We start from the raw sequence: 56,458 nt of genomic DNA on the forward strand, positions 1-56,458 counted from the left end.
GGGTGCCGGAGGCGAGGCGCGCGCGGATCACGTCGACGAACGAGCGGGGCAGGACAGCGTCGAGGCGGCGGCCGCTCAGGGTGCGGCCGTCGTCGGGCAGCGTCTCGTGCACGTTCACGCTGTGCGCGAGGATCACCAGATCCGCGGCATCGGCGGCGATCATCACGGCGTTCGGCTGGATCGAACCCGGGATGTGGATCGGCTCGCGCTCGCACAGGCTCGGGTCGACCGGCTCGGCGCGGGCCCGATTGCCCAGGGCGGCGATCACCGCCTCGCGCCGCTCGCCCGCGCCGACCGCCTGCAGCGGCGTCAGCGTCATCCAGTAATGGTCGCGTCCCTGGCGCATCTCGACGCGGACACGCAAGGGTTGCGGCACGCGGCCGAACACGAACTCGAAGCTCTCGTCGAGCCGCCCGCGGCGGATGCCCGACAGGAAGCGCCCGTGAAAGCTCGGAAGGTTGGTAGCCGGCGCCACCTCGCGGAAATAGTGATGGCCGATCACCGCCGAGGCCGACAGGCCGCTGAACGCGCTCGCCGCATCGTTGTAGGCGACGATCACGCCCGAGCGGTCGAGCCCGATCACCCCGATATCGAGGTCATCGAGCCCGTCGGGCCCGAGCGAATCGAGATCGATGGGGCCGCCGGCAGGATCGTTCAGCGGCATCGGTGACGGGCAATCCTCATGTGCCCAACGGTATGAACGGGCGTTCCGCCGAGTGCAATCCTCGGGGGCGCGATCTCCGGATTGGATGGATGTTGATGCACGTTAACGTTGCCGCAGCTTCCGCTCAGCGAGCGACTGCCCGCGCGATCTCGGCCAGAGCCGTCTCCAGACCCTCCTCCAGGGTCGGGTGGTAGAAGGGGCGGTCGCGCAGTTCGGCGGCGCTCAGGCCCTGCTGGACGGCGAGGGCGAGGTATTGGGACAGGTGCTCGACGCCCGGCCCCAGCATCTCGCCGCCGAGCAGCCGGCCGCCCCGGTCGGCCCAGATCCGCAGGCCGCCCGAGTTCTTTCCCTCGATGCGAGCCCGGCCCTGATCGCAGAAGCTCATGGCGCCGGTGATGCGCGCGCCCGCCGCGTCGGCCTCATAGGGCGCGCCGACCAGGGCGGCCTGCGGGTGCGTGAAGACCATGGCGAGGTTCACCCAGGGCTCCGGCGCGGCGAGCGGCCGGCCGGCCGCGAGGGCGGCGGCATTCTCGCCCGCGATGCGGCCCTGGCGCGCCGCCTCGTGCAGGATCGGACGGATGCCGTTCGCGTCGCCGGCGATGAGGACCGGGGCGCCCTCGCACAGGAGGGTGCGCGGATCGAAGCGCGGCATGCCCTTCTCGCCGAGGGAGAGGCCCGCGGCGTCGAGACCGAGACCCGACAGGTTCGAGGGGCGCCCGGCGGCGGCCAGGATCCGATCGAAGCGGCCTTCGTGGCGCTCGCCGTCCTTCGCCTTCCAGGCGACCCGCACGCCCTCGCCCTCGCGGGCGGCCTCCACGATCTCCGTGCCGAGATGAAGGCTCATGCCGGCGCCGAAGACGGCGTTGGCCGCCTCGACGAGATCGGGGTGGGACAGGCCGGCGAGTGCGGTCCCGGCATCGAACACGTCAATCTCGACGCCGAGGCGCGCCATCGCCTGGGCGATCTCGATCCCGACGGGGCCGCCGCCGAGGACGGCGAGCGAGCGCGGCAGATCCTCGATCTCGAAGAGGGTGTCGGTGGTGAGCACGCGGTCGCCGAGGTCCCGGAGCGGCTCGGGGATCGCGGGGCTCGACCCCGTGGCGACGATGGCGGCGCGGAAGCCGAGGCGGGTGTCCTCGTTGACACGAAGCGTGCCCGCATCCTCGAACCGGGCGCGGCCGGACAGGCGCGCGTCCTCGGGCAGATCGTCGAGCCCGTCGCGGACCAGGGCGACGAAGCGGTCGCGCTCGGACCGGAGGCGGTGCAGCACCGCCCGTCCGTCGACCCGGATCTCGGGCACGTCGAGGCCGAACAGCCCGGCCTCGCGGGCGCCCTGCGCCGCCGCGCCCGCAGCGATGAGGAGCTTCGAGGGCATGCAGCCGACGCGCGCACAGGTGGTGCCGCCGGGCCCGGCCTCGACCAGGACGGCGCGGGCACCGGCCCTGCGCGCCGCCGCGTGGGCGGCGATGCCCGCCGTCCCGGCCCCGATCACCGCCACGTCGCACGCGATCTCACGCATCGAACCGACTTCCCTTCCGCGCCACGCCGCGCCCGGTGCTCAGCTGCCCATCGTCAGGACGGCACCGCCGTCGATGCGCAGGTTCTCGCCGGTGATGAAGCTCGCCTGTTCCGAGCACAGGAAGGCGACCGCCGCGGCGACCTCCTCGGCGCGGCCGCGCCGCTTCGCGACGATGCCGGGGCGCTTCTCGCCGAGGAAGGACTCGATCGCCTCGTCGAAGGAGACGCCGAGTTCCTTCGCGCGCTTCTCCATCATCGCATCGGTCATCGGCGTGGCGACAAAGGCGGGCGCCACCGAGTTCACGAGCACGCCGTCCGGCCCGTAGGCCTTGGAGAGGCCTTTGGTGAGGTTCATCAGGCCGGCCTTGGCCGCGCAATAGGGCAGTTCCTCGACGTAGGGCTGCACGGCATCCTCGGAGGTGAACAGGACGACGCGGCCCCAGCCGGCCTCGCGCATGCCGGGAATGAAGGCGCGGGCGACGCGCACGGCCACCATCAGGTCGGCCTGGATCGTCTCCAGCCAATCCTCGTCGCTGAGTTCGAGGAAGTCGCCCGTGGCGCCGGTGATGCCGGCCGCATTCACGAGGATCGTGGGCTTGCGCCCGAAGGCGGTGTCGGCGAAGGCCTTCAGGGTCTCGACGCCCGCCATGCCGCTGAGATCGGCCGCGACCGCGCGCACCTCGCCGAGGCTCGCGAGTTCCTGGGCCGCCGCCTGCACCTTGTCCTCGTCGACGTCGGTGAGGACGATCTTCACGCCCTCGCGGAGGAGGTACTCCGCGCTCTTCCTGCCCATGCCCGAATCGCCGCCGGTGACGACGGCGACGCGTCCGCTGATCCCGAGATCCATCGCGATGCTCCTGCTGCCCGGAAATGGCCGTCGGCTCCACTCCGGTGGGACATCGCGGCGCCGCTCAAGGCGGCCCAGACCCCTTCCCGAAAGTCCCCCGATCGGACGATCGCCGGCCAACACCGGCGCGCCGGTATCGTTCCGCCGCCGCGCGCCTCTGCGGCAACGTGGCGGGGGGACGTCCCCGGCCGCCGCGCATCAGTTTCGACTCGGGGTCGGGCCCGCCGGGACCTGCGTGCTCGCCTGCTTCTCCGGGTTGCGGACCTGACTGTAGGCCACGTTGCCGAAGCTGCCGATCACCGCGTGCCAGGGGGCGTCGGCGTAGAAATTCGTGTCCTTGGCGACCTTGCAGAAGGTGGCGGTGAGGCCGTTCACGATCTCGTCGTCGCTCGCCCCCGCGGCCTCCGCCTTCAGCTTCGGTACGAGGGTGGAGAGACGCGGCACGAACTCGTCCTGCTTCAGGTTTCGCAGGGCGTCCGCCACGCCGTTCGCCGCGATGACCTTGGCGAGCGCCTCGTTGCCGACCTCCGAACAGGGGGCGTTGCCGGCCAGCATCGTCTGGATCCTGCCGCGCGCCTGCGAGACGATGCCCCGGTCTTCGATGACGGGGGCGGCATTGCCCCAGGAATTGCGGACGTAGTCGGTCACGTCGGCGATCTGCTGGTCGGTCATGCCCTGGCCGACGGCCGGCATCGAGGCGTAGCCGCTCTGGGCCGCGAGGCCCCCCAGCACGACGTTGATCACGGTCTGCGGGCCGGCGGACTGGACCGAGGTGTTGCCGGCCAGCGCCGGAATCGCGCCCTCGACGCCCTTGCCGTCCGGCTTGTGGCAGGAGGAGCAGTAGCTGAGATAGACCGAAGCGCCCGGCGCGTTCGGCTGGTTGAAGGCCTGCAGATCCTTGACCTTGTAGGTCTCCTTCGCCTGCTGCGTCCGCAGGTAGGCGACCATCGCCTTGAGGTCGGCATCCGTCAGCTTGCTCAGCGATTCCTCGATCGTCTGGCGCATGGGGCCGGCCGCCACGCCCGGCTTGTTGCCGGGCGCGGCCCCGGTCTTGAGGTAGGTCACCACCTGCTCGTCGCTCCACGAGCCGATGCCCTGGTGGTCGTCGGGGGTGATGTTGGGCGCGTACCAGCCGTCGATGACGCCGCCGCCGAGCTTGCCGGCGAGCCCGCTGTTGCCGACGATCTTATTCTCGTTGTGGCACATGCCGCAGTGCCCGAGCCCCTCCACGAGGTAGCCGCCGCGGTTCACCTCGGCGCTGGCGTTCGGGTCCGGCTTGAACTCGCCCGCCGTGAAGAAGGCCGTGCGCCACGTGATGAGCGCCGTGCGGACGTTGAAGGGGAAGGGAATCTCGCTCGCCTTGCGCGGGTTGCTCACCGGCTCCAGCGATTGCAGGTAGGCGTAGATCGCCTTCACGTCGTCGCGCGTCACCTTCGTGTACCAGGCGAAGGGGAAGGCGGGGTAGAGATAGGACCCGTCCTTGCCGATGCCGTCGTGGAAGGCGCGGTAGAACTCCTCCTCCGTCCAGTTGCCGAGGCCCGTCTCCTTGTCGGGCGTCAGGTTGGGGGTCATGATCTTCCCGATCGGCGTGTTCAGCGCGTAATTGCCCGCGAACTTCTTGCCGTCCGGCCCGGTGTGGCAGGCCACGCAATCGCCGGCCGTGACCAAGTACTCGCCCCGCTTCACGAGATCGGCATCCGCCGCCTGCGCCAGGGATGGGGACGGTGAGATCACCGCGCCCGCTATAAATCCGGAAGTTGCAGCAAGTGCGAGAATGCTACGCATAATGCTTGACCTCCGGCGGCTGAGGCGGGATCTAGACTTGATCAGGGCGGATTTCCGCGTTGAACGCGGCCTGATCGGCGCAAGTTCCTGGCTCACGAAATCGTGCCGTGCGACCAAAAGGACGCCGCTCGCGAAGCCGAAGGGCGAGATCGCCGAGATGGGCGACGAGGGCGAGGGCGAGGCAGGCGGCGATCTGCCACCATGCTGCCCCGGTCAGGCCCGCGCGCAGGGCGAGCATCAGGGCGGCGCCCGAGCCGAGATTGCACAGGATGGCGGGGGGCGCCGGGCCGCGGCCGGTGCGAGCCCGGTAGGCGAGGAGCGCCAGGGCCTCCAGAGCCACCAGGGCGAGGATGAGATCGACGATGCGCCCGCTCGTCACCCACTCCGCCATCTCATGCCCTCCCGAACGGGCCGTTCAGGCGCACGATCGCGAGGTTGAGGCAGGCGGCGATGCCGACCCAGCCGAGATAGGGCAGGAGCAGGAGTGCCGCCTTGAGGGAGAGCGGCAGCGAGACGAGGATGAGCGTGAGGATCGACAGCCAGAGGAGGGCGATGTCGAGGAGCGCCCAATCCGGCCGCTCGGCCCGGAAGAACAGCCCGCTCCAGGCGATGTTGAGGACGGCGTTCACGGCGTAGGCGGCGAGCAGGATTGCGCGGGTCGAGACGTCGGCGGCGGCGCTCCACGCGAGGGCGGCGGAGACCGTGATCATCGCGAAGATCACGGCCCAGACCGGGCCGAAGGCCCAGTCCGGCGGTCTCCAGGCCGGGCGTCGCAGGGCGCGGCTGCGCGGCCCCACGGCGGTCAGGAGGCCGCCGGCCAGGGCGACGGCGAGGGCCGCAGCGCCCGCGACGAGGTAGGTCGCCCCATCCGGCCCCGCCCGCGTCACGGCGAGACCCAGCGGAACAGATGCGCGAGGTCCTTGAAGAAGATGCGCGCGTGGGCGGCGGGCTTGGCGCGGACCAGCTCCTTGTTCATGTAGGAATCCCAGGTCAGCTGCTGCACGTCCTTGTCGCGGCAGATCGAGACGAAGCGCTCGCGCAGACCGTCGTTCCGGTACCAGACCCACTGCATGATCCGCAGGATCAGGAAGACGCGCCCGTGCAGCTTCATGAAGCGGCGGCGCGCCGAGGCGAGGTCCCGGGCCTCGCCGGTTCGCAGGAACGAATCCGCCGCCTCCGCCGCTAGGCGCCCGCCGAGCATCGCGTAGTAGATGCCCTCGCCCGAGGCCGGGGCGACGATGCCGGCGGCGTCCCCGGTGAGCAGCACGTCCCGGCCGTTGTCCCAGCGCTTCAGGGGCTTCAGGGGGATCGGCGCGCCCTCCCGGCGCAGGGTCACGCCCGAATCGAGCCCGGTCGCGGCGCGCAGGGAGCGGATGGCGCCGCGCAGCGAGAAGCCCTTGTGCGCCGAGCCCGTGCCGATGCTGATCGTGTCGCCGTGCGGGAAGATCCAGGCGTAGAAATCCGGCGAGAGCTTGCCCTGGTAGAACACGTCGCAGCGGCTGCCCTCGTAATCGCCGCCGCTCTCCGGGGGCCGGACGATCTCGTGATAGGCGAAGACCTGCCGCATCCCGGCATGTCCCGGGATCTCGGCGCGGCCGACCGGCGAGGTCGCACCGTCGGCCCCGATGACGAGGCGGGCGCGCACGCGGGCCTCGACGCCGGCCGCGCGGTAATGCACGGTCGCCTGCCCGTCCTCACGCGTGATGCGCTCGAAGGTGCCGGTGCGGTGCTCGGCGCCCGCGAGGCTCGCGCGCCGCCGCAGCCAGGGGTCGAAATGCTCCCGGTCGACCATGCCGACGAAGCCGTCGCCCACCGGCATGTCCACCCGCTTCTCGGCCGGCGAGATCATCCGCGCGGAGCGGATGCGGGCGACGATGAGATCGTCGGGAATCGCGAAGTCGCGGATCAGCCGCGGCGGGATGGCGCCGCCGCAGGGCTTGATGCGCCCGCCCCGGTCGAGGAGCAGGACGCGCCGGCCCGCCCGCGCGAGGTCGGTCGCCGCCGTCGCCCCCGCCGGCCCGCCGCCGACCACCACCACGTCGCAGGTCTCTGGCTCGGCCGGCTCGGTCATGGCGGGACTCCTCTAGAAGCGGGGCTCGAAGCGCAGGATCGTGGCGCGGCGGGCGCGGGGCACCCGGGTCTCGGCGGCGTGCTCGACGCGGAGCGCGATCACGGTCGCAGCGACGAAGAGGAGGGCCTCGCCGGTGAAGACGGCCGCGTAGGCGTGGACGGGCTCCCGCATGGCGAGGCGGGTCAGATCGACCGCCACGGTGCCGAGGAAGCCGCCCGTTCCGAAGGCGACGCCCTGGGCGGCCCCCCAGACGCCCATGCGCGTGCCGCGCTCGGCCTCGCCGCCGGCGCCGGCCAGCGCCATCATCGAGCCAATGGCCGCGACCGCGAAGATGCCGTTGAACAGCCCGAGGGCGAAGACGAGGGCTCGCAGGGGAAAGTCCGGCCCGACGAGGCCGCCTCCGGCGATGCCGACGAGCGCGGCGCCCGATCCGGCGCAGCCGATCGCGGTCCAGAGCTTCAGCGAGCCGAGCACGGGGCCGCCGATGCCCATCGTCACGCCGGCCACGAACAGCATGCCAGCGAGCACGCCCCCGTGCTGCAGACCGGCGAGTTTCGTGGTGACGCCGGGGCTCATGGCGAAGACGAGCCCGGCGAAGGGCTCGAGGATCAGCTCCTGCGCGCTGTAGGCGAGCATGGCCACGAAGATGAACACGGTGAAGCGCCGCGATTGCGGCTCGGCCCAGACCCGCGCCAGGACCTGCAGGAAGGGCGGCTTGCGCTCCGGCGCCGGCGCCTCGGAGGGGCGGTGGGGCTCGACGCCGATGACGGCGAGGCAGGCCACCGCGAAGGCGATGGCCGAGACCGCGCCCGAGACCGCGACGAGGCGGGCGCCCGAGAACGGATCGAGGAAATGGCCGGCGAGCGGCGCCGTCACCGCGAACCCCGCGATCATCATCACCCAGACGATGGTGGCCGCCGCCCCCCGGCGGCGCGCCTCGACGCCGGTGGCGAGCAGCACGAGGAGCGAGGTGCCGGCCGCCCCGGCGCCCATGCCGACGGTGAGGAAGGAGAGCACGGCGAGCGCGAGGCCTGCAGTGCGATCCACCTCGCAGAGGGCGGTGGCACAGGCCGCGCCGAATCCGCCGAGGGCGAGGGCGGCCATGCCGCCGACGATCCAGGGCGTGCGCCGCCCGCCGACATCCGAGCCGTAGCCCCAGCGCGGGCGCAGCACCTGGACCGCGTAGTGGAGGGCGACGAGAGCGCCCGGGACGATGGCCGGGAGTGCGAGCTCGACGACCATCACGCGGTTGATGGTCGAGGTCATCAGCACCACGACCGCGCCGAGGGCGGTCTGCACGAGGCCGAGTCGCGCGATCTGCGCCCAGGAGAAGCCGGCCGCTTGCATCAGGCGCCCCCCTGGAGGAGCGGCCGCAGGGCGAAGGCGGCGACCAGCATGCCGATCACATAGAGCGTGGTTCCGGTGCCGTTGTACCAAGCGGCCTTCGCCCGAGGCGCGGCGAGGAGGGCGCGCATCAGGACGAGCTGGCCGAGAAGCAGCAGGGCGACCGTCCCCGCATGCCAGGGCCGCTGCCACGCGAGCAGGCAGAGGACGACCGCTACCTGTGGCAGCGCCATCACCCAGCAGGCGAACAGCGCGGCCCGGTCGGTGCCGAGCTGGACGGGCAGGGAGCGGATGCCGGTGCGGGTATCGCCCTCGACGGACTTGAAGTCGTTCAGCGTCATGATGCCGTGGGCGCCGATGGAGTAGAGGGCGGCGAGGACGAGGATGCGCCGGTCGGGCATGGAGGCGGCCATCACGGCCGCTCCCGTGAACCAGGGCAGCCCCTCGTAGCAGATCGCGACCGCCGTATTGCCCCACCAGCCGTTCTGCTTCAGCCGCAGGGGCGGGGCGCTGTAGAGCCACGCGAGGACGAGGCCGAACAGGGCGGCACCGAGGATCCAGGGCCCGAGGGCCGCCGCGACCGCGAGCGAAAGGAGCGTCCAGGCGGCGGCGACGTAGAAGCCCCAGCGTCCGGGCATGCGCCCGGAGGGAATCGGTCGGTCCGGCTCGTTGATGGCGTCGACGTGGCGGTCGTACCAGTCGTTGACGGCCTGGCTCGTGGCGCAGACGAGCGGGCCGGCGAGCACGATTCCGGCGGCGATCACCGGCCATTGACCCTGCGGGGATTGGCCTGAGGAAACGACCCCGCAAGCGAAGGCCCACATCGGCGCGAACCACGTGATCGGCTTCAGAAGCTCGATGAGTGCGCTAGGGGCCGGCGTTGCCATGGGGCGACGCTATTTTCCGCCCGCCGCCCTGTCAATATCAATAGACAGATTTCGGTGTCATCTCGCATTGACAGACAGTCTCTTTGGAGACCCTCGGTGTCATGTCTCGGCATCGGCTCCATCGAGAGTGTCAAGATCGCCGATGCCGTAGCGGCGCAACTTAGCGTAGAGGCCCTGGCGGCTCAGACCGAGCATCTCCGCCGCGGAGGCCCGGTTGTCGCGCGTGATGCGCAGGGCCGCCTCGATGCAGAGGCGCTCGATCATGTCGGTCGTCTCGCGCACGAGATTCTTCATCGAGATCCGCCCAACGAGCTCGGTCATCTGCTCGACCGAGCGCGGCAGCTCGTGCCCGCCCACGATCGTGGAGAGGGCGCGGCGCGGCACGCCGCGGATGCTGAAGCCGTAGCAGGGGTGATCGCCGCCAGGGACGGCGACGGCGGCAACCTCAACGTCCTCCACCGAGCCGAGCTGCCCGCGCAGGCTCGTGCCGAAATGGCGGACCGAACCGTGCTCGGCCAGCGTCGCGAAGAGCGCGGAGGCTTCCGTCTCCTCGCGCCCGAGCCAGCGCTCGAGCGGCTCGCCCCGCACCTGCTCCTCGGTGGCGAGCTGCGCGAGGTCGAGGAAGGCGTTGTTCGCGGTCAGGATACGCCGCGACAGGTCGGTGACCACGAACGCTTCGGGTAGCCCTGCGATCACCTCGAGCACCGAGCCGCCTGCGCGGTGGGAGCTCCGCACGGACTCGTTCGGGATGCTGAGCCGAAGGAGCGCGCTCGCCGCATTCTCCTGGCGGAAGAGCGAGGCGGCGACCCGGGTCGAGCCGCGGCCGTTGGCGAGGCGCACCACGATCTCGTCGGCCTGGCCCGTGATCCGCAGCCCGGCAAAGAGCGCTTCGAGGCTGCGCGTCGCGCTGGCGTCGAACAGATCGACCACGTCCTGGCCGAGGATGCGCTTCTCGGGGCGCCCGATCAGATTCCCGGCGGCCGGGTTCGCCTCGCTGACGCGGCGGGTGCTGGCGTCGACCACGAGGACGGGCTCGCTCGCAAGCTGGAACAGCATGCGATAGCGGGTCTCGGCCCCACGCAGGCGCAGGTAGTCGCGCTCCAGCGCCTGCTGCGTCTCCGCGAGCCGCCGCTGCAGGGCAGCCGTGGCCTGCAGGTTCCGCCCGATCGCGATGATCGGCCCATCCGGCGCGAGGCGCATCGAGGCGTAGCGCACGGGTAGGTCGATGCCGCGGCTCGACGGATGGTTCACCTGCCGCCAGCGCGTCACCGTGTTCGGCGCCGCATCCTGCAGGAGCGCGCTGATCTTGGGGCGGCTCTCCACGGTCACCGTGTCGATCCAGCGACGGCCGACCCAGGCCTCGCAGCCCTCCGCGACGAGATCGGCCTCGCCGAAGGCGGCCTCGCGGATGATGCCCTGCGCGTCGATGACGAGCGACAGGTCCATCGCGGCCGCAACGAGGAGCCCCGCAGCGCCTCCGCCGAGGGCGCCGAGAGTTTCGGGTAGGGCCGCGGCGGTTGCATGCGCGGCAGTGCTCGCCAGACTGGTCAATGATCACCAGGTTGTGATGTCGGTGAGCGGGTCTTTCAGCAGGCTCTGGCTTGCAGATCAAGCAAGCTTTCGGCAATGGCCACCGCGGAACGCGCATCCGCCGCTGTCGCGTCGGCACCGACGAGTTTCGCCAAGCCAGGGTTGTCCACGAAAATCGCCCCGCCCACGAGGACGCGCACGCCGGGATTGTGTGATCGCCGGCGAATGTTGTGCACGGCTTCCGTCAACTTGGGCAGGTGAACCTCGCAGTGCAGGGAGAAGCCGACGACGTCGAACCACTCGTCTGCGGCGCGACCCAGCGGATCGGCCGTCGCGTCGAGGGCGGTTCCGACCACATCCCAACCGGCATCGCGGAAGAACCGTTCCAGAATCGAGAGCCCGAAGATGTGGGTCTCGCCCGGGCAGGGGCACAGCAGGATGTTACGGCCGCGCAAAGGGTCGAAGGTCTCGGCCGCGTAGCGCAGGGACAGGTCGTGCATGATCCGCTGCAGCCGACCCATCGCCACCGTGAGATCCGCGAAATCGCAGATATCCTCCTCCCAGAGGTATCCGAGATGGCGCGCCGTCGGGGCGAGGAGGTCGAGCAGGAGGCTCTCGAGGCTCAAGCCGTCGGCGATCAGCGCCTCGATGCGGTCCTCGACCTCCTCGCCCGGAGGCGCGAGGACGAGATCGGAGAAGGTGGCGATCTCGGCCGGCGTCGGCTTTCGGCCCCCCCTCGGGAATGGGCGGGGGGACGAAGCGGACGGCGCGTGCGCGAGCATGAGCCGGGGGATGATCTCGGCCTCGACCACGCGGGCGAGATGGCCGTTCGCACGGATCACGGGCTCCTCGGATTCGGCCTGATCCTCAGCCTCGCGCTCGCAGGCCCGCGCCATCTCCTGCGCGAGATGCCCCTTGGCGATTCGGCCGCCGAAACGCCTGACGTCGTCCATTGGTCCCTCCCAATGTCGCAGACGGCTTCTTGCTGTGTTTCGACGTGCAGCGCCGAGACGGGGTTTCCGGATTGATCACGCCCTCTTCGCGGGGCGACTTCAGGTATCACGATACGCCGATTGGCGGCTTTGGCAATGCTCGGCCGTTTCCGTCCCGCGAACATTGTCATCCTCTCTTGACGTAAAGCGTGGTTGACACTCGTCGGGCCAATTCCTAGGCTCCTTTCGAGCCGGCCCATCGAGAGGCCGGCCCTGGGCAGGAATGGGGCGTTAGCATGGGTCCGCTGGGCCAGCCGAAACGACCGCCGCTCTACACGCCGGCAGAGCGGGCTCGCCGCGACGCCAGTCCCTGGACGCTGGTTCAGGGCATCCTCGCGCCGCTCCAGTTCCTCGTCTTCCTCGTGAGTCTCGCGCTGGTGCTGCGCACCTTGTCGACGGGGGAGGGCGAAGCCGCCGCCAACCTCTCGGTCGTGGCCAAGACCCTCGTGCTCTACGCGATCATGGTCACCGGCTCGATCTGGGAGAAGGCGGTGTTCGGCCGCTACCTGTTCGCGCCGGCCTTCTTCTGGGAGGACGTGGTCAGCATGCTGGTGCTGGCCCTGCACACCGCCTACCTCGCGGCGCTCGGGCTCGGCCTCCTCCCGCTTCAGGGGCTGATGTGGCTCGCGCTCGCGGCCTACGCCGCCTACGCGGTCAACGCGGCCCAGTTCGTCCTGAAGCTCCGGGCCGCGCGCCTGCAATCGGCGCCGCGACTCAGGCTCGCGACGGGGGCGGCCCGATGAACGCGCACGCCCCGCTCCCCCACGCGCCCTCCGAGGGCTGCGGCGTCTCCCTCCGGCAGGAGCGCGGCCAGCGCGCCGTGTTCTGCGGGCTGACCGGCATCGTCTGGCTGCACCGCAAGATCCAGGACGCGTTCTTCCTCGTCGTCGGCTCGCGCACCTGCGCGCACCTGATCCAGTCGGCGGCCGGCGTGATGATCTTCGCCGAGCCGCGCTTCGCCACCGCGATCATCGACGAGCGCGACCTCGCGGGCCTCGCCGACATGAACGAGGAACTCGACCGGGTCGTCTCGCGCCTGATCGAGCGGCGGCCGGACATCCGCCTCCTGTTCCTCGTGGGCTCCTGCCCCTCGGAGGTGATCAAGCTCGATCTGAGCCGCGCGGCCCTGCGGCTGTCGCAGCGCCTCGCGCCCGCCGTGCGGGTCCTGAACTACTCGGGCAGCGGCATCGAGACGACCTTCACGCAGGGCGAGGATGCCTGCCTCGCCGCGCTCGTGCCCGAGATGCCGCGCGAGGCGCCGAACGCGGCGCCCTCCCTCCTCGTCGTGGGCGCGCTCGCCGACGTGGTCGAGGACCAGTTCCTGCGCCTCTTCTCGGAGCTCGGCATCGGCCCCGTCCACGTCCTGCCCGCGCGGCGCGCCGGCGCGCTGCCGCCGGTCGGGCCGAACACGTCCTACCTCCTCGCGCAGCCCTTCCTGGCGGATACCGCGCGGGCGCTCGAGGCCCGCGGCGCGACCCGAATCGCCGCCCCGTTCCCCCTCGGTTCGGAGGGCACGACGGGCTGGCTGAGGGCGGCGGCGGACGCCTTCCTCGTGCCGGAGGCGCGCTTTGCCGCGGCGACCGCGCCGGGCATCGCCCGCGCCGAGCGGGCGCTCGCGCCGCACCGGGAGCGGCTTTCCGGCAAGCGGGCCTTCTTCTTCCCCGATTCGCAGCTCGAAGTGCCGCTCGCCCGCTTCCTCGCCCGCGAGATGGGGATGGAGCTCGCCGAGGTCGGCACGCCCTACCTGCACCGGGCGCATCTCGCCGAGGAGCTGGCGCTGCTGCCGCCGGGCACCCGGGTCGTCGAGGGCCAGAGCCTCGACGCGCAGATGGACCGGGCGCGCGCGGCGCGGCCCGACCTCACGGTCTGCGGCCTCGGGCTCGCCAACCCCTTCGAGGCGGAGGGGCTCGCGACGAAATGGTCGATCGAGCTGCTGTTCACCCCGATCCAAGGCTACGAGCAGGCCGGCGACCTCGCCGAATTGTTCGCCCGGCCCCTCCTGCGCCGCGCGCGGCTGGAGGTCTGACGATGCAGCTCACCGTCTGGACCTACGAGGGACCGCCCCATATCGGCGCCATGCGGGTCGCCACCGCGATGCGCGGCCTGCACTACGTGCTGCACGCGCCGCAGGGCGACACCTACGCCGACCTGCTCTTCACGATGATCGAGCGGCGCGACGCGCGGCCCCCGGTCACCTACACGACCTTCCAGGCCCGCGACCTCGGCGCCGACACGGCCGAGATCTTCAAGAGCGCCTGCGCCGAGGCCTACGAGCGCTTCCGGCCCGAGGCGATGATCGTCGGCGCCTCCTGCACGGCGGAACTGATCCAGGACGATCCGGGCGGCCTCGCGAAGGCCTTGAACCTGCCGATCCCCGTCATCCCGCTGGAATTGCCGGCCTACCAGAAGAAGGAGAACTGGGGCGCCTCGGAGACCTTCTACCGACTGGTGCGCGCGCTGTCTGGACCAGCGCCGGCACCAGGAGCCCCGCGCCTGGGCGCCGAGGGCCGGCGCCCCCTTTGTAACATCCTGGGGCCGACCGCCCTCGGCTTCCGCCACCGGGACGACGTCGCCGAGATCCGCGGACTCCTGAACCGCCTGGGCATCGACGTGAACGTGACGGCGCCGATGGGCGCCTCGCCCACCGATCTTGCCCGCCTCGGCGCGGCCGACTTCAACGTCGTGCTCTATCCGGAGATCGCCCGCGCGGCCGCGCAATACCTGCAGAAGGCGTTCGGCCAGCCGATGGTCGAGACGGTGCCGATCGGCTTCGGCGCCACGACCCGCTTCGTCGAGGAGGTGGCCGCGCTGGCCGGCCTCGACCCCGCGCCGATCCTCGCCGAGCACGGCTCGCGGGCGCCCTGGTACGCGCGCTCCGTCGATTCGACCTACCTCACGGGCAAGCGCGCCTTCATCTTCGGCGACGCGACGCACGCGCTCGCCGCCGCCCGGGTCGCGCGCTCCGAACTCGGCTTCGCGGTGGTCGGCCTCGGCACCTACGGGCGGGAATTTGCCCGCGAGGTGCGGGCGGAGGCGGCCGAGCACGGCATCGAGGCTCTGATCACCGACGATTATCTCGACGTCGAGGCGGCGATCCAGGCGGCCGCGCCCGAGATCGTCCTCGGCACGCAGATGGAACGCCACGTCGCCAAGCGCCTCGGCCTGCCCTGCGCCGTCATCTCGGCGCCCGTCCACGTGCAGGACTTCCCGGCCCGCACCTCCCCGCAGATGGGCTTCGAGGGGGCGAACGTCCTGTTCGACACCCTCGTCCACCCCCTGATGATGGGCCTGGAGGAGCACCTCCTCGGCATGTTCCGCGAGGACCGGGAGTTCCACGACGGCGCCGCGCCCTCGCATCTCGGCGGCAAGGCCCGCACGGTGCCGCCCGAGCCCGTCACCACCGTCACCGTCGCCGCGCCCGCCTCGATCGCCTGGGCGGCCGAGGCCGAGAAGGAACTGAGGAAGATTCCGTTCTTCGTGCGCGGGAAAGCCCGTGCCAACACCGAGCGCTTCGCCCGCGAGCGCGCCCTCGCGCTCATCACCATTGAGACACTGTACGATGCCAAAGCGCATTTCGGCCGCTGAGCGGCCCGACATCCGCGTCGTCATCGTGACGCTCGACAACCACTTGGCGAGCGCCGTCGAGCGCGCGCGCCAGACGCTGGCCTGCGAGATGCCCGGCCTCGTCCTCGGCTTCCACGCCGCCGCGGACTGGGAGGCCGATCCCGCCGCCGTCGAAGCCTGCCGCCGCGACATCGCGCGGGCCGACATCGTGCTGAGCGCCATGCTGTTCATGGACGAGCACGTGCGCGCCATCCTGCCGGCGCTCCTCGCGCGCCGACCCGATTGCGACGCGATGATCGGCTGCCTCTCGGCCGCCGAGATCGTGCGCACGACGCGGCTCAACCGATTCAACATGGACGGGTCGCAGCGCAGCGCCCTCGATTTCCTGAAGCGCCTGCGGGGCAAGGGCCCGGCCCAGGGCAATGCGGGCCGGCAGATGGCGCTGATCCGCAACCTGCCGAAGATTCTCCGCTTCATCCCCGGCTCGGCGCAGGACGTGCGGGCCTATTTCCTGACGCTGCAATACTGGCTCTCCGGCTCGGACGAGAACGTGTCGAGCCTCGTCCGCTTCCTCGTCGGCCGCTACGCCTCGGGCGAGCGTTCGGCCTGGCGCGAGATCGCGGCGGCGCCCGCGCCCCTGAGCTATCCGGAGACCGGCCTCTACCATCCGCGCCTGCCGGGCCGGGTCGGCGACGATCCCGCGGCCCTTCCGCGTCCGTCCGGGCCGGCGAAGGGTCGCGTCGGCCTCCTGCTGATGCGCTCCTACGTGCTCGCCGGGAACACGGCCCATTACGACGCCGTGATCGCCGGCCTCGAAGCACGGGGGCTCAGCGTGGTGCCCGCCTTCGCGAGCGGCCTCGACAACCGGCCCGCGGTCGAGGCCTATTTCCGGCGCAACGGGCGCTCGACCATCGACGCCCTCGTCTCGCTCACCGGCTTCTCCCTCGTCGGCGGCCCCGCCTACAACGACGCGGCCGCTGCGGAAGCGATGCTGCGTAGCCTCGACGTGCCCTACCTCGCGGCCCACGCGCTCGAATTCCAGACGGTCGAGCAATGGGCGGAATCGGACCGCGGTCTCTCGCCGGTCGAGGCAACGATGATGGTCGCGATTCCCGAACTCGACGGGGCGACCGCGCCGACCGTCTTCGGCGGGCGCTCCCTACGCTCGGGCAATCGCAACAGCCGGGACATGAGCGCGGATCCGGAGCGGGTCGAGCGCCTCGCGGAGCGCGTGGCGCGCCTCGTGAGCCTGCGCAAGCGGCCGGCCCCCGAGCGTCGCGTCGCGATCGTGCTGTTCAACTTCCCGCCGAATGCCGGGGCGACCGGCACCGCCGCCTTCCTCTCCGTCTACGCCTCGCTCCACAACGTCCTGAAGGGCATGGCGGCGGACGGATATGCCGTCGAGGTGCCGGAGACGGTCGAGGATCTGCGCGAGCGCATCCTCGGGGGCAATGCGGGCCGGTTCGGGACCGCCGCCAACGTCCACACGCGGATCGCCGTGGACGACCATGTCCGGCGCGAGCCCCATCTCGACGAGATCGAGGCGCAATGGGGTCCGGCACCCGGGCGCCAGAACAGCGACGGGGCGAGCCTCCTCGTTCTCGGCGCGCAGTTCGGCAACGTGTTCGTCGGGGTGCAGCCGGCCTTCGGCTACGAGGGGGATCCGATGCGGCTCCTGTTCGAGAAGGGGTTCGCGCCGACGCACGCCTTCTCGGCCTTCTACCGCTACCTGCGGGACGATTTCTCCGCCGACGCCGTGCTGCATTTCGGCACGCACGGGGCACTCGAATTCATGCCCGGCAAGCAGACGGGGCTCTCGGCCGCCTGCTGGCCCGAGCGGCTGATCGGCGCCCTCCCGAACGTCTATCTCTACGCCGCCAACAACCCGTCCGAGGGGACACTCGCCAAGCGCCGCTCGGCCGCGACCCTCGTCAGCTACCTGACCCCGAGCCTCGCCCAAGCCGGGCTCTACCGCGGGCTGATTGACTTGAAGGGCTCAATCGAGCGCTGGCGGGGCCTGGAGCCCGAGGCGGAGGCCGAGCGGCGCGACCTCGCCTCCCTCATCCGCAGCCAGGCCGCCGCCCTCGATCTCCTCGGCGACGATCCGGCCTGGGATGTCGATGCCGCCGAGCAGGTCGCCGCGCTCGGGCGCGCGGTGAGCGAACTCGAGCACACGCTGATCCCGCACGGGCTCCACGTCGTCGGCGCGGGCACGCCCCCGGAAGAGAGGGTCGATCTCCTCAACGCCCTGGCGGAAGCCTCCCACGGGATCGCGCCCTCGCGCGCCGGCATCGAGGCGCTGGTCGCCGGCGCCGGGATCGACGCCGCCCTCGCACTCGCGGGCCTGCCCCTCGACGAGACGCAGAGGACGGCCTTCGCGGCGCTGGCGGACGCCGACCGACTCCTGGCGCAGGACCACGAGGTGCCGGCCCTGCTGCGCGCCCTCGACGGCCGCTTCATCCCGCCGGTCCCGGGCGGCGACCTCCTGCGCAACCCTGCCATCCTGCCGACCGGCCGCAATATCCACGGCTTCGATCCCTACCGCCTGCCCTCCGCCTTCGCGGTGGCGGACGGGGCGCGGCAAGTGGGACGCATCCTCGCCCGCTACGCCGAGGAAGGGCGGCCCCTTCCCGAGAGCGTCGCCCTCGTCCTGTGGGGCACCGACAACCTGAAGAGCGAGGGCGGCCCGATCGCCCAGGCTCTGGCGCTGATGGGCGCCGAGCCGCGCTTCGACGGCTACGGCCGGCTCTGCGGCGCCAGCCTGATTCCCCTCGACCGGCTCGGGCGGCCGCGCATCGACGTCGTCGCGACTCTGTCGGGCATCTTCCGGGATCTGCTGCCGCTGCAGACGAAGCTCCTCGCGGAGGCCGCCTACCTCGCGGCGACCGCCGACGAGCCGGCGGAACGGAACTTCGTGCGCAAGCACGCCCTCGCCATCCAGGCCGAACAGGGCATCGACCTCGAGACGGCCGCACTCCGCGTCTTCTCGAACGCGGAAGGGGCCTACGGCGCCAACGTCAACCACCTCGTCGAGACCGGCCGCTGGGACGACGAGGCCGAGCTGTGCGAGACCTTCTCGCGCCGCAAATCCTTCGCCTACGGGCGCACGGGCAAGCCGGCCCCGCAGCGCGCGCTGATGCAGAGCGTGCTGGCCTCCGTCGATCTCGCCTACCAGAACCTCGACTCGGTCGAGGTCGGCGTCACCTCCGTCGACCATTATTTCGACGGGCTCGGCGGCATGGGTCGGGCGGTGGCCCGCGCCAAGGGCGCCAGCGTGCCGATCTACATCAGCGACCAGACCCGCGGGGAGGGGCGCGTACGCACCCTCTCCGAGCAGGTGGCGCTGGAGACCCGCACCCGCATGCTGAACCCGAAATGGGTCGAGGGCATGCTCGGCCACGGCTACGAGGGCGTCCGCCAGATCGAGGCCCACCTCACCAACACGGTCGGCTGGTCGGCGACGACCAACGAGGTCGCCCCCTGGATCTACGAGCGCATCACCGAGACCTACGTGCTCGACCCCGCCATGCGGGAGCGCATGGCGGCCCTCAACCCCACCGCCTCCGCCAAGGTCGCCCACCGCCTCATCGAGGCGCACGAGCGCGGCTTCTGGTCTCCCGACGCGGCGACGCGCGAAGCGCTCGACCGGGCCGAGGAGGAGCTTGAGGATCGCCTCGAAGGCATCACCGCGGGAGTCGCCGCATGAACATCGCCATCCGAAACCCCGTCGCAGCGCGAAAGCAGCCGGAAGGCAGCGTCCAGGTCGAGCTCGACCCGAACGTCAAGATCGGCACCGCCAAGGTCTTCGCGATCTACGGCAAGGGCGGCATCGGAAAGTCCACGACCTCGTCGAACCTCTCGGTCGCCTTCTCGAAGCTCGGCAAGCGCGTCCTGCAGATCGGCTGCGACCCCAAGCACGATTCGACCTTCACGCTGACGAAGCGCCTCGCCCCGACCGTGATCGATGCGCTCGAGGCGGTGCAGTTCCACTCGGAGGAACTGCGGATCGAGGATTTCGTGGCCGAGGGCTACAACGGCGTGATGTGCGTGGAGGCGGGGGGACCGCCGGCGGGCACCGGCTGCGGCGGCTACGTGGTCGGGCAGACGGTGAAGCTGCTCAAGGAGCATCATCTCCTCGAGGACACCGACGTCGTCATCTTCGACGTGCTCGGCGACGTGGTCTGCGGCGGCTTCGCCTCGCCGCTCCAGCACGCCGAGCAGGCCCTGATCGTCACCGCGAACGACTTCGACTCGATCTTCGCGATGAACCGGATCGTGGCCGCGATCCACGCCAAGGCGAAGAACTACAACGTCCGCCTCGGCGGGGTGATCGCCAACCGCTCGGCCAAGACCGACGAGATCGACCGCTTCAACGCGGCGGTCGGCCTGGAACGGGTCGCCCACTTCCCGGACCTCGACGTGGTGCGGCGCTCGCGCCTCAAGAAGTCCACCCTCTTCGAGATGGAGCCGACGCCGGAGCTGGAGGCCGTCCAGGCCGAGTATCTGCGGCTCGCGGCCTACCTCTGGGCGGGCGGCAAGCCGCTCGACGCGATCCCGATGAAGGACCGCGACCTGTTCGAATTCCTCGGGTTCGACTGAGGAGCGCCGGCCGATGACGAGCCCCACCTACGCCGCCCGCCGCGGCCAGCTCGAGACCTACTTCGACCGCACCGCCGTCGAGGCCTGGGCGCGGCTGACCTCGGACGCGCCGGTGAGCCGCATCCGCGCGACGGTGCGGGCCGGGCGCGACGCGATGCGCGGGACGCTGCTCTCGTGGCTGCCGGAGGATCTGACCGGGCTGCGCATCCTAGACGCCGGCTGCGGCACCGGCGCGCTCAGCCTGGAGGCGGCCCGCCGCGGGGCGGACGTCGTCGCCATCGACGTCTCGCCGACGCTGATCGGGCTCGCCCGGGAGCGGACCGAGCCGGTCGCCGGCGCGGGCGCGATCGAGTTCCGCGTCGGCGACATGCTCGATCCCGGCCTCGGCCGCTTCGACCACGTCGTCGCGATGGATTCGCTGATCCACTATGCGGGCCGCGACATCGCCCGGGCGCTCGCCGAGCTCGGCAGCCGGACAAACGGCTCGATCGTCTTCACGGTGGCGCCGCGCACCGCCCTGCTGACGCTGATGCACGCGGCCGGCAAGCTCTTCCCGAAATCCGACCGGGCACCGGCGATCGTGCCGATCACCACGCGGGGCCTCTCCAAGCGAATCGACCGCGAGCCGAACCTCGCGGGCTTCGCGCTTGCCCGGACGCACCGGATCAACAGCGGCTTCTACCTGTCGAACGCTCTCGAACTGACGCGGGGGCGGGCATGACGGCCTCCCGCCGTATCACGCAGGCGCTGATGCGCCTCACGCCCGCGATCCTGCCCTTCGCGGACGCGGCCACCGCCGAGCTGCCCCTCGGCCGGCTGATGCGGCTCGCCCTGTTCCAGGTCACGGTCGGCATGGCCGCCGTGCTCCTGATCGGCACGCTGAACCGGGTGATGATCGTCGAGCTCGCTGTGCCCGCCTGGATCGTGGCCCTGATGCTCTCGCTGCCGCTGATCTTCGCCCCGCTCCGGGCCCTGGTCGGCTTTCGCTCGGACACGCACCGCTCGGTGCTGGGCTGGCGGCGCGTCCCCTACATCTGGTTCGGAACGCTGCTGCAGTTCGGCGGGCTGGCCATCATGCCCTTCGCGCTGCTGCTCCTGTCGGGCGACACGACGGGGCCGCTCTGGGCCGGGCAATTCGCCGCCGCGCTGGCCTTCGTCCTCGTGGGCGCGGGCCTCCACACCGTGCAGACGGTCGGCCTCGCGCTCGCCACCGACCTCGCCCCGGCGCGGGCCCGCCCGAAGGTGGTGGCGCTCCTCTGCGTCATGCTCCTCGTCGGCATGATGGTGAGCGCGCTCGCCTTCGGCTGGCTGCTGGCCGATTTCTCCGCCGTGCGGCTGATCCAGGTGATCCAGGGCGCGGCCCTCGTCACGATCATCGTGAACGGGATCGCCCTCTGGAAGCAGGAGCCGCGCGATCCGGCCCGCACCGGCCGCGACGTGGCCCGGCCGGGCTTCTCGGAGAGCTGGGCGCTCTACGCAAGCAGCGGGCTCGCCCGCCGCCGCCTCGTCGCGACGGGCCTCGGCACCGCGGCCTTCTCGATGCAGGACATCCTGCTCGAGCCCTATGGCGGCCAGATCCTCCATCTCTCCGTCGCGGCGACGACCGCGCTCACGGCGATGCTGGCGGCCGGCGGCGGCCTCGGGCTCCTCGTCGCCGCGCGATGGCTCAACCGGGGCGGCGACCCGTTCCGGGTGGCGGCGGCCGGCGCGGTCGTCGGGATCATGGCCTTCTCGGCGGTGGTCTTCGCGGCCCCGCTCGCCTCCCAGCAGCTCTTCGCGACGGGCGTGACGCTGATCGGGCTCGGCGGCGGCCTGTTCGCCCACGGCACGCTCACCGCCTCGATGGCCAAGGCCGGCCCCGAGGATACGGGCCTCGCCCTCGGCGCCTGGGGCGCGGTGCAGGCGAGCGCGGCGGGGCTCGCCATCGCGGCGAGCGGCATCCTGCGCGACGTCGGCTCGGACCTCGCCACCTCGGGAGCGCTGGGCGAGGCCCTGAGCGATCCCGCGATCGGATACCTCGTCGTCTACCACATCGAGATCGCGCTGCTGTTCGCGACCCTCGTCGCCATCGGCCCCCTCGTGCGCGAGGGACGCCGCACCCACCCCAAACCCGAGCGCGGCCTCGCTCCGTCCGCCCTCGTCCAACCGTCCAGCTGAGCGTCGGGAGGTTCGCCATGCCAAGAGGTGAGATCACGGGCTACGTCGACGTGGCGCAGGTGGTTCTCTACGCGTTCTGGATCTTCTTCGCCGGGCTGATCTTCTGGATCCGCCGCGAGGACCGGCGGGAGGGATATCCGCTCGAGGCCGAGGTCACCGGGCGGCTGAAGAGCCCCGACCCGATCCTGATCCCAACGCCGAAGCTGTTCCCGCTTTCGGACGGCAAGGTGAAGACCGCGCCGCAGACGGACACGAAGCCCGACCGCAATTTCGTCGGGCACAAGCGCGAGCCCTGGCCCGGCGCGCCGCTGGAGCCAGGCGGCAACCCCATGCAGGATCACATCGGCCCCGGCTCCTGGGTGCACCGGGACGACGAGCACGACCACACCTTCGACGGCCAGAAGCGCATCGTGCCCCTGCGGGTCGCGACCCATTTCACGGTGCACGAGGACGGCCCGAACCCGATCGGCATGACGGTGTTCGGCGCCGACCGGCAGGTCGCCGGCACGGTGAGCGACCTCTGGATCGACCGCGGCGAGAGCATGGTCCGCTACTACGAGGTCGAGCTCGGAGCGGGCGGCCGGCGGGTGCTGATGCCCCACACCTTCTGCCGGACGGGGCGCTTCTCGCGCACCGTCAAGACCGAGGCGCTGCTCGCGAGCCAGTTCGCCGACATTCCCGGCACGAAGGATCCGGATTCCGTGACGCTCCTCGAGGAGGAGAAGATCATGGCCTATTTCGGCGCTGGCACCCTCTACGCCACGCCCGATCGTCAGGAGGCCCTGCTGTGAGCGCCCCGACGAACGAGATCCTCGTGCCGGAGGGCCTGCCGGAGCCGCTGCCGCCGGGCGAGCGCATCCTCTGGCAGGGCCGCCCCACGGCCGCCGGGATCGCCCTGCGCGCCCTGCACCTGCGCCTCGTCGCCCTGTGGTTCTCGGCTCTGGCTCTCTGGCAGGCGCTGCCGGCGGCGAGCCTCGCCGACGCGGCCGCGGAGACGGCGCCGACGCTCGCGGCCTTCGGCGTCGCCGTCATCCTCGTCGCCGTCCTCGGCTGGCTGTCGGCGCGCACCACCACCTACACGATCACGAACCGGCGGATCGTGATGCGGGTCGGGATCGCGCTGCCGGTCACCCTCAACCTGCCCTTCGCGGCGGTGGCGGATGCGGGCCTCCATGCCTTCGGGGACGGGACGGGCGATCTGCCCGTGCGCCTGAAGCCCGGCACCCGCATCGCCTACCTGCATCTCTGGCCCCATGCACGGCCCTGGCACGTCGCCGAGCCTCAGCCGATGCTGCGCTCGGTGCCGGCGGCGCGCTCGGTCGCACGGCTCCTCGCCCAGGCGATCGAGGCCGCGCGTGCGCCCGAGGAGAGTGCCCTGCCGGTTCTCGCGGAGCGGCCGCAGGGCGCGCCCACCCCAGCCCGCCCGCCGCGGCTCGCCGTGGCCGGCTGACAGAGAGGAGACGCCGATGTCGAACGATGCGGAGAGCGTGCCCGTCGCGGCCCCGGCCCTCGTCGGCGCGGGCGCCCTCATCGGCTTCACGCTGCTCGCGGTGGCCGTGGGCCGCACGGGCGGCGTCGGCATCACCGAGAAGCCCGAGGCGAACCCGGTGGCGAGCCTCGCTCTCACCGTCGAGGATCGCAGCGACGGGGCGATCACGCTCCACGAGGCGGGCAGCGACCGGCTCGTGGCCCTCGTCGCGCCGGGCCAGGACGGGTTCCTGCGCGCGACGCTTCGCGGATTCGGTCAGGCGCGGCTGCGGGCGGGCCATGGCCGTGCCGAGCCGTTCCGCCTCACCCGCTACGACGATGGCAGCCTGACGCTCTCCGACGAGGCGACGGGGCGGCGCGTCAACCTCGAAGCCTTCGGCGCCACCAATGCCGGGGCTTTCGCCAAACTCCTGCCCGAGACGCTTCTGCCCGAAGGGAGCACGATCCGATGATCCTCGACTGGCTCAACGGTCGCCAGACCGTCGAGGTGCCCTGCACGATCGAGATCGAGCAGACACCCGAGACCCTCCACGCCCATGTCAGCCTGCACGCGCCCTTCGAGATCGAGCCGGGCGACGAGGTGCAGGTGCACGACGCGCCGACCTCGGTGCCCTACGGCGAGCGTCTCGTCGTCGAGCGCACCGCAACCGTCACCCGGGCGGGCCGCGTCGAGCGCCTCTGGACCAAGCTCGCCGGCCATCTCGAACTGACCGAGCTCTACGAAGTCAGCTTCACCGAGAGGAGGAGACTGTGAACGCTCCGATCAAGCACCCGCTCTCGCAGAACCCCGTCCCCAAGGCTCCGGTCAACGAATCGACCAAGGCCGCGCAGGAGACGACCTTCCTCAGCCCGCGCTTCTACACGACGGATTTCGAGGAACTCGACCGCACGAATGTCGAGCCCGTCCGCGCCGAGTGGACCGTGCTGATCGACGAATTGCGCGCCGACCCGAACAAGCGCCACTTCGTGCGCAATGCCGAGTTCGACGTCGACCTGTCGGGACTCGATCCGGAGCTGCGCAAGGAATTCCTCGACTTCCTCGTCTCCTCGATCACCGCCGAATTCTCGGGCTGCGTGCTCTACGCAGAGATGAAGAAGCGCGCCAAGAACCCCGACATCCGGGAGCTGTTCGGCTTCATGAGCCGGGACGAGGCGCGGCACGCCGGCTTCATCAACGACGTGCTCAAGGATTTCGGCATCGGCGTCGATCTCGGCTTCCTGACGAAGACCAAGAAATACACCTTCTTCCGGCCGAAGTTCATCTTCTACGCAACCTATCTCTCGGAGAAGATCGGCTACGCCCGCTACATCACGATCTTCCGGGAGCTCGAGAAGAACCCGGACCGCCGCTTCCATCCGATCTTCAAATGGTTCGAGAAGTGGTGCAACGACGAGTTCCGCCACGGCGAGGCCTTCGCCCTGCTGATGCGCGCGAACCCGAGGCTGACGACCGGGCTCAACCGCTACTGGATCAAGTTCTTCCTGCTCGCCGTCTTCGCCACGATGTACGTGCGCGACCATTGCCGGCCGGCCTTCCACAAGGCCCTCGGCGTCGACCCGACGGATTACGACTTCAAGGTCTTCCGCATCACCTCCGACATCTCGCGCCAGACCTTCCCGCTCACCCTCGACCTCGACAACCCGCGCTTCAAGGCGCTCCTCGACAGGCTTCTCGACTGCTCCGAGAAGATCGCGGAGGCGAAGGCGCGCGGCGGGCTCGCGGGCCGCGTCGCGCACGGGTTCCAGGCCGCGCGCGCGGCGGTCGCCTTCAGTCGGCTGATGCTGCTGCCGGCGGTCGACAACCCGATGCCGGCGGAGATCCGCCTGCAGCCCGTCTGGTAGCGGGGCGCCGATGTCGCCCTACGCCGTGCCGGCCCTCTACGCGGTGGCGATCTGGTGGTTCTCCACCGGGTTGATCATCCTGCTCGATCATCTGCCGCGCCGCACCTTCCGCTGGAGCATGGCGGGGGCGAGCCTCGTCCTCGCCGCCTCTCTGTGGGCGGTGCGCGCGAGCGCGGGAGATGCGAGCGAGGCAGGCGCCTACACGGCCTTCACGGCGGCGCTCCTCGTCTGGGGCTGGCAGGAGATCAGCTACTACATGGGCTTCGTCTCGGGCCCGGCCCCGCGCGCCTGCCCGCCGGGCACGCGCGGGTTCGAGCGGTTCCGGGCGGCGGCCGCCGCGAGCCTCTGGCACGAGATCGCGATCGTCGCGGGTGCGCTCGCCATCCTCGTCCTCACCCGGGACGCGCCGAACCGCTTCGCCCTCTGGACCTACCTGATCCTGTGGGGAATGAACCTCTCGGCGCGGCTCAACATGTTCCTCGGCGTGCGCAACCTGAACGCCGAGTTCCTGCCGGATCACCTGAGCTATCTCGGCTGCTACCTCGCCAAGAAGCCGATGAACCTGCTGTTCCCGGTCTCGGTCAGCCTCGCCACGATCATCGTGGCGCTGCTCGGCCGCACGGCCCTCGCCGACGATCTCGCCGCCTTCGAGCTCGTCGGTTTCACCATCCTGACGACGCTGACGGCGCTCGCGACGCTGGAGCACTGGTTCCTGATGCTGCCGCTGCCCTCCAGCGCCCTCTGGAACTGGAGCCTGCCGGCGCGACCGAAGCCGGCGTCCCTCGTCATCACAGCACCCGAGCCGGCCGAGATCGGCCACCGGGACGCCGCCTGAACCGAGCGCGAGAGAACGCGCGACGAAGACCACCAGGGAAGGGGAGCCCCGCGATGGATTATGAAGCCTTCTTCGCCACCGAGCTGAACGGCCTCCACCGCGAGGGGCGCTACCGCGTCTTCACCGATCTCGAACGGCAGGCGGGGCGCTTTCCCCACGCCGTGCATCACCATCCGGCGGGCACCCGCCCGGTGACGGTCTGGTGCTCCAACGACTATCTCGGCATGGGCCAGCACCCGACGGTGCTCGCTGCCATGCACGAGGCGCTCGACCGCTGCGGGGCGGGGGCGGGCGGCACCCGCAACATCTCGGGAACCAACCATTACCACGTGCTCCTCGAGCGCGAGCTGGCCGACCTTCACGACAAGGAGGCTGCACTCCTGTTCACCTCGGGCTACGTCTCGAACTGGGCCGCGCTCGGCACGCTCGCCGGCAAGCTGCCGGGCTGCGTCGTCTTCTCCGACGAGGGCAACCACGCCTCGATGATCGAGGGCATCCGGGCGAGCCGGGCCGAGCGCCAGATCTTCCGCCACAACGATCCCGACGACCTTGACCGCAAGCTCGGCCTCGTCGAACCCGGCCGCCCGAAGCTCGTCGCCTTCGAATCCGTCTACTCGATGGACGGCGACATCGCCCCGATCGCCGAGATCTGCGACGTCGCCGAGGCGCACGGGGCGCTGACCTACCTCGACGAGGTGCACGCGGTGGGCCTCTACGGCGCGCGCGGCGGCGGCATCTCCGAGCGGCAGGGCCTCGCCCACCGCCTCGACGTGATCGAGGGCACGCTCGGCAAGGCCTTCGCCGTGCACGGCGGCTACATCACGGGCTCCGCCAAGCTCTGCGACTTCGTGCGCAGCTTCGCCTCGGGCTTCATCTTCACCACCTCGCTGCCCCCGGCCGTGGCGGCGGGCGCGGCGGCGAGCATCCGCCACCTCAAGCAGAGCAGCGCCGAGCGGGCGCGGCACCAGGATCGGGTCCGGCAGGTGCGCTCCCGCCTCGACGAGGTTGGCATCCCCTACCTGCCCAACGGCAGCCACATCGTGCCCGTGATGGTCTGCGACCCCGTTCTCTGCAAGGCGATCAGCGACGCCCTGCTCGACGAGTTCGGCATCTACGTGCAGCCGATCAACTACCCCACCGTGCCGCGCGGCACGGAGCGCCTGCGCATCACCCCCTCGCCGCTGCACACGGACGAGGACATCGATCATCTGGTCGGCGCGCTCTCCACGATCTGGCGGCGCATCGGCCTGGAGAAGGTGGCAGCGGAGTAGGGCCCATGACCCTCGACGAGCGATCCGCACCGATGCCTCTCAGCGAGCCCGAGACCGGGGAGGGCGGTATCGTGCGGCTCCCGCCCCGGGCGGCCCGAAAGCCGAGCCCGCGTCCGAGGACCTCGCTGCCGGAGGCGGCCCCGGTCTTCCCCTTCTCGGCGATCGTCGGGCAGGACGAGATGAAGCGGGCCTTGCTCATCGCGGCGGTGGATCCGAGCGTCGGCGGAGTGCTGGCGCTCGGCGACCGAGGCACCGGCAAATCGACCGCCATCCGCGCGCTCGCCGCCCTCCTGCCGCCGATGAAGGCCGTGGCGGGCTGCCCCTATTCCTGCGACCCGGCCGGTTCCGCCTCCGCCTGCCCGCACTGCGCGGCCGGCTCTCCGCGGCACGGGCGGCTCGTGCCGATCCCCGTCGTCGACCTGCCGCTCGGGGCCACCGAGGACCGGGTCGTCGGAGCTCTCGATCTGGAGCGGGCGCTGACGGCGGGCATCAAGGCGTTCGAACCGGGCCTGCTCGCCCGGGCGAACCGCGGCTTCCTCTACATCGACGAGGTCAATCTCCTCGAGGACCACCTCGTGGACCTGCTCCTCGACGTGGCGGCCTCGGGCGTCAACACCGTGGAGCGGGAGGGGCTGAGCCTGCGCCATCCGGCCCGCTTCGTCCTCGTCGGCAGCGGCAACCCGGAGGAGGGAGAGCTGCGGCCCCAGCTCCTCGACCGGTTCGGGCTCGCCGTCGAGGTGACGACGCCGACCGACATCCCGACACGGATCGAGGTCGTGCGACGCCGGGACGCCTTCGAGCGTGACCCTGGCGGCTTCGCTGCGGCGCAGGCCGGCGCCGAGAAGGCCCTGCGGCGGCGGATCACCGCGGCCCGCGCCCGGCTCTCGGCGGTCAGGGTTCCCGATGCGAGCCTGGAGGCCGCGGCCCGCCTCTGCCTCGCCCTCGGCACGGACGGCTTGCGCGGTGAGCTGACCCTGATCCGGGCCGCCCGGGCGCTCGCCGCCCTGGAGGGAGAGGAGAGCGTCGGGCTCGCGCAGATCCGCGGCGTCGCGCCATCGGCGCTGCGGCATCGCCTGCGCCGCAACCCCCTCGACGAGGCGGGGTCGACCGCCCGCGTGGCCCGCGCCGTGGCCGAGGTGCTGGCGTGAGCCCGCCGCCCGAGCCGCAGGCGGGCCGGGCGGCCTGGGACAGGGCCCTGCGGGTCGCGACGCTGCTCTCCGCCGATCCGCACGGCTGCGGAGGCGTCCGGCTGCGGGCGCGCCCGGGTCCCGTGCGCGACGCTTGGCTCGCCGCCCTGTCGGCCGCGCGAACGTCCGGACGTCCGGTGCGCCGGATGCCAGCCGGGATCGCCGACGACCGCCTTCTCGGCGGCCTCGATCTTCCCGCGACGCTCGCCGCGGGCCGGCCGGTTCTCCAGCGGGGGCTGCTGGCCGAGGCGGATTGGGGCCTCGTGATCGTGCCGATGGCCGAGCGCCTCGACGGGGCGACCGCCGCACGGCTCGCCGCCTGCCTCGATACCGGCAGGGTCTCGGTTGCCCGAGACGGGCTCGCGGCGCGCCTGCCCGCGCGCATCGGCCTGATCCTGCTCGACGAGGGGGACGAGGACGAGGCGCCGCCGGCGGCTCTCCTCGAACGCCTCGCCTTCCGGCTCGATCTCGACGGCGTCAGCCTGCGCGACATCGTGCCCGACTCCGCGCCCCGGGATGCCGTGCCGGCACGTCCGGCCGGCACCCACTCCCGCTCGGGAGCGGTGACGTCCCATCGCCCCGGCCACGGCACGAGATGGATCGAGAGCCTCTGCCTCACGGCCAGCGCCTTCGGCGTCGCCTCCCTCCGCGCGCCGATCCTGGCTCTGCGCATCGCCCGCCTCGCGGCCGCGCTGGACGGAGAGAGCGAGCCGGGAGAGGCTCACGCGGTCGAGGCCGCCGAACTCGTGCTCGCGCCGCGCGCCACCCGCCTGCCCGAGCCTCAGGCCGGGCCGCCTGACCTACCAGAGCCGACCACTTCCGACACGCCTGCGGACCGGGACGGCGACGGCGACCGACCCATCGACGATGTCGTCCTGGCGGCGGTGCGCGCCGCGATTCCCCCCGGCCTCCTGGCGCTGCTCGCGGCCGGCCGCGTGCGGAGCGCCAAGGCCGGCAAGTCCGGCGCCGCCGCGGCCTCAGCCCGGTCAGGCAGGCCCGTGGGCAGCCGGCCCGGCGATCCGCGCCGTGCGCGGCTCGACCTCATGGCGACGCTTCGCGCGGCTGCCCCCTGGCAGCGGCTTCGGATGCCCCGTGAAGCGGGGCGGATCTCGATCCGCACGGACGACCTACGCATCACCCGCTATCGCCAGCGCAGCGAGAGCACGACGATCTTCGCCGTCGATGCCTCGGGCTCCTCCGCCATCGAGCGCCTCGCGGAGGCGAAGGGCGCCGTCGAGGCTCTGCTCGCCGAATCCTACGCCCGGCGCGACCGGGTCGCCCTGATCGCCTTCCGCGGCGCGGGCGCCGACATCGTCCTGCCGCCGACGCGCTCTCTGGTGCGGGCGAAACGCGGCCTCGCGGGGCTGCCCGGGGGTGGGGGGACGCCGCTGGCGACCGGGCTCGACGCGGCTCTCGCCCTGGCGCTCGCGATCCGACGGGGCGGCGGCTCGCCCCTCGTCGTGCTGCTCACCGACGGGCGCGCGAATGTGGGGCGCTCGGGGGAGCCGGGCCGGGCGCGGGCGGGGGAGGAGGCGCTAGCGGCCGCGCGCGCCTTCCGCGAGGAAGGGCTGGCGGCCCTTCTCGTCGACACCGCATCCCGTCCCCAGGAGGCGGCCCGGCGCCTCGCGGAGGCGATGGCCGCGCGCTACCTCCCCCTGCCGCAGGCTAATGCCGCGAGCCTCGGGGCCGCGGTGCGGGCGGCGGCGCCCGCCGCATGAGCGCGAGCCTCGCCATGCCCTCCTACCGGGAAGATCGGCCTCTCTGGGAGGAGGAGGGCCGCGACTGGCCCCACCGCGGCGCGAGCCGCTTCGTGACGGCCTCCGGATTGTCCTGGCACGTGCAGGCCATGGGACCGGAGACCGCGCCCGTCCTTCTCCTCGTTCACGGGACCGGGGCGGCGACCCATTCCTGGCGCGGGCTGATGCCCAGCCTCGCCGAGCGCTTCCGCGTGATCGCGCCGGACCTGCCCGGCCACGGCTTCACGGACCCGCTGCCCGACCGGCGCCTGTCGCTGCCCGGCATGGCCGGCGCGCTCACCGACCTCGTTCGAACCCTCGGCTGCGATCCCGCGGTCGTCGTCGGCCACTCGGCCGGGGCCGCGATCCTCGTCCGGGCCTGCCTCGATGGCGGGCTCGCGCCCCGCCTTCTCGTGGCCCTGAACGGCGCTCTCAAGCCTTTTCCCGGGATGGCGGGACTGGTCTTCCCGGGCATGGCGCGGATGCTGTTCCTGAACCCGGTCACGCCGCGCATCTTCGCGTGGTCGGCCGATCGCGCCGCGGTCGAGCGCCTGATCCGCGGCACCGGCTCCCGGCTCGACGCACAGGGGCTCGATCTGTATCGGCGCCTGTTCCGCAAGCCCGGGCACATCGCTGGCGCGCTGGGCATGATGGCGAACTGGAATCTCGACGCCCTCGACCGCGACATCGTCGGCCTCCGGCTCCGCACGCTGCTCCTCGTCGGCGGCGAGGATCGCGCCATCCTGCCCGAGACGGCCTTCGCCGTGCGCGACCGCCTGCCCGACGGGCGGGTGGAGTTGCTGCGCGGCCTCGGCCACCTCGCGCACGAGGAAGCACCCGAGCGCGTCGCGAGCGCGATCCTCCACGAAGCCAGGGCCGTGGGTGTCCTGCCGCCGAAGGATCCGCCGGATTGACGCGGACACGGACTGAAGACGCCTTGCCACGGGAACCTTGACGACCCTACTGTCCAATGATGTTGACGATTGATCAGTCAATTCATCTCGACACACCGAGTGAGCGGCGGAAGCCGGGCGCTGTCGTGATCGGCAGCGGCTTCGGCGGCCTCGCAGCGGCCATCCGGCTCGGTGCGCGGGGCTACCGCGTCACGGTGCTGGAGCGGCTCGATCAACTCGGCGGGCGTGCCCGTGTCCATCGGCAGGACGGATTCACCTTCGATGCCGGTCCGACGATCGTCACCGCGCCCTTCCTGTTCGAGGAGTTGTGGGCGCTCTGCGGGCGGCGCATGTCGGACGACGTCCACCTCGTGCCGATGCGACCCTTCTACCGGATCCGGTTCGAGGACGGGGCGACCTTCGACTACAGCGGCGACGAGGCCGCCATGCGAGCCGAGGTCGCGCGGTTCTCGCAGGCCGACGTTCCGGGCTACGAACGCTTCATGGCGCGCAGCCGCGAGATCTGCCGGGTCGGGTTCGAGGAGCTCGGGCACGTTCCCTTCGGCAGCGTCCGGGACATGCTGCGGATCGCCCCCGATCTCCTGCGCCTCGGCGGCCACCGCAGCGTCTACGGGGAGGTGTCGCGCCACATCCGCGACGAGCGGCTGCGCACCATCTTCAGCTTCCACCCGCTGCTGATCGGCGGCAGCCCGTTCCGGGCGAGCGCGATCTACTGTTTGATCGCGCATCTCGAACGGCGCTGGGGCGTCCATTTCGCGATGGGCGGCACGGGCCGCCTCGTCGACGGGCTGGCCGGGCTGATCCGGGGGCAGGGCGGGAGCCTGCGCACCGGCACGGATGTGGCGGAGATCGGCGTCGAGAACGGCCGGGCGACCGGGGTCACGCTGACAACGGGCGAGCGTATCCCCGCCGACATCGTGGTCTCGAACGCCGATTCGGCCTTCACCTATCGTCGCCTGCTGCCGCCCAGGGTGCGCCGCCGCTGGAGCGACACCCGGATCGAGGCGGCCAAGTCGTCGATGGGCCTGTTCGTCTGGTACTTCGGCACGAAGCGCAAATATCCGGACGTCGCCCACCACACGATCCTGATGGGTCCGCGCTACCGCGAGCTCATCGCCGATATCTTCGGGCGGAAGCACTTGGCCGACGATTTCAGCCTCTACCTGCACCGGCCGACCGCGACGGACCCGATGCTGGCGCCGCCGGGCCACGACGCCTTCTACGTGCTCTCCCCCGTGCCGAACCTGGCCGGCGGCCAGGATTGGAGCGCCTGCGCGGAGCCCTACCGCGCACGCATCGCGCGGTTTCTGGAGGCGAGCCTCCTGCCCGGCCTCTCCGGGTCCGTTGTCACCTCGAAGGTGACGACGCCGCAGGACTTCGCCGACGATTTCCTGAGCTTCCGCGGGTCCGGGTTCGGCCTGGAGCCGGTGCTCACGCAATCCGCATGGTTCCGGCCGCACAACGCCTCGGAGGACGTGCGCAATCTCTTCCTCGTCGGGGCCGGCACCCATCCGGGCGCCGGGCTTCCCGGCGTGCTCTCCTCCGCCAGGGTTCTCGATCGGGTGGTGCCGGATGCGCGCGTCTTCGCCTGACCTTGCCGAGCCGGCCCCTGGGCGCCACGCCGGCGAGCGGGACCATGCCGCCTGCCGCACGGCGATCCGGCAGGGTTCGCGAAGCTTCTACGCGGCCTCGCTTCTGCTGCCGCCGAGCACGCGCAGGGCGGCCTACGGGCTCTACGCCTTCTGCCGACACTCGGACGACGCGGTGGACGAGGCGCGCGCCGGCACGTCGCGTGCGGCGGTCGCACGGCTCGAGGCGCGCCTCGCGCGGATCTACGCCGGTGACCCAGCCGACCAACCGGCCGACCGGGCGCTCGCCGAGATCGTCGCTCGCTACGCCATCCCGCGGGCGCTTCCGGAGGCGCTCCTCGACGGCCTCGCCTGGGATGCCGAAGGACGCCGTTACGAGACGCTGTCCGACGTGTGCGCCTACGCGGCCCGGGTCGCTTCCGCGGTCGGAGCGATGATGACCCTGATCATGGAGGTTCGCGATGCCGACGCCCTCGCGCGCGCCTGCGACCTCGGCGTGGCGATGCAGCTCACCAACATCGCCCGCGATGTCGGCGAGGATGCCCGAGCCGGCCGCCTGTACCTGCCGCTGCGCTGGCTCGCGGAGGAGGGCATCGACCCGGACGCCTTCCTCGCGGCACCTGCGGCAGACCCGGCGATCGGTCGCGTCGTCGCGCGCCTGCTGGAGGCCGCCGAACTGCTCTACGCCCGGTCCGAGGCCGGCATCGGCGCGTTGCCGTTGGCCTGCCGCCCCGCGATCCGCGCTGCGCGCCTGATCTATGCCGAGATCGGCCGGGAGATCGAGCGCGCGGGTTTCGATTCGGTCGACCGCCGGGCGCGGGTCCGCGGGCGCCGCAAGGCCGCGCTTCTCCTGAGGAGCGCACTGCCCCTGGCCGGCACCGACAGGTCGGCACATTGCCTGCCGGAGACGGCCTTCCTCGTCGCGGCGGTGGCGGCGACGCCGCCCCCCGCCGCCGCCCCGGTCTGGTGGGACATCGCAGGTCAGGCGGTGCGCGTCCTCGACATGATCGAGACCTTGCGCGAGCGCGAGGCCCTGACGCGCGAGAGCGCGCCGTGAGCGATCCGCTCTTCGCCTTCTTCGATATCGGCCTCGTCTTCGCGCTCGCCCTCGGCGCCGCGATCTGGCAGCTCGTCGTCCTCAAGCGCAGCATCCGGCGCGACCGTGAAGCCGCCGCGCAGCGTCGCGCCGATGTGGGGGAGGGCGGCCCGCCGTGATCGCCTCGACCGCCCTGGAGCTGCTGCTGATCGGCTTGGCGGCTTGGCAGCTCGTCGTGGTCCGCCGGAGCATGCGTGCGGACCGGGAGCGGGCGGCGTCGGAGACGCGGGAGGACACACCGACCGGGTGAGACGTTCCGCACCCGTTCCGAATCGATGGGAGTGCCGGCGTCGCGCTTACCGCGCGGCGGTGCCGCCGAGATGGAACACCCGGTGCGGCACCAATTCGCCGCGCTCCACATCGCCGACCGCGACGAGGATGCCGGCGCAGGTCGCGAACACCTTGCCCTCGGTCGGCGCGTCGCGCCCGCGCAGGATTACCGGCTGACCGCGCATCAGGCGCAGTGCCATGTCGCGCGAGATCGCGACGGAAGGGATCGCGTCGAGGGCCGTCTCGACCGGGTGCAGGTGAGGCGCGTTGCCTTCGGGGCCGGCCGCCTCAAGGGCGGAGACGTTGCAGGCTTCCGCCTCCGCGAAGGGGCCGACCCGGGTGCGGCGCAGAGCGGCGACGTGACCGTAGCAGCCGAGCATGCGGCCGAGGTCGCGCGCCAGCGCCCGCACATAGGTGCCCTTGCCGCATTCGGCCGCGATGACCGTGCGGCCCTCTGCGTGCTCGACCACGGAGAGATGGTCGATCTGCACCGGCCGCGCGACGAGCTCCACCACCTCGCCGTCCCGCGCGAGGTCGTAGGCGCGCTCGCCCGCGATCTTGATGGCGGAGAAGCGCGGCGGGACCTGCTCGATCGCCCCGATGAAGGTCGGGAGTGCCGCCTCGACGGCCTCGCGTGTCGGCCGCGCCTCGCTCGTCGCGACCGGGCGGCCCTCCGCATCGTCGGTATCGGTCTCGATGCCCCAGGCCACGGTGAAGCGGTAGGCCTTGCGGCCGTCCATCACGAACGGGACCGTCTTCGTCGCCTCGCCGAGGGCGATCGGCAGGATACCGGAGGCCAGGGGGTCGAGCGTACCGGCATGCCCCGCCTTCTTCGCGTTGAAGGCCCGCTTCACCACGGCGACGGCGTGCGTCGAGGTCATCCCGACGCCCTTGTCGAGGATGACCCAGCCGCTCACGTCACGCTTCTTCGGCCGGTCGGGACGGGGGCCGCCGCGGGAGGGACGGCGCCCGTCGAGGGGACGGCGGTCGCTCGGGCGCATCGTCTCCGGCGCTGATTCCTGGCGCTCGATGGGCGGAACGTCGGTCATGGGATCCTCGGTCGATGACGGTTCGGCCGCTCGGGCTCCGGAGTTGAACCGGGCCTCGCCGCGCCGTCCAGCGTTTCGGGTCGAATGGGTTCGGTCGGGCGCCGGGGTCAATGCCCGGAATCGGCCTCGGGTTCGCCGTCTGATTCCGCGTGCGGGGCGCTGTCCAGATCCCGCTGGACCTTCTCGCTGCGCAGGAGCGCATCGATCCGGGCGGCCTCGTCGAAGGTCTCGTCGCGGCGGAAGCGGAGCTCGGGAGCGTATTTGAGATTCACCCGGCGGGCCACCTCCTGGCGCAGGACCTTCCGGTTGCGCTCCAGAGCGGCGATGACCGGCGCCTCGTCCTGCCCGCCGAGCGGCATGATGTAGGCGGTGGCGAGCTTGAGGTCCGGCGACATCCGGACTTCCGGCACCGTGACGACATGCGTGCCGAGTACCGGATCCTGGATATCGCCGCGCTGAAGCACCTCGGCGAGGGCGTGACGCACCAGTTCCGCCACACGCTGCTGGCGCTGAGAGGGACCGGCACTCTGCTGTTTCTGGGCCATCACGACGTCTAACGCGGTTCGGGCGGCGAACGCTGCAACGGGCGCGGGGACCGCGTCCCCGCCGAACCCCCATTCAAGGGCTACGGTCGGGACGGTCCCTCCACCTGCCGAGCATCGCCGGAGCATGGATCGCGAGCGGCCACATGACGGCGAACCTGAGGACCAGGACGCCGTCCGCGAAGCGGGCGCCGAGCGAAGGCGCTTCCTTTAGCGCAAATACTCGTTCGGGATATAGGCCTGTTCCGCGCGTTTGGCCGTCGCGGGGGTGCGTGCAGGGTGATCGTGGATATGCGCCGCGAACATGCGGTCGATCCAGCCGGCGTTCTTGAAGATGCGCTTCGAGCGCAGGACGTTGAAGGGCGCGATCTTGCGCAAGCGATGCGCCTCGTTGAACTCCGCCACCGCGAGAAGCTCGCCGTTCCAGGGGTTCGCCCCGTCCATGCTCACGTCGTCGAGGTAGACGGGCACCAGTGGCAGATACTGGTCCGCCCGGCCGCCGAGGATCGTGAGCACCTTCACGGCCGAGGAGTAATAGTCGACGTCGACCGAGACGAAGCCGATCGGCGCCTCGGGCGACACCGAGGCGAGGAATTCGGGAATCGTCGTCTCCGCGTCGCCGATCACGAGGCGGCACCGGCCTGGCAAGGCGCGGCGCAGGGCCTCGAAATCCATCGGGAAATCGCCCTCCTGGAAATATTCCGGCATGTCGCGGTAATCGATCGCGGGCGGCATGCCGCTGCCGGTATCGAACCCCACGACATCGATGGCGACGCCCGTCGCGGCCTCGGCGCGCTCGGCAAGCTCGCACATGTTCAGGAGGCCGGCCCCGGCGGCGACGCCGAATTCCAGCACCGTGATCCGCGACAGCCCGCGCTTCTTCGCCTCCTCGGCCGCGAACAGGATCGGGAAGGCGTATTGCTGGCGCACCATCAGGTCGAAGGCGACCTTGGCGCGGAACGAGCCGAACAGGGCGACGCCGAGCGAGATCAGGTTGAGGTGCAGCGGCTCCGTGAGGCGCTCGACGAAGATCTTCCGGTGCTTGCCGTCGGAGAGCGCCCGACGGATCACGTAGGAGTTCAGCATCGGCCCCCGTCCTCGCGGCCCGTCGACCGCCTCTGCATGATTGTCTCGTTGAGCCCGAGGCTAAGCGGTGCAGATGCACCTGAACAGGGCGCCCCTGGGCCGCCCCGCACGAATCGAGCGTCAACGTTAAGAGCGTCTCCGGTCGCCAAAAGAAAGGGCGCGGCCTGAGGCAGGCCGCGCCCATCGTCCCGGAGGGAAGGACCGCCTCAGAGCGTGCGGCGGATCTCCTCGACGCGGTAGCACTCGATCGTGTCGCCCGCGCGCATGTTCTCGAAGTTCTCGAAGGCCATGCCGCATTCCTGGCCCGAGGTGACTTCCTTCGCGTCGTCCTTGAAGCGCTTCAGGGTCTTCAGCTTGCCCTCGTGGATCACGACGTTGTCGCGGATCAGGCGAACATGGGCGCCGCGCTCCACCACACCATCCTGGACGCGGCAGCCGGCGACCTTGCCGACCTTGGAGACCTCGAAGACCTCCTGGACCAGCGCCTCGCCGAGGCGCTCCTCGCGGAGCGTCGGCGGGAGCATGCCGGACATCGTGGCTTTGATGTCGTCCACGAGGTCGTAGATGATGTTGTAGTAGCGGATCTCGGTGCCGGCCCGCTCGGCCGCCTCGCGTGCCTCCTTGTGGGCGCGCACGTTGAAGCCGATGACCACGGCCTTGGAGGCCTGCGACAGGGTGATGTCGGATTCGGTGATGCCGCCGACGCCCGCGAGCAGGATGCGCGCCGAGACCTCGTCGTTGCCGAGCTTCTCCAGCGCACCGGAGATCGCCTCGACCGAGCCCTGCACGTCGCCCTTGATGACGATCGGCAGCTCCTTGCGGCCGGCGCCTTCCTTGAGATCGCGCATCATGTCGACGAGCGAGCGGTTGGCGCCACCGGTGCGAGCCGCGAGCCGCTCGCGCTTGATGCGCGCCCGGTACTCGGTGACCTCGCGAGCACGGGCCTCGTTCGGCACGACGACGACACGGTCGCCGGCATCCGGCGTGCCGTTGAAGCCGAGAACCTCCACAGGAACCGAGGGCCCGGCATACTGGATGTTCTCGCCCTTGTCGTCGATGAGCGCCCGCACGCGCCCCCACTCGGCCCCCGCGACCACGATGTCGCCGGTAAACAGGGTGCCGCGCTGCACGAGGACCGTCGCGACCGGACCGCGGCCGCGATCGAGCTGCGCCTCGATGACCGTGCCTTCGCCGTCGCGCTTCTCGTTGGCGCGAAGGTTCATGATCTCGGCCTGGAGCTGCAGACCCTCGAGGAGGTCGGGCAACCCGTCACCGGTCTTGGCCGACACCTCGAATTCCAGGGTCTCGCCGCCCATCGACTCGACCTGGATGTCGTGCTGCAGCAGCTCGGTGCGGACCCGCTGCGGGTTCGCGTCGGCCTTGTCGATCTTGTTGATCGCGATGATCATCGGGACGGCCGCCGCCTTGGCGTGCTGGATCGCCTCGACGGTCTGGGGCATCACGCCGTCATCGGCCGCCACCACGATCACCACGATGTCCGTCACCTTGGCGCCGCGGGCGCGCATGGAGGTGAAGGCCGCGTGGCCGGGGGTGTCGATGAAGGTGATGAGATCGCCGCTCGGGGCCGCGACCTGGTAGGCACCGATGTGCTGGGTGATGCCGCCGGCCTCGCCCGAGACGACGTTCGCCTTGCGGATCGCGTCGAGCAGCGAGGTCTTGCCGTGGTCGACGTGGCCCATGATGGTCACGACCGGCGGGCGGGGATCGAGATCCTCCTCGAAATCGGGCTCGTCGGAGGTGAGACCCTCCTCGACGTCCGATTCGGCGACGCGGCGCACGGTGTGGCCGAGCTCCTCGGCGATGAGCTGGGCGGTATCCGAGTCGATCACGTCGGTGATCTTGTGGATCTCGCCCTGCTTCATCAGCAGACGAATCACGTCGACCGCGCGCTCCGACATGCGGTTGGCGAGCTCCTGGATCGTGATCGTCTCCGGGACCGTCACCTCGCGGGCGATCTTCTCCTTCTGCTCCACGTGCCGGTGGCCGCTCATGCGCTGCTGGCGACGGCGGAACGAGGCGACCGAGCGTGTGCGCTCCTCCTCGCCGGCGGTGGCATTGGCGATCGTCAGTCGGCCGCGATTGCGGTCGCCGCCGGGCGAGCGGGGGGTCTTGGGCGGCGTGATGATCTTCAGCGGCATGCCCGGCCGCCGGATCACGCGCTTGGTGTCGCCCTCCTCCTCGGCAGCGACCGCGGGGCGGCCGGCCGGGCGGGCAGCCGCCGTCGCGCCGGCGGGTCGCGCGGCGGTGGCGGGTGTCGCGGATTTCTCGGGCTCGGGAGCCGGCGCGGGCTTCGCCATGAAGCTGAGGTCGCGCGGCTTGCGGACATCGGCCGTGATCGTCCGGCGCGGCTCGCCGGCGGGCGGGCGCGGCGTGATCGGCGCGCGGACCGGAGCAGCGGTCGCCGGGCGGGCAGATGGGGCGGAGCGAGCGGCAGAGGCGGCCGCCGGCCGGGCCGCAGGCGCGGCGGGACGCTGGGGCGCGGCAGGCTGCGCGGCCGCGGGGGCGGCTTGGGCGGGGGCAGCTTGGGCGGGCGCGGCCGGAACCGGCGCGCTCGGAGCGGCAGCGGCAGCGGGCGGGGCGGGTGCGCGGGTAGCCTCGGCGTCGGTGCGCCGCAGGGCCTCCTCGGTCGCGCGGCGGCGCAGCTCGTCGTCCTGCCGGCGACGGGCCTCCTCGTCGCGCTTGCGCTGCTCGGCGGCTTCGCGCTCGCGCTGCTCCGCCTCCTCACGCTCGCGGCGCTGGCGCGCCTCGTCCTCGGCGTGCTGGCGAATCTCCTGCTCGCGGCGCTGCGCGTCGGCGAGAGCGGCGGCGCGGGCGTCGCGCTCCTGCTCGCTCAGCGTCCGAAGGACGACGCCGGAAGACGATCGCTGCGGAGCGGCTGCCGGACGCGCGGGTGCGGCCGGTGCCGACGCTGCGGGACGGCCGGCGGGCGCAGCCTCACGCGGTGCGGCCGTGCCGGGCGTCGCGCCGATGACCCGGCGCTTCACCGTCTCGACCACGACCTGCTTGGAGCGGCCGTGGGAGAAGCTCTGACGGACAGTGCCCTGCTCGATCGGACGCTTCAAGGACAGCGGCTTCGAGGGTGCCTTCGTCAGAGTCTTGTCTCCCGGATTGTTCGTATCGCTCATTCAGCCCAAACCCTGAGGGTTTCCATCGTCCCGTCCACCGGCAACCGTCCCGGTACCGGCCAGATCCGTCACATCGTCGTCAGGCAGATCGGAGCCGATCTCGCCATCGCGGGCGGAACCGGTCCCCTCAGTCGTCGTGGCAACGCCCTCGAAGGAGCGGTACCGACGCCAACGCGCCAGGCAGCCGGACGCACCGACTCCTGCGACGAGCGCAGCGTGTATCACATGATCCCGACCCAAGGCCATGTCCAATTCGACACCGGACAGGTCATCGATGATCGGTACACGGGATATGGCATCGCCATGCCGCCGGTGCAATGCCGCGGCGATCTTCCGGCGTCCATCCGCACTGGCATCGGAGGCGTGGACGATCGCTGCGACGCCGGCGCGGTCGCCGATCGCGGCCTCGACCTTGGCGAAGCCGGCGACCACGCAACCGGCCTTGTTGGCGAGGGCCAGCCCCTGCCGCAGGTCCTCGCGCAGCGACTCGGCGATCCGGTCGGCCACATCATCCGCCGCCTCGGCCGTCTTCGTCTTGAAGGCGCGCTGAAACAGGCGGCGGCGCGCGGCCTCGGCCACGGCCTCGCGCCGCGCGCTCACCCAGGCGCCGCGGCCGGGCAGGCGCGCGCGCAGGTCCGGCACCACCGTCCCGTCGGGCCCGAGCACGAAGCGGATCAGTCGGGCGGGGTCCTGCGAAACGCGCGTGACGATGCAGGTCCGCCGAGCCCCGTGCCGGCCCGTGAGGGGGCCCGCATCGAGATCGGCGATGGCCGGATCATCCGCCTCGCGCGCTGTCGTCATCGGAATCTGATTCCCTCGGCTCGCCTCAGGCCTCCGCCTCCGCCTCCGCGGCTTCCTCGCCCTCTGCCGGCTCCTCGGGCAGAGCCTCGATCCAGCCGGCCTTGAGGCGCGCCGCCATGATCATGGCCTCGGCCTCGGCCCGCGAGACGTCGAACCCGTCGAGGTAGCCGACGTGGCGCACGGCGTCCTGGCCGCGGCCCTCGGTGTAGCCCACGAGATCGTCCGTGGCACAGCCTGCCAGATCCTCGACCGTCTTCACCTCGTTCTCGCCGAGGGCGACGAGCATCGGGGTGGTGATGCCCTCGATCTCCCGAACGTCATCCTCGACGCCGAGTTCCTGGCGGCGAGCATCGTATTCCGACTCGACGCGGGCAAGGTAATCCTGCGCGCGGGCCTGGATCTCGGCGCCGGTCTCTTCGTCTAGGCCCTGGATGTTGCCGAGTTCCTGCGGCTCGACATAGGCCACTTCCTCGACGTTGCGGAAGCCTTCCGCCGCGAGAAGCTGGCCGACCGTCTCGTCGACGTCGAGGGCTTCCATGAAGACCTGGGTCCGCTCGGCGAATTCTTTCTGGCGACGCTCCGATTCCTCGGCCTCGGTCAGGATGTCGATGTCCCAGCCCGTGAGTTGCGAAGCGAGGCGCACGTTCTGGCCGCGGCGGCCGATGGCGAGCGAGAGCTGGTCGTCGGGCACCACGACCTCGATACGGTCGGCCTCCTCGTCGAGCACCACCTTGACCACTTCCGCCGGCTGCAGCGCATTGACGATGAAAGTCGCCTGGTCCTCGGACCACGGGATGATGTCGATCTTCTCGCCCTGAAGCTCGCCGACCACCGCTTGGACGCGCGAGCCCCGCATGCCGACGCAGGCGCCAACCGGGTCGATCGAGCCGTCCCGGGAGATGACGGCGATCTTGGCCCGCGAGCCGGGATCGCGCGCCACCGCCTTCACCTCGACGATGCCGTCGTAGATCTCGGGCACCTCCTGGCCGAAGAGCTTGGCCATGAATTGCGGGTGCGAGCGCGAGAGGAAGATCTGCGGCCCGCGCACCTCGCGGCGCACGTCGAAGAGATACGAGCGGATGCGGTCGCCCGGCCGGAACGTCTCGCGCGGGATCATCTCGTCGCGCCGCACGATGCCCTCGCCGCGCCCGAGATCGACGATGACGTTGCCGTACTCGACGCGCTTGACGAGGCCGTTCACGACCTCGCCGATGCGGTCCTTATACTCCTCGTACTGGCGGTCGCGCTCGGCATCGCGGACCTTCTGGACGATCACCTGCTTGGCGGACTGGGCGGCGACGCGCCCGAAATCGAAGGGCGGCAGGGTGTCGGAGATCACGTCGCCGACTTGGGCGGCGGGGTTGTAGCGGCGGGCCTGATCGAGGGTGATCTCGCGGGCGTCGTTCTCGACGAGATCGACCACGAGGAGGTGGCGCGACAGGCGAAGCGCCCCCGTCTTCGCGTCGATCTCGGCATGGACATCGGTCTCGGCGCCGTAGCGGGAGCGAGCCGCCTTCGCGATCGCCTCCTCCATGGCCTCGATCACGATCTGACGGTCGATCACCTTCTCGCGGGCGACCGCATCGGCGATCTGCAGGAGTTCGAGCCTGTTGGCGCTGACGACGGCCATCGGAATCGTTCCTTCTCTCTCACAATCTGTTCACGCCCCGCCTCAGACGGCGGGACAGGGGCTCGTTCAGTGGAGCTTGCCGGAATCCTTCAGACGCACGGCCTTGGTGACGGCGGATTTCGCCTTCTCCTTCTGCTCCGGCGTCTTGGGCTGTGGGACCTTGGGCTTCACAGGCTTTGCTTCCTTCAGCTTCGGCCGCTGCGGAGCGGGCACGAGGCGCACCGCGTGCGGTGCGTCGGCCTCGACCTGATCCGGTTCGAGATCCTCGTCGTCGTCCTGCGGCGGGGCGGACCCGCGGCGGAGCGATTCGCGGATCAAATCGTCGGTGAGGACGAGATGGGCCTCGGCGAGATCGCGCAGCGGCACGTCGATCCGGCTCGGCAGGCCCTCCTTCACGTCGGGCAGATCGACCGGCACGGTCCGCCCGTCCGGGCTCGGCGTGTCGATGATGCCGCGGAAGCGCTTGCGGCCGTCGAGCGGGACGGCAAGCTCGATCTTGGCCTCGTAGCCCGCCCAGCGGGCAAAGTCGGAGACGCGCACCAGCGGCCGGTCGATGCCGGGCGAGGAAATCTCCAAGTGGTAAGGCCGACCGACCGGGTCTTCGAGATCGAGGATCGGCGAGAGCGCGCGGCTCACCGCCTCGCAATCCTCCACGGTCATCGACCCGTCCGGCCGCTCGGCCATGATCTGGACCGTGCAACCGTTCGTGCCCGAGACTTTCACGCGCACGAGTTGGTAGCCGAGCCCCTCGATGGGGGCCTCGACCACCTGCACGACGCGCGCGGCGACGCCGCTCTCGCTGACCAGACGCTTCTCGGGGGCTTCCGCCATGCGCTCAAGGCTCCGACGTGACAGGCCGGGTCGCGCGATGCGGCAATAAAAAAGAGCGGGCCCGGTGGGGCCCACTCCCGAACCGCAGCCTCACGACTGCAACCAGAACTGTTGGGTCTGAAATAGCGCCGGGAGCGCCGGGATTCAAGCCAATTTCTCGCGGATAGAATGCTCCCTTCCAACAGAGAGGGGGTGCGGCGAGCGATCGTCAGCCGATCTCGATGGGGAAGGGCGCGGGTATCCGGTTGGGCTCGATCGCGATGCCGCGCGGTGTCCGGCTCTCGGCTATGGAGGAGCAGCCCGATGAGCGCCGTCTGGCTGACGGGCGGGCGCACGCTTGATCGCGCCTATCCTCGCGGGCGAGGCGGGGTGCGAGGCGGACGGCTCAGTCTCGACAAGCGGACTTGCTGGCCCCTGCCGGATCCCGATGTGTTCGCATGCCGGATGCCAGGCGTCGCTATCAGGCCTCTTCAAGATCGGGAGGAAGAGCTGTCGGACTTGCTTCTTGGTCGTTATGCGTTCTGGTCCAACCGGGACATGGCGGGTTGACAGGACGTGTCGGTCAGACCTCACGCTCAAGCGGGAAGGGCGTCGGCACCCAGTACGGCTCGATCGCGGTGCCCCGCACGTTCTCGGCTTCCCATCGGTGGAGGATCCGCGCCAAGGAGGCTCGGTCATCCGCCATGAGAGGCTCGCCGATCTCGCAATAGCGATCGTACAGGAACTGATCCTGTGGGTCGCGCATGACCTCCCCTTTCCAATACAGGTGGCCGCGCTCCCGCCAGAGGTCCCGCGCGGCATCAAGCTCCCCGAGTGCCACGGCGGCAACGAGGTGCCACCGCCAGCCACGGGTCAGGACCGTCGGCTGGTGGCCGCGCACGAAGGCGAGCGCCTTCTCCAAGCTGTCGAGCGGATGGAGCATCGGCAACACGCTCTCCTCCATAGCCTGCCGGAAGCCGCCCGGCATGGCCGGATCGTCCCAATCCCATCCAACGAAATCCTCGCCTTTCGAACCGGTCCGCCGCAGGAATCTCTGGCCGCAGCACCCGTAGGATCGGGCCGGCCTCGCTTCGGGTGCATAGAGTTCGGTGACTTCCCAGCTCAGATAGAACCGTCGTGCACATGAGGATCGATCAAACCGGATGGTGCGCCCGACATGGTCGATCGGCTTAAGCCAAATCACGTGACCCTTAATCAGGATCAAATCAGAGCGTTGATCGAGCAAATCCTTTGAAAGACTCTTAATCTGTTTTAATGTCGTCATGTCCGAGGCCTCACTTACACGATGATGATCTGCTGAACGTGGGGATAGCGTTTCTTCACAATGGTTGCGATCCAGAGAGCGCGTGAAGCGGAGAGCCCCCGCGATCCCGTCTTATGGTCATAGACACACACCGTGTTGTGCTTTGTATTTTCAAGCACATCTAGACGAATGGATCCGAGATCTCCGTAATCAGCCTCTTTTCCATTATCGTCGAAAGAAATTTCAGCAACGAAATCAGGATCATTTCGCGAATTTATCGCGTTGGCTATTTCGTAGTGCAGGGCATTTCCAAAATTTTGCGGTGTGAGTAGCGGCTTCGACTGCCTCAATTGAGCAGCGACCCGATCGGCAAGAGCCGAGACTTCACCTGCTCGCGGACAGGCGACCTCAAGCTCCGATCGCGTCAGCGGCCTCACCCACACCAACGGAGCGTTTTCCAGGCTTCCGTCTTGCGCGTACCCGTTGGCGGAGAGACCGAGGGCAGCCCCAAACCGGCCTTCTCGTGCCGAAAGAACCGTGGCGAGGATGGCTGCCAGTTCGACCGTGGTCGTGACGACCAGCGGCAGCGCAGGAAGGAAAGCGGGCTGAACGCTCGCGACGGGCTTTACGCCCGTTCCGGTGAAGCGCGTACGGGACAGAATCTCGCCGGACGACCCATCCCGGATGGTTTGCATGTCGCCGGACGTCTCGAAGACCCGACTCTCGCCGTCCGGTGCGGTGACCGTGTGCTCCTCGTCACCGGCGCGCGGGCCCGCATGGATCCGGATGGTGAGAACTTCGGAGCCGTCCTCGAGCAGCGTGCGCTCGCGGCTGCGACCGTCTTCGCCTGCCTGATCCTGCGACGCGAGGGAGGCCCAGAGGCCCGGCCCCACGAGCGCGGGATCGACGTCTCCCTCGCCTGCTCCGCTGCCCTCCGAGATCCACTGGCCGCCATCCGGTTGACCGGCCGGCGCGCGGGGCTGATCGGGACTGTACTTGCGGGCGAGGCTCCGCGAGAGACGGATGAGATTCGTCTCGACCAGCAGCCCCGCCAGCACTTGGCGGATGCGGCTGAGTTCGCTGTCGCGCGGCGGCAAACCTAACATCTCGACAGCCTGTGTTCGTGCTTTGTTCTTTAAGCGGTACAGATTCCTAGGTCTGTTGTCACATCAAGTCCGCGTTACGGCACAAACGAGAAGCGCCGCCCCGCTCAGGCGGGACGGCGCTTTTTGGACCGAAGACGCGTGCGACGGCGGATCAGGCCGCCTGCTTCGCCTTGCTCAGGAGCTTCCGATTAATCAGCACCTCGGCGATCTGCACGGCGTTCAGCGCCGCGCCTTTGCGCAGGTTGTCCGAGACGCACCAGAAGGCGAGCCCGTTCTCCACCGTCGCGTCCTCGCGGATGCGGGAGATGTAGGTGGCATCCTCGCCGGCCGCCTCGTGGGGCGTGATGTAGCCGCCGGGCTCACGCTTATCGACCACGAGGACACCCGGCGCCGCGCGCAGGATCTCGGTGGCATGCTCGGGCGACAGGGGACGCTCGAACTCGACGTTCACCGATTCCGCGTGCCCGATGAAGACCGGCACGCGCACGGCGGTGGCCGTGAGCTTGATCTTCGGGTCGAGCATCTTCTTGGTCTCGGCGACCATCTTCCACTCTTCCTTCGTGTAGCCATCCTCCATGAACACGTCGATGTGGGGGATGACGTTGAAGGCGATGCGCTTGGTGAACTTCTCGACCTTGACCTCGCCCGCCGTGAAGACGGAACGGGTCTGGTTGAAGAGCTCGTCCATCGCGTCCTTGCCGGCGCCGGAGACGGATTGGTAGGTCGAGACGACGACGCGCTTGATCGTCGCCGCGTCATGCAGCGGCTTGAGCGCGACGACGAGCTGCGCCGTCGAGCAATTCGGATTGGCGATGATGTTCTTCTTGGAGAAGCCCACGATCGCGTCGGCATTCACCTCGGGTACGATCAGCGGCACGTCCGAATCGTAGCGGAAGGCCGAGGAGTTATCGATCACGACGCAGCCCTGCTGGCCGATCCGCGGCGACCACTCCTTCGAGGCCTCGCCTCCCGCCGACATCAGGCAGATGTCAGTGTCCGAGAAATCGTAGGTATCCAGCGCTTTGACCTTGAGGATCTTGTCGCCGAACGAGACGTCCTGCCCCTGGCTCCGGCGCGAAGCCAGCGCGACGACCTCGTCGGCCGGGAAGGCGCGCTCGGCCAGAATGTCGAGCATCTCGCGGCCCACGTTGCCCGTGGCACCGACGACGGCGACCTTGTAACCCATTTCTCCCACTCCGCTTGAAACCTTCGACCCGCGACCGCACGGTTCTTCCGGCGACGGTCCGGCCATCCTGCCCTGCGGGCATATCCTCGACGCGCAGACGGCGACCGCCGGGACGAGATCCGCGCCGCACCCGGGCGGAGCGTCGCCATCGAATCCCAGTCCCGGCTTTCATCCGAGGTGGGGCCTCCGGCCGGCGGGAGCAAGACTCCTCGGTCGCGCAGCTGTCAAGGGCGACCGCGCCACAGCCTCGGCGATCCCTGCCGAAAAAGACTCGATTTACCGAGACCGCAGAAAGGCGGCCGAGAGATCTCGCGCGGAAACCCGGTGGCGAACGGGGGCGCCCATGATGCCTGCAAATGCCCGCCCGGAGCCTGAACCGCGCCCGCGAGATGCCGATGACGAGAGAACGCCGCGAACCGCATTTCGACGCGCTGGGAGGAGCCGATATTCAGGCCGACGGGGCGCCCCCCGCTGCCGCCCCGCGCCCGTTCGGGGCTGCCCGGTTCACGCTCCGCGCGACGGCTGCGGCCGCGGTGATCGCCGTGCTCAGCCTCTATGCCCGCAACACGATCCGGACAGACCCGCCTGTCCGCGAACCGGAGCAGGCGGTCACCGTCGCCTTCGTGCCCGCGTCGGCTCTGCCGGTCAGGCCGGCGGTGCCGATCGCCGAGGCAGGTCCGCGGCTGCGGCTGGAGGATCCCGCCGGGGTCGAGGCGATCCGCCCGGAGCCGGCCCGCATCAACGCCGCCACGTCCTTGCGCGAGGCGAGCCTGTCCCGCGGCGACTTTTCCGCGATCGAGGAATCCCATCTGCGGGTGACGCTGACCCAGGGGGTCACGAGCGAGCCGACCCCGAGCCTGTTCGTCGCGTTGGCACGCCGAGCCGCGGACGGCCCGGGCCTCTCCGTGACGCGCACAGGCGAACGCGGCCGTGTGGTCACGAAATTCGGTGCGGTCGAAACCCTTGAGGCTGTGCTGGCGGGGGTCACGAGCCGCACCTGCACCGGGTTTCTCAGTCTCGAGGCCGCGCCGGTTCGTCTCGAAGGCTGGCTCTGCGCCCCGCTCGCACGACCTCCGGAGGCGGCGGCGCTCGCCTGCGCCCTGGATGGCCTCGCCCTCGACGGATCCGCGGACGCGGCGACCGAGGCCGTCTTCCGTGAAGCGGCGGCGCGGCGCGACCCGCGTTGCCGGAGCGAGAATTCGGTTTCGGCCGTGTCCGATCAGGGCGGGCAGACCGGGTCGATCGGCCCCGCGCGGATCGATGAAAAAATAAGGCGAAAACGGGGCGAAAACGTGCAAGCTAGGCCATGAGTCGGGAACAACGGCTCCGCTGGCACGTCTTCTCCACAGACAAGCCGAGGACCAATGGCCGGAAACACCGATCGGCGCAGGAGCTAGGACAGCTGCGCGCCAGCTTGGCGTGACAGGCTCTTAACCCTTCGGTGCCAAAGTCAGTCCGAATTTAACCAAGGTGCGTCATGCGCTCTTTCAAGATTGCCCTCATGGGAGCCCTCGCTGTCGCCGGCCTCGGCCTCAGCACCGCAGCGGATGCTCAGGGGCGCTACGCGCCGGCGGGCTACCGGGTGAGCCAGCCGCTGCCGATCCGCATCCGTCCGCGGAGCTGGCTCGATGCCGGCAACGTGGTCGAGCCGGGCAGCACCGCGGGCGGGCTCGGGAACCCGGCCACCAACCCGCAGCTGATCGCCGCTTCGAACCAGCTGAACCCGGTCTACGGCCGCAACGATCGCTTCGGCGCGGGCATCCTGCCCGACCCGATCACCAATGGCCCGTTCATCGGCGCCCGGTCGAGCGCGATCCGCAACGTCGACTTCTCGGCGGTCGATGCGATCGACCCGACCTCCTACGTCTCGCGCTACGGCAACCCGTACTGAGCCGACACGAACGACCGAAGCAAGAAAGGGCGCCCGCGGGGCGCCCTTTTCGTTGGTGAGGTCCTCGACCAGTGCCGGTGAGTGTCGGCCGGCGCGCTCAGCGCGCGCGCGCCTTTAGCGCCGCGATCACCGCATCGCCCATGCCGCCGGTGCCGAGCACCTTCGCGCCGGCGCCCGCAATGTCCTTCGTGCGAGCGCCCCCTGCCAGCGCGTCGGTGATGGCGCCGTCCAGGAGATCCGCGGCCTCGCCGAGGCCGAACGAGTAGCGCAGGCTCATGGCGAGCGATCCGATCATGGCGAGCGGGTTCGCGATGTCCTGCCCCGCGATGTCGGGGGCGGAGCCGTGCACGGGCTCGTAGAGGGCCTTGCGGGTGCCGCGTGCGTCGACCGCGCCGAGCGAGGCGGAGGGCAGCATGCCGAGCGAACCCGTGAGCATGGCAGCCGCGTCGGAAAGGATGTCGCCGAACAGGTTGTCGGTCACCAGCACGTCGAACTGCTTCGGGCGCCGCACCAGCTGCATGGCGCAATTGTCGGCGAGGACGTGCTCGAGCTGCACGTCCGTGTAGTGCTCGGCATGAACCTTGGAGACGACCTCCTTCCAGAGGACGCCGGACTTCATCACGTTGTGCTTCTCGGCGGAGGCGACGCGGCCCGAGCGCTTGCGGGCGAGGTCGAAGGCCACGTGGGCGATCCGCTCGATCTCGCCGGTCGTGTAGACCTGCGTGTCGACGGCCCGCTTCGAGCCGTCCTCCAGCACCGTGATCTCTTTCGGCTCGCCGAAATAGACGCCCCCGGTGAGTTCGCGCACGATCATGATGTCGAGGCCCTCGACGAGATCGCGCTTGAGGGCCGAGGCGTCGGCCAGAGCGGGATAGCAGATCGCCGGGCGCAAGTTCGCGAAGAGGCCGAGATCCTTGCGCAGACGCAGGAGGCCGGCCTCGGGCCTGATCTCATAGGCGACGCCGTTCCATTTCGGGCCGCCGACCGCGCCGAGCAGGATCGCGTCCGCGGCGTCGGCACGGGCCAGGGTCTCGTCCGCGAGCGGCTTGCCGTGCACGTCGATCGCGGCGCCGCCGACGAGGTCGGTCTCGGTCTCGAACGAAGCGATACCGAACTCGCGCAGCGCGCCGACCACCCGCTCCACCTGCGCCATCACCTCGGGGCCGATGCCGTCGCCGGGCAGGAGGAGGAGCTTGTAGGTGGTCATGGTGGAACTCGTCTGCTGAAACGGAACGTGCCGCGCGGCTCTATCGGCGCGGGCCGGCCTTTGGCAAGCGGGCGGGGACCGCGATCAGGCCTTGCGGGCCACCGTGAAGCGGGCCGCCTCGCGCAGGATCTCGGCCTTCGCGCCCCAGCGGGAGACCGCCTCTTCGCAGACGCCGACGAGCCGGTCGCACTCGGCACGCGCACCGTCGAGACCGAGCCGGTCGACGAGGGTCGCCTTGCCGGCCTCCTTGTCCTTGCCGGTCGCCTTCCCCATCGCCTCTGGCGAGGCTTCCCGGTCCAGGATGTCGTCGGCGATCTGGAAGGCTTGGCCGAGCGCGAGGCCGTAGCGGAGAAGCGCCGCGCGTTCGTCGGCATTCGCGCCGCCGACGATGGCCCCCGCCTCGACCGAGAAGGCGAGGATCGCGCCGGTCTTCATGGCCTGGAGCTTCAGCGTGTCGTCCACGTCGACCGCGATCGGTCCGAAGCGTCCCTCGGCCCCGAGGTCGAGGAGCTGGCCGCCGACCATGCCGCCGAGCCCTGAGGCTCGGGCGAGGCCGAGGACGAGATCCGCGCGAATGGCGGCATTCGCCTGCCAGCGGGAATCGGCGAGGATCTCGAAGGCCAGGGTCTGCAGGGCATCGCCGACGAGGATCGCGGTCGCCTCGTCGTAGGCCCGGTGGACGGTGGGCTTGCCGCGCCGCAGGTCGTCGTTGTCCATCGCCGGCAGGTCGTCATGGACGAGCGAGTAGCAGTGCACGAGCTCGATCGCCGAGCCTGCTGCGAGCGCGCCCTCCTCGGGACCAGCGAGCATCCGTGCCGTCTCCACGGCGAGAAACGGGCGCAGCCGCTTGCCGCCGCCGAGCACGGCGTGGCGCATCGCCTCCATCAGACGGGGGGGACGTGCGATCTCGCCCGTCCCCGCCTCGGGCCCGAGCCGCTCGGCGAGAAACGCCTCGACGGCGTCGGCGACCGTGCCGAGCCTGTGGGAAAAGGCATCCGCCGGCGTGCCCGGGTTGACCGAAGCGTGGGAAGCTTGCGTTGAGGGCTTCGAGGTGGTCATCGGGGTCGTCATCGAGACTCAGGCCTTGATCGGAAATGAAAGCGTTGCGGTGGGGAGGATCGATCGAAGCGGCGGACCGGGCGGCGCCGCCACCGGCTCGGGCGAACGGGACCTGCCGCGCGCACGGGGCACGCGCCGCGGGCGCAGCGGCTTGGCGCGGCGCATCGCGGGCCTGATCCTGCTCCTCCCCATCCTCGGCCTCGCCCTCATCCTTCTGCTCGCGCTCGTCTATAGCGCGCTGACGCCGCCCTCAACCCTGATGCTCGGCCGATGGTTGACGGGCCAGCCCGCTCAGCGGACCTCCGTCCCCCTCGACGCGATCTCGCCGCACCTCGTGCAGGCCGTCATCGCCTCGGAGGACCAGCGCTTCTGCGCCCATCGCGGGGTCGACTGGGCCGCGCTCCGGGACGTCGTGGACGACGAGGAAGGGCCGAGCCGGGGCGCCTCGACGATCACCATGCAGACGGTGAAGAACGTCTTCCTGTGGCCGGGCCGCTCGATCATCCGGAAGGGTCTGGAGATCCCGCTCGCGATGCTGGCCGACACGCTGTGGGGCAAGCGCCGGGTGATGGAGATCTACCTGAACGTCGCCGAGTGGGGGGAGGGGGTGTTCGGCGCGCAGGCCGCAGCCCGCCACTGGTTCGGCAAGGATGCCCGGGCGCTCAGTCGAAGTGAGGCGGCGCTGCTGGCCGCGGCCCTCCCGAACCCCATCCTCCGGAGCGCCGGCAAGCCCTCACGGGGCGTGCGTGCGGCCGCCGCGCGCATCCAGGGCCGCCTCGGGCAGGTCGAGGGACTGATGGGGTGCCTGCGCGGCTGAGCGGGCAGGGCGACGTCACGCTCGGGAGCGAGCGCCACTCAGTCGAAACGGACGCCGACCTCGGCCCCCGAACGCCACAGGGTCTGGCAAGTCACGCGAATCTGTTGAGGCTCGATGACCAGCGTGAAGGCCGCCGGGATTTGCCCAGCATCGGACGTGGTCAAGCGTGCGCCGACTTCAGACATCGCTTCAATCATGACGGGCAAATCTGCTCCGCCTTCCACCACTATTCGGCCCTTACGGCGAAATCGATTTCCGGACAGGGACATGCTCAGCATGGAGGGGCTCGGGCTCGAAAGTCTCGCCCTGTCTCTCACACATCCACTTACTGGATCTTTACTGCAGATCACCGAGCGGAGCGCAGCCTCGTCGCGCCAGACTGTAGTATAGATTTCCAGTTGCAGATTTAATTCAGGACAACCGCCGGAACCCGATCGGATCTTCGATGTGCGCATCGGCGCAGCGAGGATCTGCCCCGCCATCTTGCGGACGGTATGCGCCGTCCGCACCGATCACCTGCGCCGTACCGATCAGAGAGGTGCGGCGTGGCCCCTCAGCCGCCGAGCTTCTTCCTGCGCTGAGCGAGGGTACGTAGCCGCAGGGCGTTGAGCTTGATGAAGCCCGCCGCGTCGCGATGGTCGTAGGCCACCGCGCCCTCCTCAAAGGTCACGAGGTCCTGGTCGTAGAGGGAGTTCGGGCTCTCGCGGCCGATGACGTGGACGCCACCCTTGTAGAGCTTCAGCCGCACCGTGCCGGTGACCTGCTCCTGACTCTTGTCGATCAGCGCCTGCAGCATCTCGCGCTCCGGCGAGAACCAGAAGCCGTTGTAGATGAGCTCCGCGTAGCGCGGCATCAGCTCGTCCTTGAGATGCGCCGCGCCCCGGTCGAGGGTGATCGACTCGATGGCCCGATGCGCCGGCAGCAGAATCGTGCCGCCAGGTGTCTCGTACATGCCGCGGCTCTTCATGCCGACGAAACGGTTCTCGACGAGATCGAGGCGGCCGATGCCGTTGGCGCGGCCGAGCTCGTTCAGCTTGGCCAGCAGCGTCGCGGGCGACATCGCCTCGCCATCGATCGAGACCGCATCGCCCCGCTCGAAGCCGATACTGATCACGGTCGGCGTGTCGGGCGCCTCCTCGGGCGAGAGCGTCCGCGAATAGACGTAATCCGGGACCTCGTCGGCCGGATCCTCCAGCACCTTGCCCTCGGAGGAGGCGTGCAGGAGGTTTGCGTCGACCGAGAACGGGCTCTCGCCGCGCTTGTCCTTGGCGATCGGGATCTGGTGCTGCTCGGCGAAGGCGATGAGGGATTCGCGGGAGCGGAAATCCCACTCGCGCCATGGCGCGATCACCGTCACGTCGGGCTTGAGCGCATAGTAGCCGAGCTCGAACCGGACCTGATCGTTCCCCTTGCCGGTCGCGCCGTGACAGACCGCATCCGCACCGACCTTCTCGGCGATCTCGATCTGCTTCTTGGCGATGAGCGGGCGCGCGATCGAGGTGCCGAGGAGATAGACACCCTCGTACTGCGCGTTCGCCCGGAACATCGGGAACACGTAGTCGCGCACGAATTCCTCGCGCAGGTCCTCGATGAAGATGTTCTCGGGCTTGATGCCGAGAAGCTCGGCCTTGCGGCGGGCAGGCTCCAGCTCCTCGCCCTGGCCGAGATCGGCGGTGAAGGTCACGACCTCACAACCGTAGGTCGTTTGCAGCCATTTCAGGATGATCGAGGTGTCGAGGCCGCCCGAATAGGCGAGGACCACCTTGCTGACGGGCTTCTGAGATTGGGACATGGGATCGGGACTTCGGTTCGCCGGGCTTCGCGGCGGCTTATCGTGGCGGGGCCGGCCCTGCAACCGGCGGGCCACGTCGATCGTTCGGAAGGGCCCGGCCGCCTTATCGCGGACACGGCGGTGGGGGAGGACTAGCCTGCACACTCGCTCCGGAGATTTCCCGACATGGCGCGGCGGCCGACCCTCGAGTTCTGGTACGAGTTCGCCTCCACCTATTCCTATCTGGCGGCGATGCGCGTGGAGGCCTTGGCGCAGTCCGCCGGCGTCACGGTCCGCTGGCGGCCCTTCCTGCTCGGGCCGATCTTCGCGGCGCAGGGCTGGACCTCCTCGCCGTTCAACCTCTACCCGGCCAAGGGCCGCAACATGTGGCGCGACCTGGAGCGCGAGGCCGCGCGCCTGGGGCTGCCGCCGATCACACGGCCGGACCCGTTCCCGCAGAACAGCCTCAGCGCCACCCGCGTCGCGGTGTTCGGCGCGGATCAGGATTGGCTCCTACCCTTCAGCAAAGCGGTCTACGCGGCGGAATTCGCGGAGGGCCGCTCCATCGCGGAGCCGGCCTCCGTCGCCGCGATTCTCGACCGGCTCGGCCTCGACGGGACGCTCACCCTGAAGAGCGCCTCGGCCGAGGCGAACAAGACGCGGCTGCGCGTCGCCGGCGAGGAGGCGCGCTCCCGCGGCATCTACGGCGCGCCGACCTTCCTGACCGACGACGGAGAGTTGTTCTGGGGCAACGACCGGCTGGAGCAGGCCCTGGCCTGGGCGGGGGGCGACCGGCCGGGGGACCTCCGCTGAGACCGGAGGTGGCCCGCATCAGGGCTTCGGCGCAGCCTCCGCGGCCGGCGCCGGCTTGACCTCATCCGCGGCCGGCGCGGCACCGGACGTGTCGGTCTCCTGGCGCCGACGCGCCTCCTCCGCACGACGCGCCACCTCGGCCTGATACTTCTTCTGCTCCTCCTCGGTCATGGCCGGGCCGTCGAGCGCGCCCCCGAGTCCCGCGAGCGGCACCATGAAGTTCAACTCGCGCTGGGTCTGGTTGAAGACCGCAAGCTTCAGGGCAGATCCCGTCCGCAGAGCCGCGAGCGCGTCGGGACCGATCGTGACCTCGGAGAAGCAGCCGATCACGGTGCAGGTGGAGAACTTGCCGGAGGTGGGGTGCTGCCCGTCGACCGTGACGCGAATGCCCGGCTGGAGAATGAGCCCGAGCGGCACGAGAAAGCGCAGGATGCGGGCCTCCTGCTTGGTCTGCGCGCTGCGCATCTCGTAGAGGGCGATCGCCATCAGCGGCTTGCCGCCCTCCGACACGAAATCCCGGGTGACGCTGCAGAGGTTGTTGCCGCCCGGGTCCTTGTTGCAGACCTTCAGCCAGCCGGGCTGCCCGGAATCGGGCTTCACGTTGATCACCTGCGGCGGCTGCTGGGTCGTGGCCGTCATCGGAGCGGTGATCGGCGGCGCCGTGAGCGGCGGCGGCGCGAGCTTCCCGGACGGCTCCGCCGAGGCCTGGCCCGCGGCGAGGGCGCCCGCGAGCGCGAGAAGCGCGATGGCGCGGGAGCGGCGCGTCTCGGATTGGGCAACGAGCATCGGAACGGACCCCTCGGATAACCGGACTTCGAAAGCTTGGATCGGAGGCTCGTACAGCACGCGCCCTCGATGCGGCAGGGGGCCTGATTTCCTCCGGAATACGGCGAAGACATGATGCGGAGGCGGGTCGGCGCCCGACCGGGCAGATGCATCGGCCCGGGAAAGCCATTAAGAGCCGCCGCGATCCGCCGCCGTCGCGGCGTCGAACCCCTTCACAGCCGGCCGCCGGGATCGGGCAGCCGTGGCACCCCGGATCCGCGCCCATGCCGCTCGACCGACGCCGCTTCCTCGCCGCCGCAGCCGGCCTCGCCACCGGGACGGGATGGGCCGGCGGCGCTGAGGCGCAGGGATACGGCCAATCCTACGGTGTGACGAGCGACGAGGGACGCCCGGTGGCCAACATGCGGCTCCCGGGCGAGATCACGGGCGAGATCCCGGCGCTGCGCGGCGTGACCTATCTCGGCACCCGCGAGGCCGAGACCACCCTCTACGAGTTCTTCGACTTCAACTGTCCCTATTGCCGAAAGGCGGCGAGCGACATCGCTTCGCTCTCGGCGAGCGACGGCTCGCTGCGCATCGGCCTCATCCACAACCCGATCCTGTCCGTGCAATCGGCGCAGGCCGCGAAGGTCGCGCTCGCCGTCCAGCGCAAGCTCGGCTCGGCGGCGGCCTGGAGCCTCTACACGCAACTTCTCGGGAAGCCCGGCCGGATCGACGGGCCGGGCGCCCTGGACGCGGCCGCCGGCTTGGGGCTGCCGGCGGGGGAGGCCGAGGGCATCGCCGACAGCGAGGAGGTCCGGCTCGCCCTGAAGAGCCACATGCGGATGGCGGCCGATCTCGGCCTCTACGCGACCCCCTCCTACGTGCTGGGCAATACCGGCATTCTCGGGCATCCCGGGCCTCGCGCGCTCGCCAAGATGATCGCTTCGCTTCGCCGCTGCGACCGCATCGCCTGTTGAGAACCGGACATTCGGCGGGCGAGGGTGAGGCCTCACCTTTGCCACCGTTCACCATCACGGAAGGCAGCCCGCGGCAATGCCCCAACGCCGGCTTCCGGCGCCGGTTGGCTCGCCTTGCGCCCACCCATCTCCCATGCTAGGCGGTCGCCGCGTCGGCAAAGGGGCATCTTCGCGCCCCGAGCAGCCGGCATATTCCCAATACCCAGGGTCCCAGTGCCGAGCGCCTCGTGAGGGGCGCGATCCGGCCGGAACCCAGGCAAGGATAAAAGAGAGAGCGGCGGGTGGCGCAGAACGGTAACGAAGCGGGTCCCCTGGTTGCAGGCGTGGCTGGCCGCTACGCCTCCGCCCT

General features: G+C 70.5%; 53 protein-coding genes (2 of these 53 running past the window's edge). 27 read left to right on the top strand and 26 right to left on the bottom strand.

Annotated elements, in window-relative coordinates; genetic code table 11:
• The 11 genes from J2X36_RS05175 to J2X36_RS05225 all read right to left on the bottom strand — a co-directional run.
• Window positions 1-664, bottom strand: partial view of a histidine kinase dimerization/phosphoacceptor domain -containing protein gene (locus J2X36_RS05175; protein WP_310347022.1) — the 5' portion only. 1,940 nt of this gene lie to the left of the window's left edge; only the first 664 of its 2,604 coding nucleotides appear in the window; the start codon lies at window positions 662-664; its stop codon lies off the left edge, out of view.
• 124 nt (window positions 665-788) lie between these two features.
• Window positions 789-2,183, bottom strand: a complete 1,395-nt coding sequence (locus J2X36_RS05180) for a dihydrolipoyl dehydrogenase (RefSeq protein WP_310347026.1) — start codon at window positions 2,181-2,183, stop codon at window positions 789-791.
• A gap of 39 nt (window positions 2,184-2,222) precedes the next feature.
• The gene (locus tag J2X36_RS05185; RefSeq protein ID WP_310347028.1) at window positions 2,223-3,029 is read right to left on the bottom strand and encodes an SDR family oxidoreductase; all 807 of its coding nucleotides are present in this window, start codon (window positions 3,027-3,029) and stop codon (window positions 2,223-2,225) included.
• A gap of 198 nt (window positions 3,030-3,227) precedes the next feature.
• Entirely contained in the window at window positions 3,228-4,814 is a 1,587-nt protein-coding gene (locus J2X36_RS05190) for a c-type cytochrome (RefSeq protein WP_310347031.1), read from the bottom strand.
• A gap of 31 nt (window positions 4,815-4,845) precedes the next feature.
• Complete coding sequence (locus tag J2X36_RS05195) at window positions 4,846-5,205, bottom strand: hypothetical protein (RefSeq protein ID WP_245516581.1); 360 nt, start codon at window positions 5,203-5,205, stop codon at window positions 4,846-4,848.
• Between the two features lies 1 nt (window position 5,206).
• Complete coding sequence (locus J2X36_RS05200) at window positions 5,207-5,701, bottom strand: TspO/MBR family protein (protein WP_310347036.1); 495 nt, start codon at window positions 5,699-5,701, stop codon at window positions 5,207-5,209.
• Window positions 5,698-6,885, bottom strand: coding sequence for a geranylgeranyl diphosphate reductase (locus tag J2X36_RS05205; protein ID WP_310347039.1), 1,188 nt, complete (start codon window positions 6,883-6,885; stop codon window positions 5,698-5,700). Before J2X36_RS05205 ends, J2X36_RS05200 begins: the two co-directional genes overlap by 4 nt.
• 12 nt (window positions 6,886-6,897) lie before the next feature.
• On the bottom strand, window positions 6,898-8,232 hold the full coding sequence (locus tag J2X36_RS05210) for a BCD family MFS transporter (protein ID WP_310347041.1): 1,335 nt from the start codon (window positions 8,230-8,232) through the stop codon (window positions 6,898-6,900).
• Window positions 8,232-9,116 (bottom strand): chlorophyll synthase ChlG, encoded by an 885-nt coding sequence (gene chlG / locus J2X36_RS05215; protein WP_310347042.1) that lies wholly within the window; start codon window positions 9,114-9,116, stop codon window positions 8,232-8,234. The genes J2X36_RS05210 and chlG overlap by 1 nt, the downstream gene beginning before the upstream one ends.
• Before the next feature lie 99 nt (window positions 9,117-9,215).
• Window positions 9,216-10,667 (bottom strand): transcriptional regulator PpsR, encoded by a 1,452-nt coding sequence (ppsR, locus tag J2X36_RS05220; protein ID WP_207919215.1) that lies wholly within the window; start codon window positions 10,665-10,667, stop codon window positions 9,216-9,218.
• 35 nt (window positions 10,668-10,702) lie between these two features.
• Window positions 10,703-11,458 (bottom strand): cobalamin B12-binding domain-containing protein, encoded by a 756-nt coding sequence (locus tag J2X36_RS05225; RefSeq protein WP_310347045.1) that lies wholly within the window; start codon window positions 11,456-11,458, stop codon window positions 10,703-10,705.
• 416 nt (window positions 11,459-11,874) lie between these two features.
• Here J2X36_RS05225 and bchF point away from each other — a divergent pair, with 416 nt between their 5' ends.
• The 21 genes from bchF to J2X36_RS05330 are packed head-to-tail and all read left to right on the top strand — an operon-like array spanning window position 11,875 to window position 34,166.
• Window positions 11,875-12,381, top strand: coding sequence for a 2-vinyl bacteriochlorophyllide hydratase (gene bchF / locus J2X36_RS05230; RefSeq protein ID WP_310347047.1), 507 nt, complete (start codon window positions 11,875-11,877; stop codon window positions 12,379-12,381).
• A complete protein-coding gene (locus tag J2X36_RS05235) occupies window positions 12,378-13,664 on the top strand; it encodes a ferredoxin:protochlorophyllide reductase (ATP-dependent) subunit N (RefSeq protein WP_310347050.1) in 1,287 nt (428 codons plus the stop codon). Before bchF ends, J2X36_RS05235 begins: the two co-directional genes overlap by 4 nt.
• A 2-nt stretch (window positions 13,665-13,666) precedes the next feature.
• Entirely contained in the window at window positions 13,667-15,223 is a 1,557-nt protein-coding gene (bchB, locus tag J2X36_RS05240) for a ferredoxin:protochlorophyllide reductase (ATP-dependent) subunit B (RefSeq protein WP_310347051.1), read from the top strand.
• Window positions 15,198-18,908, top strand: a complete 3,711-nt coding sequence (locus J2X36_RS05245; RefSeq protein WP_310347052.1) for a magnesium chelatase subunit H — start codon at window positions 15,198-15,200, stop codon at window positions 18,906-18,908. Before bchB ends, J2X36_RS05245 begins: the two co-directional genes overlap by 26 nt.
• Window positions 18,905-19,801, top strand: coding sequence for a ferredoxin:protochlorophyllide reductase (ATP-dependent) iron-sulfur ATP-binding protein (bchL, locus tag J2X36_RS05250; RefSeq protein WP_132254557.1), 897 nt, complete (start codon window positions 18,905-18,907; stop codon window positions 19,799-19,801). The genes J2X36_RS05245 and bchL overlap by 4 nt, the downstream gene beginning before the upstream one ends.
• A 13-nt stretch (window positions 19,802-19,814) precedes the next feature.
• Complete coding sequence (bchM, locus tag J2X36_RS05255; RefSeq protein ID WP_310347053.1) at window positions 19,815-20,522, top strand: magnesium protoporphyrin IX methyltransferase; 708 nt, start codon at window positions 19,815-19,817, stop codon at window positions 20,520-20,522.
• The gene (locus J2X36_RS05260) at window positions 20,519-21,958 is read left to right on the top strand and encodes a BCD family MFS transporter (protein ID WP_310347055.1); all 1,440 of its coding nucleotides are present in this window, start codon (window positions 20,519-20,521) and stop codon (window positions 21,956-21,958) included. Before bchM ends, J2X36_RS05260 begins: the two co-directional genes overlap by 4 nt.
• A gap of 17 nt (window positions 21,959-21,975) precedes the next feature.
• Window positions 21,976-22,749: a photosynthetic reaction center subunit H gene (gene puhA, locus J2X36_RS05265; protein WP_132254554.1), complete on the top strand. Its 774-nt coding sequence runs from the start codon at window positions 21,976-21,978 to the stop codon at window positions 22,747-22,749.
• Window positions 22,746-23,408, top strand: a complete 663-nt coding sequence (puhB, locus tag J2X36_RS05270) for a photosynthetic complex putative assembly protein PuhB (RefSeq protein ID WP_310347058.1) — start codon at window positions 22,746-22,748, stop codon at window positions 23,406-23,408. Before puhA ends, puhB begins: the two co-directional genes overlap by 4 nt.
• A gap of 16 nt (window positions 23,409-23,424) precedes the next feature.
• On the top strand, window positions 23,425-23,898 hold the full coding sequence (gene puhC / locus J2X36_RS05275) for a photosynthetic complex assembly protein PuhC (RefSeq protein ID WP_310347060.1): 474 nt from the start codon (window positions 23,425-23,427) through the stop codon (window positions 23,896-23,898).
• Complete coding sequence (locus J2X36_RS05280; protein ID WP_132254551.1) at window positions 23,895-24,200, top strand: hypothetical protein; 306 nt, start codon at window positions 23,895-23,897, stop codon at window positions 24,198-24,200. The genes puhC and J2X36_RS05280 overlap by 4 nt, the downstream gene beginning before the upstream one ends.
• Window positions 24,197-25,288 carry a magnesium-protoporphyrin IX monomethyl ester (oxidative) cyclase gene (gene acsF / locus J2X36_RS05285; RefSeq protein ID WP_132254550.1) on the top strand — a complete coding sequence of 364 codons (1,092 nt, stop codon included), beginning with the start codon at window positions 24,197-24,199 and terminating at the stop codon, window positions 25,286-25,288. Before J2X36_RS05280 ends, acsF begins: the two co-directional genes overlap by 4 nt.
• A gap of 10 nt (window positions 25,289-25,298) precedes the next feature.
• Complete coding sequence (gene puhE / locus J2X36_RS05290) at window positions 25,299-26,123, top strand: putative photosynthetic complex assembly protein PuhE (protein ID WP_310347064.1); 825 nt, start codon at window positions 25,299-25,301, stop codon at window positions 26,121-26,123.
• 53 nt (window positions 26,124-26,176) lie between these two features.
• Window positions 26,177-27,394 carry a 5-aminolevulinate synthase gene (gene hemA / locus J2X36_RS05295; RefSeq protein ID WP_310347068.1) on the top strand — a complete coding sequence of 406 codons (1,218 nt, stop codon included), beginning with the start codon at window positions 26,177-26,179 and terminating at the stop codon, window positions 27,392-27,394.
• Between the two features lie 32 nt (window positions 27,395-27,426).
• Window positions 27,427-28,542: a magnesium chelatase ATPase subunit I gene (gene bchI / locus J2X36_RS05300; protein ID WP_405029733.1), complete on the top strand. Its 1,116-nt coding sequence runs from the start codon at window positions 27,427-27,429 to the stop codon at window positions 28,540-28,542.
• The gene (locus J2X36_RS05305) at window positions 28,539-30,299 is read left to right on the top strand and encodes a magnesium chelatase subunit D (RefSeq protein WP_310347071.1); all 1,761 of its coding nucleotides are present in this window, start codon (window positions 28,539-28,541) and stop codon (window positions 30,297-30,299) included. The genes bchI and J2X36_RS05305 overlap by 4 nt, the downstream gene beginning before the upstream one ends.
• Complete coding sequence (gene bchO / locus J2X36_RS05310) at window positions 30,296-31,231, top strand: alpha/beta fold hydrolase BchO (protein ID WP_310347073.1); 936 nt, start codon at window positions 30,296-30,298, stop codon at window positions 31,229-31,231. The genes J2X36_RS05305 and bchO overlap by 4 nt, the downstream gene beginning before the upstream one ends.
• 59 nt (window positions 31,232-31,290) lie before the next feature.
• Complete coding sequence (locus J2X36_RS05315) at window positions 31,291-32,823, top strand: phytoene desaturase (protein ID WP_310347199.1); 1,533 nt, start codon at window positions 31,291-31,293, stop codon at window positions 32,821-32,823.
• Window positions 32,804-33,877: a phytoene/squalene synthase family protein gene (locus J2X36_RS05320; RefSeq protein WP_310347074.1), complete on the top strand. Its 1,074-nt coding sequence runs from the start codon at window positions 32,804-32,806 to the stop codon at window positions 33,875-33,877. Before J2X36_RS05315 ends, J2X36_RS05320 begins: the two co-directional genes overlap by 20 nt.
• A complete protein-coding gene (locus J2X36_RS05325) occupies window positions 33,874-34,035 on the top strand; it encodes a hypothetical protein (RefSeq protein WP_165937873.1) in 162 nt (53 codons plus the stop codon). The genes J2X36_RS05320 and J2X36_RS05325 overlap by 4 nt, the downstream gene beginning before the upstream one ends.
• Entirely contained in the window at window positions 34,032-34,166 is a 135-nt protein-coding gene (locus J2X36_RS05330) for a hypothetical protein (protein ID WP_281024567.1), read from the top strand. Before J2X36_RS05325 ends, J2X36_RS05330 begins: the two co-directional genes overlap by 4 nt.
• Before the next feature lie 46 nt (window positions 34,167-34,212).
• Here the strand turns inward: J2X36_RS05330 and truB are convergent, their stop codons facing one another.
• The 10 genes from truB to J2X36_RS05380 all read right to left on the bottom strand — a co-directional run bounded on the left by truB (window position 34,213) and on the right by J2X36_RS05380 (window position 46,806).
• Window positions 34,213-35,235: a tRNA pseudouridine(55) synthase TruB gene (truB, locus tag J2X36_RS05335; RefSeq protein ID WP_405029725.1), complete on the bottom strand. Its 1,023-nt coding sequence runs from the start codon at window positions 35,233-35,235 to the stop codon at window positions 34,213-34,215.
• A 107-nt stretch (window positions 35,236-35,342) separates the two neighbouring features.
• Window positions 35,343-35,780 carry a 30S ribosome-binding factor RbfA gene (rbfA, locus tag J2X36_RS05340; protein WP_310347076.1) on the bottom strand — a complete coding sequence of 146 codons (438 nt, stop codon included), beginning with the start codon at window positions 35,778-35,780 and terminating at the stop codon, window positions 35,343-35,345.
• A 207-nt stretch (window positions 35,781-35,987) separates the two neighbouring features.
• Window positions 35,988-36,863 (bottom strand): hypothetical protein, encoded by an 876-nt coding sequence (locus tag J2X36_RS05345; protein WP_132254543.1) that lies wholly within the window; start codon window positions 36,861-36,863, stop codon window positions 35,988-35,990.
• Between the two features lie 206 nt (window positions 36,864-37,069).
• A complete protein-coding gene (gene infB / locus J2X36_RS05350; RefSeq protein WP_310347078.1) occupies window positions 37,070-40,009 on the bottom strand; it encodes a translation initiation factor IF-2 in 2,940 nt (979 codons plus the stop codon).
• Window positions 40,010-40,810, bottom strand: a complete 801-nt coding sequence (locus J2X36_RS05355) for an RNA-binding protein (protein WP_132250584.1) — start codon at window positions 40,808-40,810, stop codon at window positions 40,010-40,012.
• Between the two features lie 25 nt (window positions 40,811-40,835).
• Window positions 40,836-42,440 carry a transcription termination factor NusA gene (gene nusA, locus J2X36_RS05360; RefSeq protein WP_310347082.1) on the bottom strand — a complete coding sequence of 535 codons (1,605 nt, stop codon included), beginning with the start codon at window positions 42,438-42,440 and terminating at the stop codon, window positions 40,836-40,838.
• Between the two features lie 66 nt (window positions 42,441-42,506).
• Window positions 42,507-43,271 (bottom strand): ribosome maturation factor RimP, encoded by a 765-nt coding sequence (gene rimP, locus J2X36_RS05365; protein ID WP_310347084.1) that lies wholly within the window; start codon window positions 43,269-43,271, stop codon window positions 42,507-42,509.
• Between the two features lie 562 nt (window positions 43,272-43,833).
• On the bottom strand, window positions 43,834-44,535 hold the full coding sequence (locus J2X36_RS05370; RefSeq protein WP_310347086.1) for a hypothetical protein: 702 nt from the start codon (window positions 44,533-44,535) through the stop codon (window positions 43,834-43,836).
• Between the two features lie 14 nt (window positions 44,536-44,549).
• On the bottom strand, window positions 44,550-45,611 hold the full coding sequence (locus J2X36_RS05375) for a hypothetical protein (RefSeq protein ID WP_310347088.1): 1,062 nt from the start codon (window positions 45,609-45,611) through the stop codon (window positions 44,550-44,552).
• A 160-nt stretch (window positions 45,612-45,771) separates the two neighbouring features.
• Window positions 45,772-46,806: an aspartate-semialdehyde dehydrogenase gene (locus J2X36_RS05380; protein ID WP_310347090.1), complete on the bottom strand. Its 1,035-nt coding sequence runs from the start codon at window positions 46,804-46,806 to the stop codon at window positions 45,772-45,774.
• Between the two features lie 395 nt (window positions 46,807-47,201).
• Here J2X36_RS05380 and J2X36_RS05385 point away from each other — a divergent pair, with 395 nt between their 5' ends.
• The gene (locus J2X36_RS05385; protein ID WP_310347091.1) at window positions 47,202-48,116 is read left to right on the top strand and encodes a hypothetical protein; all 915 of its coding nucleotides are present in this window, start codon (window positions 47,202-47,204) and stop codon (window positions 48,114-48,116) included.
• 167 nt (window positions 48,117-48,283) lie between these two features.
• A complete protein-coding gene (locus J2X36_RS05390; RefSeq protein WP_310347093.1) occupies window positions 48,284-48,697 on the top strand; it encodes a hypothetical protein in 414 nt (137 codons plus the stop codon).
• A gap of 97 nt (window positions 48,698-48,794) precedes the next feature.
• Here the strand turns inward: J2X36_RS05390 and leuB are convergent, their stop codons facing one another.
• Window positions 48,795-49,904 carry a 3-isopropylmalate dehydrogenase gene (gene leuB / locus J2X36_RS05395; RefSeq protein ID WP_310347095.1) on the bottom strand — a complete coding sequence of 370 codons (1,110 nt, stop codon included), beginning with the start codon at window positions 49,902-49,904 and terminating at the stop codon, window positions 48,795-48,797.
• An 84-nt stretch (window positions 49,905-49,988) separates the two neighbouring features.
• Window positions 49,989-50,975 (bottom strand): farnesyl diphosphate synthase, encoded by a 987-nt coding sequence (locus tag J2X36_RS05400; RefSeq protein ID WP_310347097.1) that lies wholly within the window; start codon window positions 50,973-50,975, stop codon window positions 49,989-49,991.
• 37 nt (window positions 50,976-51,012) lie between these two features.
• Here J2X36_RS05400 and mtgA point away from each other — a divergent pair, with 37 nt between their 5' ends.
• Window positions 51,013-51,780 (top strand): monofunctional biosynthetic peptidoglycan transglycosylase, encoded by a 768-nt coding sequence (gene mtgA / locus J2X36_RS05405; protein WP_132250602.1) that lies wholly within the window; start codon window positions 51,013-51,015, stop codon window positions 51,778-51,780.
• A gap of 38 nt (window positions 51,781-51,818) precedes the next feature.
• Here mtgA and J2X36_RS05410 read toward each other — a convergent pair whose 3' ends face one another.
• Both J2X36_RS05410 and J2X36_RS05415 read right to left on the bottom strand, forming a co-directional pair.
• Entirely contained in the window at window positions 51,819-52,058 is a 240-nt protein-coding gene (locus J2X36_RS05410) for a hypothetical protein (RefSeq protein ID WP_132250605.1), read from the bottom strand.
• A 275-nt stretch (window positions 52,059-52,333) separates the two neighbouring features.
• Entirely contained in the window at window positions 52,334-53,572 is a 1,239-nt protein-coding gene (locus tag J2X36_RS05415) for an argininosuccinate synthase (protein WP_310347100.1), read from the bottom strand.
• A gap of 165 nt (window positions 53,573-53,737) precedes the next feature.
• Here J2X36_RS05415 and J2X36_RS05420 point away from each other — a divergent pair, with 165 nt between their 5' ends.
• Window positions 53,738-54,364: a 2-hydroxychromene-2-carboxylate isomerase gene (locus J2X36_RS05420; RefSeq protein ID WP_310347102.1), complete on the top strand. Its 627-nt coding sequence runs from the start codon at window positions 53,738-53,740 to the stop codon at window positions 54,362-54,364.
• 18 nt (window positions 54,365-54,382) lie between these two features.
• On the opposite strand, the gene J2X36_RS05425 is transcribed toward J2X36_RS05420, so the two are convergent.
• On the bottom strand, window positions 54,383-55,150 hold the full coding sequence (locus J2X36_RS05425) for an invasion associated locus B family protein (protein ID WP_310347104.1): 768 nt from the start codon (window positions 55,148-55,150) through the stop codon (window positions 54,383-54,385).
• A gap of 263 nt (window positions 55,151-55,413) precedes the next feature.
• Between J2X36_RS05425 and J2X36_RS05430 the strand changes: the two genes are divergently transcribed.
• Both J2X36_RS05430 and J2X36_RS05435 read left to right on the top strand, forming a co-directional pair.
• Entirely contained in the window at window positions 55,414-56,109 is a 696-nt protein-coding gene (locus J2X36_RS05430) for a DsbA family protein (RefSeq protein WP_132250613.1), read from the top strand.
• Window positions 56,110-56,390: 281 nt separating this feature from the next.
• On the top strand, window positions 56,391-56,458 hold the start of the coding sequence (locus tag J2X36_RS05435; RefSeq protein ID WP_310347106.1) for a F0F1 ATP synthase subunit delta. The gene runs 505 nt beyond the window's last position; the window shows 68 of its 573 coding nt (coding positions 1-68); its start codon is at window positions 56,391-56,393; its stop codon lies beyond the right edge, outside the window.

Source organism: Methylobacterium sp. BE186, from assembly GCF_031457035.1.
Classification (GTDB): Bacteria; Pseudomonadota; Alphaproteobacteria; order Rhizobiales; family Beijerinckiaceae; genus Methylobacterium; species Methylobacterium segetis.

Excerpts from the sequence above, each read along its gene's own strand:
- bchL (WP_132254557.1), top strand. The coding sequence starts at position 18,905 with ATGAACATCGCCATCCGAAACCCCGTCGCAGCGCGAAAGCAGCCGGAA.
- J2X36_RS05415 (WP_310347100.1), bottom strand. The coding sequence starts at position 53,572 with ATGTCCCAATCTCAGAAGCCCGTCAGCAAGGTGGTCCTCGCCTATTCG.
- J2X36_RS05370 (WP_310347086.1), bottom strand. The coding sequence starts at position 44,535 with ATGACGACATTAAAACAGATTAAGAGTCTTTCAAAGGATTTGCTCGAT.
- J2X36_RS05235 (WP_310347050.1), top strand. The coding sequence starts at position 12,378 with ATGAACGCGCACGCCCCGCTCCCCCACGCGCCCTCCGAGGGCTGCGGC.
- J2X36_RS05180 (WP_310347026.1), bottom strand. The coding sequence starts at position 2,183 with ATGCGTGAGATCGCGTGCGACGTGGCGGTGATCGGGGCCGGGACGGCG.
- puhE (WP_310347064.1), top strand. The coding sequence starts at position 25,299 with ATGTCGCCCTACGCCGTGCCGGCCCTCTACGCGGTGGCGATCTGGTGG.
- J2X36_RS05400 (WP_310347097.1), bottom strand. The coding sequence starts at position 50,975 with ATGACGACCCCGATGACCACCTCGAAGCCCTCAACGCAAGCTTCCCAC.
- bchI (WP_405029733.1), top strand. The coding sequence starts at position 27,427 with ATGCCTCTCAGCGAGCCCGAGACCGGGGAGGGCGGTATCGTGCGGCTC.
- bchB (WP_310347051.1), top strand. The coding sequence starts at position 13,667 with ATGCAGCTCACCGTCTGGACCTACGAGGGACCGCCCCATATCGGCGCC.
- infB (WP_310347078.1), bottom strand. The coding sequence starts at position 40,009 with ATGAGCGATACGAACAATCCGGGAGACAAGACTCTGACGAAGGCACCC.
- chlG (WP_310347042.1), bottom strand. The coding sequence starts at position 9,116 with ATGGCAACGCCGGCCCCTAGCGCACTCATCGAGCTTCTGAAGCCGATC.
- J2X36_RS05195 (WP_245516581.1), bottom strand. The coding sequence starts at position 5,205 with ATGGCGGAGTGGGTGACGAGCGGGCGCATCGTCGATCTCATCCTCGCC.
- J2X36_RS05420 (WP_310347102.1), top strand. The coding sequence starts at position 53,738 with ATGGCGCGGCGGCCGACCCTCGAGTTCTGGTACGAGTTCGCCTCCACC.
- J2X36_RS05345 (WP_132254543.1), bottom strand. The coding sequence starts at position 36,863 with ATGCTGAACTCCTACGTGATCCGTCGGGCGCTCTCCGACGGCAAGCAC.
- hemA (WP_310347068.1), top strand. The coding sequence starts at position 26,177 with ATGGATTATGAAGCCTTCTTCGCCACCGAGCTGAACGGCCTCCACCGC.
- J2X36_RS05210 (WP_310347041.1), bottom strand. The coding sequence starts at position 8,232 with ATGCAAGCGGCCGGCTTCTCCTGGGCGCAGATCGCGCGACTCGGCCTC.
- J2X36_RS05245 (WP_310347052.1), top strand. The coding sequence starts at position 15,198 with ATGCCAAAGCGCATTTCGGCCGCTGAGCGGCCCGACATCCGCGTCGTC.
- puhC (WP_310347060.1), top strand. The coding sequence starts at position 23,425 with ATGTCGAACGATGCGGAGAGCGTGCCCGTCGCGGCCCCGGCCCTCGTC.
- J2X36_RS05380 (WP_310347090.1), bottom strand. The coding sequence starts at position 46,806 with ATGGGTTACAAGGTCGCCGTCGTCGGTGCCACGGGCAACGTGGGCCGC.
- J2X36_RS05185 (WP_310347028.1), bottom strand. The coding sequence starts at position 3,029 with ATGGATCTCGGGATCAGCGGACGCGTCGCCGTCGTCACCGGCGGCGAT.
- bchF (WP_310347047.1), top strand. The coding sequence starts at position 11,875 with ATGGGTCCGCTGGGCCAGCCGAAACGACCGCCGCTCTACACGCCGGCA.
- J2X36_RS05320 (WP_310347074.1), top strand. The coding sequence starts at position 32,804 with ATGCGCGCGTCTTCGCCTGACCTTGCCGAGCCGGCCCCTGGGCGCCAC.
- J2X36_RS05205 (WP_310347039.1), bottom strand. The coding sequence starts at position 6,885 with ATGACCGAGCCGGCCGAGCCAGAGACCTGCGACGTGGTGGTGGTCGGC.
- truB (WP_405029725.1), bottom strand. The coding sequence starts at position 35,235 with ATGACCGACGTTCCGCCCATCGAGCGCCAGGAATCAGCGCCGGAGACG.
- rbfA (WP_310347076.1), bottom strand. The coding sequence starts at position 35,780 with ATGGCCCAGAAACAGCAGAGTGCCGGTCCCTCTCAGCGCCAGCAGCGT.
- J2X36_RS05390 (WP_310347093.1), top strand. The coding sequence starts at position 48,284 with ATGCGCTCTTTCAAGATTGCCCTCATGGGAGCCCTCGCTGTCGCCGGC.
- J2X36_RS05410 (WP_132250605.1), bottom strand. The coding sequence starts at position 52,058 with ATGCTGAGCATGTCCCTGTCCGGAAATCGATTTCGCCGTAAGGGCCGA.
- leuB (WP_310347095.1), bottom strand. The coding sequence starts at position 49,904 with ATGACCACCTACAAGCTCCTCCTCCTGCCCGGCGACGGCATCGGCCCC.
- bchO (WP_310347073.1), top strand. The coding sequence starts at position 30,296 with ATGAGCGCGAGCCTCGCCATGCCCTCCTACCGGGAAGATCGGCCTCTC.
- J2X36_RS05355 (WP_132250584.1), bottom strand. The coding sequence starts at position 40,810 with ATGACGACAGCGCGCGAGGCGGATGATCCGGCCATCGCCGATCTCGAT.
- bchM (WP_310347053.1), top strand. The coding sequence starts at position 19,815 with ATGACGAGCCCCACCTACGCCGCCCGCCGCGGCCAGCTCGAGACCTAC.
- J2X36_RS05315 (WP_310347199.1), top strand. The coding sequence starts at position 31,291 with ATGTTGACGATTGATCAGTCAATTCATCTCGACACACCGAGTGAGCGG.
- puhA (WP_132254554.1), top strand. The coding sequence starts at position 21,976 with ATGCCAAGAGGTGAGATCACGGGCTACGTCGACGTGGCGCAGGTGGTT.
- nusA (WP_310347082.1), bottom strand. The coding sequence starts at position 42,440 with ATGGCCGTCGTCAGCGCCAACAGGCTCGAACTCCTGCAGATCGCCGAT.
- J2X36_RS05385 (WP_310347091.1), top strand. The coding sequence starts at position 47,202 with ATGACGAGAGAACGCCGCGAACCGCATTTCGACGCGCTGGGAGGAGCC.
- J2X36_RS05280 (WP_132254551.1), top strand. The coding sequence starts at position 23,895 with ATGATCCTCGACTGGCTCAACGGTCGCCAGACCGTCGAGGTGCCCTGC.
- J2X36_RS05260 (WP_310347055.1), top strand. The coding sequence starts at position 20,519 with ATGACGGCCTCCCGCCGTATCACGCAGGCGCTGATGCGCCTCACGCCC.
- J2X36_RS05190 (WP_310347031.1), bottom strand. The coding sequence starts at position 4,814 with ATGCGTAGCATTCTCGCACTTGCTGCAACTTCCGGATTTATAGCGGGC.
- J2X36_RS05425 (WP_310347104.1), bottom strand. The coding sequence starts at position 55,150 with ATGCTCGTTGCCCAATCCGAGACGCGCCGCTCCCGCGCCATCGCGCTT.
- rimP (WP_310347084.1), bottom strand. The coding sequence starts at position 43,271 with ATGGCGGAAGCCCCCGAGAAGCGTCTGGTCAGCGAGAGCGGCGTCGCC.
- J2X36_RS05430 (WP_132250613.1), top strand. The coding sequence starts at position 55,414 with ATGCCGCTCGACCGACGCCGCTTCCTCGCCGCCGCAGCCGGCCTCGCC.